Here is a 42,458-nt window from a genome sequence, read left to right as displayed (position 1 = left end):
CGCTTACGCAGCCAGTTTCTTCTTCAGCAGCTCGGTCAGCTGCGCCGGATTCGCCTTGCCCTTGGTCGCCTTCATCGCCTGGCCGATGATCGCGTTAAATGCCTTTTCCTTGCCGGATCGGTATTCCTCGACCGACTTCGCATTCGCCGCCAGTACCTCGTCGACGATCTTTTCCAGCGCGCCGCTGTCGGAAATCTGCTTCAGCCCCTTGGCTTCGATGATGTCGTCGGCCGCGCTCTCCTTGTCGGACGGCGTCTCCCACATCGCGCCGAACACTTCCTTGGCGATCTTGTTCGAGATGGTGCCGTCGGCGATGCGCTTGAGCAGCAGCGCCAGCTGTTCCGCCTTCACCGGTGCCTGTGCGATATCGACCCCTTCCCGGTTCAGCGTGGAGGACACGTCGCCCATCAGCCAGTTGGCTGCGGGCTTCGCCTGTTCCTTGCCGGCCTTTTCGACCACCGCTTCGAAGTAGGCAGCCATCGCCTTGGACTGCGTCAGCACCGACGCATCGTATTCCGGCAAGCCGTAATCCTTCACGAAGCGCTCGCGCATCGCGCCGGGCAGTTCCGGCATCGACGCCTTCACGCGCTCGATCCATTCCTGCGCGATCACCAGCGGCGGCAAATCGGGGTCGGGGAAGTAACGGTAATCCTGTGCGTCTTCCTTGCTGCGCATCGAGCGGGTTTCCTTGCGGTCCGGATCGTACAGGCGGGTTTCCTGCACCACCTTGCCGCCGTCCTCGATCAGCTCGATCTGGCGCCGCACTTCATAGTTGATCGCCTCTTCCAGGAAGCGGAAAGAGTTCAGGTTCTTGATCTCGCAGCGGGTGCCGAATTCCTTCTGGCCGAGCGGGCGCACCGACACGTTCGCGTCGCAGCGGAACGAGCCTTCCTGCATGTTGCCGTCGCAGATGCCCAGCCAGACCACGAGCGAGTGCAGCGCCTTCGCATACGCAACCGCCTCGGCGGCGCTGCGCATGTCGGGTTCGGTCACGATTTCCAGCAGCGGGGTGCCGGCGCGGTTCAGGTCGATGCCGCTCATGCCGTGGTAATCCTCGTGCAGCGACTTGCCGGCGTCTTCCTCGAGGTGCGCGCGGGTCAGCTGCACGGTCTTCATCTCGGCCTTGCCGTCCTTTTCCAGCACGAAGGAAATCGTGCCGCCCTGGACCACCGGGATTTCATACTGGCTGATCTGGTAGCCCTTGGGCAGGTCGGGGTAGAAGTAGTTCTTGCGCGCGAAGATCGACTGCGGGGCCACCTTGGCGCCGATTGCCAGCCCGAACTGGATCGCGCGCTCCACCGCGCCCTTGTTCATCACCGGCAGCACCCCGGGCAGGGCCAGGTCGACCGGGCAGGCCTGGGTGTTCGGCTCGGCGCCGAACCGGGTCGAGGCGCCGCTGAAGATTTTCGATTGGGTCGAGAGTTGAGCGTGGGTCTCGAGGCCGATGACGACTTCCCATTGCATAGTAGTGTGTCCTTGTTTTATTCGTGATAGCGGCACTGGCCGGTCTTCAGGTTCACCGTCAGTTCGGAAAAATTGGACCGGGATCCGCACAGCGCGGGGCAGGTCGGCTTGAGCGTCAGCATGTCGCCCTCCTGCTCCAGCCGGATGGTGCAGCTCATGCCGCGGCTGAAATCGTAGCCTCGCTTGCTGCGCGCCTTCAGCGCATCTTCCAGCGCCACGCGCCATTGCACCTTCGGCGCTTCGTTGCGCACCTCGGCGGTCAATCCGTCGTTTTCGTCGATGTTGCAGTCGTAGCCGTGGGTGCTGCGGTAAAGCGCCGACTCCCAGTGGAAGACTTCGACACGGTTGCCGCTGATGCGGATTTCGCCGTTGTCCGCATAGGTCACCCGCTCGCCGTCTTCCGAGCGCGAGGCGCTGCACGAGAAGTGCGTGTCGAGCTGCTGGGCGGCGGCGGGAGCGGCGCCTGCGCAAAGCAGGGCTGCTGCGACGGTCATGCGGACGTTTGCGTTCATAGGCCTTCCGGGGTGCGTTTGTGCCAGTCGGTGGCGAGCTGGTACTGGTGCGCGACGTTCAGCAGCTTCGCCTCGTTGAAGTAATTGCCGATGATCTGCAGGCCGACCGGGCGCTTCGCATTCTTGTCGCCCTGGCCGAAGCCGCAGGGGATGGACATGCCGGGCAGGCCGGCCAGGCTGGTCGACAGCGTGAAAATGTCGGCCAGGTAGTTTGCGACCGGATCGTCGGCCTTGTCGCCGATGTCCCAGGCCACCGTCGGACACACCGGGCCCATGATCACGTCGCACTGCCTGAACGCTTCCTGGAAGTCTTGCGCGATCAGGCGGCGGATCTTCTGCGCCTGCAGGTAGTAGGCATCGTAGTAGCCATGCGACAGCACGTAGGCGCCGACCAGGATGCGGCGCTTCACCTCGTCGCCGAAGCCTTCCGCCCGCGACTTGCGGTACATGTCGGCCAGGTCCTTGTATTCCTGCGCGCGATGGCCGTAACGCACGCCGTCGAAACGCGACAGGTTGGACGAGGCTTCCGCCGGCGCGATCACGTAGTAGACCGGGATCGACAGCTCGGTCTTGGGCAGCGAGATGTCGACCAGCGTCGCGCCCAGTTTCTCGTATTCGCGCAACGCCGTGCGCACCGCTTGCTCGACATCGGCGGCCAGGCCCTTGCCGAAGTACTCACGCGGCACGCCGATCTTCAGCCCCGAGAGCGGCTTGTCAAGCTCGCGGCCGAAGTCTTCCGCCGGACGCTCCAGGCTGGTCGAATCGCGCGGATCGAAGCCGGTCATCGCATTGAGCAGCAGCGCGCAGTCTTCCGCGGTCTGCGCCATCGGGCCGCCCTGGTCGAGCGAGGATGCAAAAGCGATCATGCCGAAGCGCGACACCCGGCCATAGGTCGGCTTGATGCCGGTGACGCCGCACAGCGCAGCCGGCTGGCGGATCGAGCCGCCGGTGTCGGTGGCGGTCACCGCCGGCGCCAGCCGCGCGGCGATCGCCGCGGCCGAGCCGCCGGACGAGCCGCCCGGGATCGCCTGCCTGTCCCACGGGTTCTTCACCGCCCCGAAGAACGAGTTCTCGTTCGACGAGCCCATGGCAAATTCATCACAGTTCAATTTTCCGAGGGTGACCATACCTGCCGTACGGAACTGTTCGACGACAGTTGCATCGAAGGGGCTGATGTAGTTCGAGAGCATCTTCGAGCCGGCGGTGGAACGCCAGCCGCGCGTGACAAAAATGTCCTTGTGCGCGATCGGGATGCCGGTGAGCGGCGTCGTGTCATTCCTGGCAAGGCGCGCGTCGGCTTCCGATGCCTGCTCCAGCGTCAGCGCTTCATCGACGTGGAGGAAGGCGTTCAGGTCGCTTTGCCGGATGCGGTCGAGATACATCTTTGCCAGCTCGGTGGCCGATACCTGTTTAGCCTGCAGCAGTGCTGAGAGTTCTTTGAGTGTCTTGGTATGCATAGGATGGGTAAGCGTGCGGCTCGTGGCGCGGGCGGATGTTATTCGATGACCTTAGGGACGAGGTACAGGCCGTCCTGCGTGGCGGGTGCGACCTTCTGGTAGTCGTCGCGCTGGTTCGGTTCGGTGACCTCGTCCTCGCGCAGGCGCAGTGCGACATCGTCCTGGTGGGCGGCGATCGGATGATTGAGCGGTTCGATGCCGGCGGTGTCCACTGCGCGCATCTGCTCTACCAGCGAGAAGATGCCGTTGAGCTTGTCCAGGGTTTTGCCGGCCTGTTCTTCGTTCAGGTCGAGCTGCGCCAGGCGGGCCAGGCGCTTAACATCGGAGAGGTCGAGTGACATGATGGAAAGGGTTGGGCGGTCGGTGAGGGACCGCTGTTTTCAAGGGAATAAAATGTTTTCTAATTGTTGCAAAAACTTGTCAAAAGGCGCGAACTGGCTTGTATCCGGCACGCATTTTTAGAGTTTCCACTGGCTAATTTCGGCTAAATTATAAGGTAGAATGATGGGTTAATACCTCGCCGGCGATGACGGATTTGACATGTCGCCGGACCAGAGGTTTTCACCAGCAATGCAAAGCGCATGCGGATGCGCATCGGGACAATACATGTTTGGATTTTTACGCAGCTATTTTTCTAACGACCTGGCGATCGACCTTGGCACGGCCAACACGCTGATCTACGTGCGCAACATGGGTATCGTGCTGGACGAGCCTTCAGTGGTGGCAATTCGCCAGCAGGGCGGTCCCAACGGCAAGAAGACCATCCAGGCCGTCGGCAAGGAAGCCAAGCAGATGCTGGGCAAGGTGCCGGGCAACATCGAGGCGATCCGCCCGATGAAGGACGGCGTGATCGCCGACTTCACCGTCACCGAGCAGATGCTCAAGCAGTTCATTCGCATGGTGCACGACTCCAAGCTGTTCAAGCCGTCTCCGCGCATCATCATCTGCGTTCCCTGCGGCTCCACCCAGGTCGAGCGCCGCGCGATCCGTGAATCCGCGCTCGGCGCAGGCGCCTCGCAGGTCTACCTGATCGAAGAGCCGATGGCCGCCGCGATCGGCGCCGGCCTGCCGGTATCCGACGCGACCGGTTCGATGGTGGTCGATATCGGCGGCGGCACCACCGAGGTCGGCATCATTTCGCTGGGCGGCATGGTGTACAAGGGATCGGTGCGCGTGGGCGGCGACAAGTTCGACGAAGCGATCGTCAACTACATCCGCCGCAACTACGGCATGCTGATCGGCGAGCAGACCGCCGAAGCGATCAAGAAGGAAATCGGCTCCGCATTCCCCGGCTCCGAAGTCAAGGAAATGGAAGTCAAGGGCCGCAACCTGTCCGAAGGCATTCCGCGCTCGTTCACGATTTCGTCCAACGAGATCCTGGAGGCGCTGACCGACCCGCTCAACAACATCGTGTCCGCCGTGAAGAACGCGCTCGAGCAGACGCCGCCCGAACTGGGCGCCGACATCGCCGAAAAGGGCATGATGCTGACCGGTGGCGGCGCGCTGCTGCGCGACCTCGACCGTCTGCTGATGGAAGAGACCGGCCTGCCGGTGATCGTCGCCGAAGATCCTCTGACCTGCGTGGTGCGCGGCTCCGGCATGGCGCTCGAACGCATGGACAAGCTGGGCTCGATCTTCTCCTACGAGTAATCGACACGATGTTTCTCTTGACGCGCCTTGCCGGAACCGCGCAAGGCGCGCCGATGGACGGAAATTCTCGGTCACATTTCGCATTCTTCGTTAGACCCTGATGGATTACAGTCCGCCGCCACTTTTCAAGCAAGGCGCATCCGCCCGCGCCAAAGTGGTGTTCTTTTCCCTCATTGCGCTGATCCTGCTGGTGGCCGACTCGCGACTGCGTTCGCTCGGCGCCATCCGCCAGGTGGTCGGCACCGTGCTCTATCCGCTGCAGGTCGTGGCCCTGTTGCCGCGCGACGCCGCCTACATGGTCGGCGACTATTTTTCGTCGCTGTCGGCGATGCAGAAGGAGAACCGCGGCCTGAAGGAGCAGCAGATCGCCAACGGCCATACCTTGCAGCAGGTGCAGCAGCTGTCGGCGGAAAACGCCCACCTGCGCAAGCTGCTCTCGGCCAACGAGCGGCTGGCCGTGAAGTCGGTGATGACCGAAATCCTGTACGACGCGCGCGACGCCTTTACCCGCAAGATCATCGTCGACCGCGGCACCAGCCATGGCGTGGCCCAGGGCCAGCCCGTGATCGACGACGTCGGCGTGGTCGGACAGGTGACGCGCGTGTTTCCGTTCACCGCCGAAGTGACGCTGCTGACCGACAAGGACCAGGCGATTCCGGTCCAGGTCGTGCGCAGCGGACTGCGCAGCATCGCCTATGGACAGGGCCACTCGGGCGCGCTCGACCTGCGCTTCATGCCTGCCAATGCCGACATCGAGAACGGCGACATGCTTGTCACTTCCGGCATCGACGGGGTCTACCCAGCCGGCCTGTCGGTCGCCAAGGTGACTCAGGTGGACCGCAAGTCCTCCGACGCGTTTGCGCGCATCGTCTGCCAGCCGCTGGCCGGCATCGATCGCAACCGCCAGCTGCTGATCCTGCTGACTGAAATGAATTTCCCGCCGCGCCCGGCGCCGGAAGATCCGAAGAAGGAAAAGGCGGCAAAGCGTGAGGCGGCGAAGGAAGCCGCGAAGCAGCCCGCGGCGGGGACCGCTGCCACCGCCGCCGCAGCAGCAGCCCAACAGGTGCCGGCGGCAGCGATTCCCGCAAACGGCCCGGCGGCAGTGACACCGACCGCAGCGGCGGCGCCCGCTTCGGACAAGCCTGCCACGCCAGCGCCGGCGGCGCCGGCAGCAGCGAAACCTTCGCCGGCAGCGGCAGTGCCGGCCGCCGCGACGCAGAAGCCATCGGCAGACAAGCCGGCAGCAGCGAAACCCGCAGCAGCACAACCGGCAGCAGGACAACCGGCAGCAGGACAACCGGCAGCAGCACAACCGGCAGCAGCACAACCGGCAGCAGCGGCAGCGCCCAGACCCGCGCCAGCCGCCCTTGCAAAGCCTGCGGCAGCCACGCCGCCCAAGCCGGCGGCTACGCCTGCAGCAGCGCCCGCAGCAGCGCCCGCCGCACCGCAGGGAGTCACGCCATGAACCGCCCGCAATACATCCTGTTACCGGCGAATCCACTGTTCATCGTCGCCAGTCTGATCGTCGCGTTCCTGCTGAACCTGCTGCCGTGGGGGCAATGGGTGGGCATTCCCGATTTCGTTGCGCTGGTCCTGGTCTTCTGGAGCATCCACCAGCCACGCAAGGTGGGCATCGGCATCGCCTTTTTCATGGGACTGCTGATGGATGTGCACGACGCGACCCTGCTCGGGGAAAACGCGTTGTCATACACCTTGCTGTCGTATTTCGCGATCATGATCCACCGCCGCGTGCTCTGGTTCAAGGTGTCGACGCAGACCCTGCATGTGCTGCCGCTGCTGTTCCTGATGCAGTTCGTCCAGCTGCTGATCCGTGTCATGGTGAGCGGCAATTTTCCGGGCTGGCTCTATTTCCTGGAAAGCCTGGTGACGGCAGCGCTGTGGCCGGTCGTCACCTGGATCCTGCTGGCGCCGCAACGACGCGCCGTCGACAGGGACGACACGCGGCCGATCTGAAGCGGCGCGTCTTTGCATCCGAATCCCTGTGCCGCAGGGCAGAACACATGGTTATACCAACCTTGAATCCGCATGACCGAGTTTAAGAACACTGAACAGGAACTGCATTTCTTCCGCCTCCGCCTCTCGGTGGTGGGCGTGTTCGTGTTCATCTGTTTCGGCCTGCTGTTCGCACGCTTCCTGTGGCTGCAGGTGTTCAAGTACAGCGACTACGCGAGCCAGGCGGAGGACAACCGGGTCTCGGTGGTGCCGGTCGTGCCCAACCGGGGCCTGATCCTCGACCGCAACGGCGTCGTCCTGGCGCGCAATTTCTCGGCCTATACCCTGGAAATCACGCCGTCCAAGATCGCCGACACCCTGGACGGAGTGATCGAGGAATTGTCGTCCGTGGTCGATATCCAGCCCAAGGACCGCCGCCGCTTCCGCCGTCTGCTGGAAGAAGCGAAGAACTTCGAGAGCGTGCCGATCCGCACCCGTCTGACCGACGAGGAGGTGGCGCGCTTCACCGCGCAACGCTACCGCTTCCCCGGCGTCGAGATCCAGGCGCGCCTGTTCCGCCAGTATCCGCTGGGCGAAACCGCGTCGCACGTGATCGGCTACATCGGCCGCATCAGCCAGCGCGACGCCAAGCGCATCGAGGAAATGGAAGATGCGGCGAATTACGCCGGGACCGACTACATCGGCAAGGAAGGCCTGGAAAAGAAGTACGAGAACATCCTGCACGGGCGCACCGGCTACGAAGAGGTCGAGGTGACCGCGGGCGGGCGCGCGGTGCGCACGCTCTCCCGAACAGCGGCCACCCCGGGCCAGAACCTGATTCTGTCGATCGACATCGAGCTGCAGAAGATCGTCGAGGAAGCCTTCGGCGACCGGCGCGGCGCGCTGGTCGCGATCGAACCAGCCACCGGCGACATCCTCGCCTATGTATCGAAGCCGACCTTCGACCCCAACCTGTTCGTGGAAGGCATCGATGCGCAAAGCTGGGAAGAACTGAACACTTCCATCGACCGCCCCCTGCTCAACCGTCCCCTGATCGGCACCTATCCGCCCGGCTCGACCTTCAAGCCCTACATGGCGCTGGCGGCGCTGGAGACGGGCAAGCGCACGCCCAACCAGGCGATCGCCGACCCCGGCTTTTTCTGGTTCGGCAGCCACCGCTTCCGCGACGACAAGGTGGGCGGGCACGGCATGGTGGACATGTACAAGTCGATCGTGGTGTCGTGCAATACCTACTACTACATGCTGGCGAACGACCTCGGCATCGATACCATCCATGATTTCATGAAGCCCTTCGGCTTCGGCCAGATCACCGGCATCGACCTGGAGAACGAGCGCGCCGGCGTGCTGCCGTCGACTGCATGGAAGCGCAACGCCTACAAGAAGCCGGAGCACAAGAAGTGGTACGCAGGCGAAACCGTTTCGGTCGGCATCGGCCAGGGGTACAACGCCTACACGCCGCTGCAGCTTGCGCATGCGATGGCGAACCTGGCCAACAACGGTGTCGTGATGCGCCCGCACTTGGTCAAGACGATCGAGGACGGCGTCACCAAGGAGCAGACGCTGACCGTGCCCAAGGAGAGCTATCGCATCCCGCTCAAGCAGGAAAACGTCAATTTCGTGAAGAATGCGATGGCAGGCGTCGTGAAGGAAGGCACCTCGTCGCGCGCGTTCGCCAAGGCCGAGTACGTCTCCGCCGGCAAGACCGGCACCGCGCAGGCGATCGGCCTGGGGCGCAACGAGAAATACGATGCGAAGAAGATGCCCGAGCGCCATCGCGACCACTCGCTGTACATCGCCTTCGCGCCGGCCGACAATCCGCGCATCGCGCTGGCCGTGATCGTGGAGAACGGTGGCTTCGGCGCGGCCGCGGCGGCGCCGATCGCGCGCCTCGCCCTCGACTACTACCTGCTTGGCAAGCGGCCCGAGTCGAAGGAAACGGCGGCGCAACCGATTGAGGTGGAGGGAGATTGATGGCGACTGTCGGCCTGGGTGAAAAGCGGGCGGTCTGGCCCACCCTCAAACCCTATTTCCTGGTGTTCGACTGGCAGCTGACGCTCATCGTCGGCCTGATTTTCCTTGCCAGTACCGTCACGATGGTGTCGGCCGGGATCGACTTCCCCGGAAGGCTGGAGGGGCACCTGCGCAACATCCTGCTGTCGGTGCTGATCATGTGGGTCGCGGCCAACGTGTCGCCGCAGATGCTGATGCGGCTGGCGGTGCCGATCTACCTGGTCGGCGTCGCGCTCCTGGTCGGCGTCGAACTGTTCGGCATCATCAAGAAGGGCGCGCAGCGCTGGATCAATGTCGGGGTGGTCATCCAGCCGTCGGAGATCATGAAGATCGCGACCCCGCTGATGCTGGCATGGTGGTTCCAGAAACGCGAAAGCGTGATCCGCATCCCGGAGTTCATCGTCGCCGCCATGCTGCTGATGGTGCCGGTCGCGCTCATCATGAAGCAGCCCGACCTCGGCACCGCGCTGCTGGTCATGGCGTCCGGTTTCTACGTGATTTTCCTGGCCGGCCTGCCGTGGAAGATCATCATCGGTCTGGCGCTTGCCGGCGCCGCCTTCCTGCCGATCGGCTGGTCCATGATGCATGACTACCAGCGGCAGCGGGTGATGACGCTGATCGACCCCACCTCCGACCCACTCGGAAAGGGCTTCCACATCATCCAGTCGATGATCGCGATCGGTTCCGGTGGAATGATGGGCAAGGGCTGGATGAACGGCACCCAGGGCCATCTTCAATTCATTCCCGAGCGGACCACCGACTTCATTTTCGCGGTCTACTCGGAGGAGTTTGGGCTGGTCGGCAATATCGCGCTGCTCATCCTGTACCTGATGCTGATCGGCCGCGGCATGTTCATCGCCGCCAACGCGCCGACGCTGTTCAGCCGCCTGCTGGCCGGTGCGCTGACTCTCATGTTCTTTACCTACGCGTTCGTCAACATGGGCATGGTCAGCGGCATCCTGCCGGTGGTCGGCGTGCCGTTGCCGTTCATGAGTTACGGCGGCACCGCGTTCGTCACGCTCGGCCTCGGCATCGGCATGCTGATGAGTATCCAGAGGCATCGCAAGCTGGTCCAGACCTGAAGGCCCTTGCGCCGGAACCGCCGTTCCGGCGCGCCTAACCGGATGGCCGAAAGAGTCACGAGCATTCTGTTCTTGCGGCAACTTCTTTGCCGGTGCAAACTATTTCCCGATTGAACGGCGCTTCGCCGTTCGCCCATCAATTCATGTACGGCGCGCGACACCATGCTGCTGCGCGCCGCTTTTTGTTACGCCGGCCGCGTAACCGGGAAAAGGGAGAAATGCGATGTTGTCTGGGAACCATGGCCTTTGGCGCCGCCATGCCGCGCAGCTGCTGGCGCTGCTGCTTCCGCCGCTGGCGCTGACCGGCTGCGGCAGCGCGCCGACGGTGACGCCGCCGCCGGCCGAGACGCCGCCCGCCGCGCGCCCGGCTCCGAAGGCGCCTTCCGGCCTGCCCGCGCTGCCGCCGGCCGGTTCCGGACGCGGCGGGTACTACATGGACGACGGCCCCGGCGAGAACCCGCCTGAGGGCCTGCTCGATACCCCCGATGCCGAACCGCGCATCGAACCCTATTCCACGCGCGCCAACCGGCCCTATACCGTGTTCGGCAAGACCTACACGCCATCCGTCGAGGACGTCCCGTTCCGGCAGCGCGGCGTCGGCAGCTGGTACGGCCGCAAATTCCACGGACAGAAGACCTCTTCCGGCGAGCCCTACGACATGTACAAGATGACGGCCGCGCATCCGACGCTGCCGATCCCGTCCTATGCGCGTGTGACCAACCTGGCCAACGGCAGGCAGGTGATCGTGCGCATCAACGACCGCGGTCCCTTCCATTCGGGGCGCATCATCGACCTGTCCTACACCGCGGCGCTCAAGCTCGGCTACCTGGGCAGCGGCAGCAGCGAGCTGGAAGTCGAACGCCTGCTGCCACAGGAAATCGCGCGCATGGGCAAGGGCAAAGCCGACGCTGTGCCAGGCACGGCGATGGTGACGCCGGTGAGCCTGGCCGGGCCGGAAGCGCCGCGCCCGCTCGCGCCACTGCCCGCCGCGCAGCCGGCCGCAGCCCCCGCAGGGGCCGCAGCGCCTGGCCAGGGGTTCTACCTGCAGCTGGGCGCGTTCGGGCAGCGGGCGAATGCGGAAGCCATCCGCAACCGCGTGCTGCAGAGCGGCGCGGTATCCCTGCCGGCGATGGAAATCGTGGAATCGAAACCGTACTTCCGTCTGTACAGCGGGCCGTTCGCGACGCGCGAGGAGGCCGCGGCGGCCGCGCAGCGCCTGCAGCAGAGCGGGCCGTACAAGCCGATGATCGTGCAGCGTTAGCCGTCCTTCAGCTGCAGCGCGCGCTCGTACAGCGCGTTCTTCTTGCGTCCGGTGATCTGCGCCGCGAGCGATGCGGCCTGCTTCACCGGGCATTCCTGCAGCAGGATCTGCAGGACGCGGTCCGTTTCCGCATCGCCGTCGTCGCCCTGCGCGGCCGCGCCTTGCACCAGCACCACGAACTCGCCCTTGTGCCGGTGCGCATCCGCCGCCAGCCAGGCGGGCGCCTCGGCCAGCGTGCAGCGGTGGATCTCCTCGAACAGCTTGCTCAGTTCCCGCGCAAAGACCACCTGGCGCCCGGGGCCAAGCGTTGCCGCCAGCGCCTCCGCCGTTTCTGCGATGCGGTGCGGCGCTTCATAGAAGACCAGGGTGGCGCCGAGCGGCTTCAGCTCCAGCAGGCGCGCTTCGCGCTGCTTTGCCTTTGCCGGAAGAAAGCCGGCAAAGAAAAAGCAATCGTCCACCAGCCCGCTCGCCGACAGCGCGCTGACCGCCGCCGATGCGCCGGGCAGCGGCATCACGCGCAGGCCGGCCGTGCGCACTGCGTCGACGATGCGCGCTCCCGGGTCGGATACCGCCGGCGTGCCGGCGTCGGACACCAGCGCAATGCGCTGGCCGCCCTGCAGCCGCGCGATGAGCCGTTCCGCCGCTTCGCGTTCATTGTGCTCATGCGCGGCGATCAGTTCCTTGGCCAGGCCGTAGCGCTGCAGCAGTTGCGCCGTATTGCGCGTATCCTCGCAGGCCACCGCATCGGCGAGCGACAGCACATTGAGCGCCCGCAACGTGATGTCCCCCGCATTTCCGATGGGTGTCGCGACCACATATAATGTGGACAAAGGATAAATCTGCTGCGCAACTTCCCCCATGATGGCATCGAGGGACAGGGCGCTGGGTGTGGATGGCGGCATGAGGAGAATCGGATGTCGGGCCTGAGGGCAACACTGGCGGTGCTGGGCATCGCGTTCTGCGGATTGTGCCTGCCCGCGCAGGCAAACACAACTGCGACCACGGTGGCGCAGGCGGAAACCGGAGCGGTCGACCTGTCGACGACGGAAAGGACGGTGAGCATCGCGCTGCTGCTGCCGCTGCGCTCGGCTACTCTGCGCGAGCCGGCGGAAATGGTGCGGGCCGGATTCCAGGCCGCCTACGAACGCGAGAACGACGGCCTGGCGATCAACATTGTCGAAACCGGCGATGCGCCGCAGGACATCCTGTCCGGCTACAACGCCGCGGTCGCGATGAGCGACGTCGTGGTCGGCCCGCTGTCGCGCTCCGGCGTGGCGGCTGTCGCGCAGGCGGGTGGCGTGTCCAAGCCGACCATTGCGCTCACACCGCCGGAAGCGGCGGAGAACGGCGAGGTGAGCGTGCCGCCGCAAATGCTGTTGATGGGCCTGTCGATCGAAGAAGAGGCGCGCCAGGTCGCCAGCTGGGCCGCGCGCGACGCCAAACCGGGCAGGGCTCTGGTGCTGTTTACGCCGACTGCCTGGCAGCGGCGCGCCGCGAAAGCCTTTGAAACCGAGTGGCAGCAGAAAAAGCGCGAGGCGGAGCCGCTGGAGCTGGCCGCCAATGACGGCTTCCTGAACGGGCGCGAACTGTTGCAGCTGAAAAAACAGATCGAGACCGACAAGCCCGCGGTGATCTTCCTCGCGCTCGATGCGCGCCAGGCGCGCCAGGTGCGCGCGGTGATGGGCAAGGGCGTTCCGCTGTACGGCACCTCGCAGCTCAATCCGTTCGCGCTGTCCGATCGCGCAGAGGGGGAGCGCGCGCTGGACATGGACGGCACCCGCCTGCTCGACATCCCCTGGCAGCTGCAACCCGACCATCCGGCGGTGATGGTGTATCCGCGCCTGGTGGTGGCCGCCGACCAGAAGCGCAACGCGGACTTCGAGCGGCTGTATGCGCTCGGCATCGACGCCTATCGCGTAGCCAGGGAAATCGCGGCGCGCCGTTCAAACTTCGAGATCGACGGCGTCACCGGCAAGCTGACGGTGCGCTTCACCCAGGCGCAGTTTTCCTTCGCGCGCAGCGCGCAGCCGGCGGTTTATCGCGAAGGAAGCGTGATCGCCGTCGGCCAGGCGCGCTGATGGGCCTGTTCGACGCGATTGCGCAGCGGCGCACTGCGAAGCAGGCCGCCGGCGATGCGGCCGAGGACCGTGCGCTGTCCTGGCTGCAGCGCCAGGGACTGCGCGCGGTCGAGCGCAACTTCCGCTGCAAGGGTGGCGAAATCGATCTCGTGATGCAGGACGGCGACACTCTGGTGTTCGTCGAGGTGCGCCAGCGCGCCGACCGCAACTTCGGCGGCGCGGCGGCAAGCGTGACGCCACGCAAGCAGGCGCGCCTGGTGCTGGCGGCCCAGACCTTCCTGCAGCGCTACCGCAATCCGCCGCCCTGCCGTTTCGACGTGATCGCCATCGATGGCAGCGCGTCAGACGGCAGCGCGCTCGAATGGCTGAAGAACGCGATCGAAGCCTGAAACATTCTGTTTCCATTTCACAAGCATGCAGCGCAGCTTTTTGTTGCCGCGCGGCGTCTTGCCCACGGGTGTGCACTATAATCCCCACACTATGACAAACCAACGCATCCAGGCGCACTTCCAGGAAAGTGCCGAACTGAAAACGAAGGCCGCGGCGCTCCTTGCGGAGCCGATCGCGCAGGCCGTGGAACTTATGTTCACGGCATTGTCTAATGGCAACAAGATCCTTGCCTGCGGGAATGGCGGGTCCGCAGCGGATTGCCAGCATTTCGCCGCCGAACTGGTCGGCCGTTTCGAGCGCGAGCGCCTGCCGCTGCCGGCGCTGGCTTTGACGACCGATACCTCGATCATGACGGCGGTCGGCAACGACTACAGCTTCCAGGAGATCTTCGCCAAGCAGGTGCAGGCATTCGGGCAGTCGGGCGACGTGCTGCTCGCGCTGTCGACGTCGGGGAATTCGCCGAACGTGCTGGCGGCGGTGGACGCCGCGCTGGAGCGCGACATGCGCGTGATCGCGCTGACCGGCAAGGGCGGCGGCGCGATCGGCAGGAGGCTGAGCGATGCCGACGTGCATATCTGCGTGCCGCATGACCGCACCGCGCGCATCCAGGAAGTGCACCTGCTGACGATTCATTGTTTGTGCGACGGCATCGACGTCGCGTTATTCGGGGAGGAAAGTACATGAACAAATGGACGCGCCTGAAACGTCCTCTGGCGGCCGCACTGCTGTGCGGCAGCGTTGCGATCAGCCTGCAGGGGTGCATCGAGATGGCGGTCGGCACGGCGGTGGTCGGCACGCTGGCGGCAACCGACCGCCGCACCTTCGGCGCGCAGACCGAAGACAAGGCGATCCTGTTCAAGGGCGAGACGCGTGTGGCCAACCTGGTGGGCAATGCCGGCCATGTGAATGTCACCAGCTTCAACCGCAAGGTGCTGCTGACCGGCGAAGTCCGCGACGAAGCGATGAAGGCCGCGGTCGAACGCGAGGTCGCCAACATCGAAGGCGTGCAGTCGATCGTCAATGATCTCGAAATCGCCGGCGTATCAAGCTTCACCTCGCGCTCCAATGATTCCCTGGTCACCGGCAAGGTCAAGGCCGCCTTCGTCGACGCGAAGGACTTGTATGCGAACTCGATCAAGGTGGTGACCGAGCGCGGCACGGTCTACCTGATGGGGCGCGTCACGCAGCGCGAGGGCCAGCTGGCCGCCGAGGTCGCGCGCGGCGTCAGCGGCGTCAATCGCGTGGTGAAGGTCTTCGAATACATCTCGGATGACGACCTGAAACAGCTGAGCAGGACTTCGGACGACGTCATCAGAAAATGACCGCGGCCCGGTTTTCCGGGTGCTATAGTAGGCCGCAGATCGGCAAGATTTGCGGCCTTTTTCTTTGGGGAAAAGAATGACCGGACCCATCATCCTGCTTGTGCTCGTCCTGGTGATGCTGTTCTGGGCGGTCGGCGCCTACAGCCGCCTTGTCGCCCTGCAAAAGCAGGTCGCCGGGACGCTGGCACAGGTCATGGCGCAGCACGAGCGGCGCCACGACCTCGTCCCCGACCTCGTCGAATCGGCGAGCGCCTGGCTGAAGCAGGAGCGCGATGTGCTGGAGGCCGTGGTGGACGCCCGCAACCATGCGATCAGTACGGATGCGAAGCTTGCCGGCGCCTCGTTCGACCGCGAGGGAGTGCGGCGCATGGCCGCCGCCGAGGATGCGCTTGCCGGCGCGCTCGGCAGGATGTTCGGGGCACTGAAGGCCAGCGCCGGATTCGAGCCGAACCAGGACATGCTGCAGCTCGTCGAAGAATTGAACGGCACCGAGAACCGGATCGCGGCGCTGCGCCAGGTCTACAATGACAGCGCCGCGCACTACAATGCGTCGCGCGCGCAATTCCCCGTATCCGTCATCGCAGGCCTGTTCGCGTTCCGCCCCGCCGAGCCGCTGCAGTCGGACGGGACGAGCGTACCGCGCAATGCGGCGGCGGGCCATACCGTTTTCCCAACCTGACTCACTGGAACACACGCATGCGACGATCCTTCCTGAGACTGCTCGCCGCCGGCCTGGCGGCGATGATGCTCGGTGCCAGCCCAGCCGTGGCTGCGCAAGAACCGGTCAGGGTGGTGTACCACCTTGCCGACGGCATCGACCAGGCCGCGCGTGCGATGGGCAATATGCGCAACCATCTTCGCGCGGAGCCCGACACGAAGATCGTGGTGGTCGCCAACGGCGACGGCGTCCGCTTCCTGCTGTCCGGCGCGCGCGAACGCAGCGGCAAGCCATTCGATGCGCAGGTGGCGGCGCTGCAGCAGCAGGGCGTCGAATTCAGGCTGTGCAACAACACGCTTGCCGCGCACGACATTCCCGTGTCGCAGGTCTTGCCCGGCGTGAAGCTCGTTCCGTCCGGCGTCGTCGAAGCCGCGCGCCTGCAGGCGCGCGAGGGCTTCGTCTACCTGCGCCCCTGAACCGCAGCGACTATAATGATCGGGTCCCCCATTAGGTTCCCGATCCGTTCATGCAACCCGAAATTCTCTCCTCGTCCGGCAAGCGGACCCTGCTGAAGGCAATCGGCGCCGCCGCCGTGATTGCCGCGGGTGCCTTCGCTTATTCCTCCCTGTCCGGCAGCCAGCCGGCGCCGGAAGTGAGCTTTACCAGCCTGTCCGGCGAGACGGTCAGCATGCAAAGCCTGCGCGGCAGGGTCGTGATGGTCAATTTCTGGGCGACGAGCTGCACCACTTGCATTAAAGAAATGCCGCAGATGGTCCAGACCTACAACAAGTACAAGGACAAGGGACTGGATTTCGTCGCCGTTGCAATGAGCTACGATCCGCCGAATTACGTGCTGAACTACGCGCAGACCCGGCAGTTGCCGTTCCGTGTGGCGCTCGACACCCGGGGCGACATCGCGAAGTCCTTCGACGACGTGAAGCTCACCCCCACCACCTATGTGATCGACAAGCAAGGCCGCATCATCAAGCGCTATGTCGGCGAGCCGGACTTCGCAGCCTTGCATCAGCTGATCGAAAAAGCACTCGCGGCGTAGGCCCCTTGCCTGCACTGTCCCGCTCCAGGCGCCGCAGCAATGAAAAAAGCGCCCGGCGGGCGCTTTTTTTTCGTTGCTTCAGCGCGCCGGCGGCGCCCTGAGCGTTCTGCCCTCGCGCCACTCGCTGCGCGGGAACGGCTGCTCATGGCCGGACACATACAGCGTGATCTCGGTCAGCCACAATTGCGTTGGCGCCGGATGTACATAGGGCGCCGGCAGCAGGGCCAGCATGCTGAGCACGATGCGCAAGGGCTTGAACACATGCTTGCTCAGCGATTCATGCGCGACGCGGATGAAACTCCCGCTGACCGCCATGCCGAGCAGAAAACCGGCGACGACCTCGGACACGGAGTGCGTATGGAGCACAACGCGCGACACCGCGATTGCCGTCGCACACGCGAAGCCGAGCACGATGCCGAGCGCGCGTACGCGGCCGGGCGCGCGTTGCAGGATCAGGTAGAACAGCACCGGCAGCACGGCGGCGGCGCGCATCGCATGTCCGCTGAAGCCGGCGAAGTCGATCGCGCGGATGCCGATGCCCCAGCCGATGAATGCCATCTTGGTGGCGATGACGATGCCCATTGCGCCGGCGAACAGCGTGCTCCAGTAGAACGCCAGGCGTTTTTCATCTTCCACGAACAGCCACGCAGCAATCGCTGCAGCGGCCAGCGACGTGATGGTCACATCGCCGTAATTTGAAATATCCGTCCAGTCGATCATAGTTGTTGATAAGGCATGACGTCAGCGTAGAAGTTCGTGCTTATTTGTAACCGTTTCTTTGCGGCTGACGGGAAGCAGGCGTGTCGGTCGGGGCGGCGCGTGCGGCAGGACGGTTGCAGGCGGGGGGAGCGGTTTCAGGCGGAACATGCGGCCAGCGTCGAAAAAGGAAAACATGGCGCGTCTCGACCGGACGCGCTTTTCTCATTGTCGGCCAAAGGACGCGGCGCCCCTTACCTTTTCTCAAAGGGGGGGACGCCGATGTGGCGCCGGACGCGACTGCCGCAGGTGGTTGCAGCCCGCTCAGACCACGCCGGCGCCGTGCGCCTGCATGTCCGCATGGTAGGAGCTGCGCACCATCGCGCCGACGGCGGCGTGCGCGAAGCCCATCTTGTAGGCTTCAGCCTCGAACATCTTGAAGGTGTCCGGATGCACGTAGCGGCGAACCGGCAAGTGGTCGCCGGACGGCATCAGGTACTGGCCGATGGTCAGCATGGTGACGCCATGCTCGCGCAGGTCGCGCATCACCTGCAGGATTTCCTCGTCGGTTTCGCCCAGCCCGACCATCAGGCCGGACTTGGTCGGCACCTCCGGATGCAGTTCCTTGAAGCGCTTGAGCAGGCTCAATGAGAACGCGTAGTCGGCGCCCGGACGCGCTTCCTTGTAGAGGCGCGGCACGGTTTCCAGGTTGTGGTTCATCACGTCCGGCGGCGCCGCTTTCAGCGCTTCGAGCGCGCGTTCCATGCGGCCGCGGAAATCCGGCGTGAGGATTTCGATGCGGGTCGCGGGCGACAGCGCGCGCACTTCGCGGATGCAGTCGGCGAAATGGCCGGCGCCGCCGTCGCGCAGGTCGTCGCGGTCGACCGAGGTGATCACCACATAGGAGAGACGCATCGCGGCGATGGTTTTCGCGAGCGTGCCCGGTTCGTTCGGATCGAGCGGATCGGGCCGGCCGTGCCCGACGTCGCAGAACGGACAGCGCCGGGTGCACTTGTCGCCCATGATCATGAAGGTGGCCGTGCCCTTGCCGAAGCATTCGCCGATGTTGGGGCAGCTTGCTTCCTCGCAGACCGTGACCAGCTTGTTCTCGCGCAGGATGTCCTTGATCTCGTAGAAGCGGGTCGACGGAGAACCCGCCTTGACGCGGATCCAGTCCGGCTTGGCCAGCTTTTCCGCGGGCACGATCTTGATCGGGATGCGTGCCGTCTTGCCGGCGCCTTTCTGCTTCTCGCTCGGGTTGTACGCGGGGGCGGCGGGGGTGTCTTTTTCGATGGTCATGGAGCGGGCCGTTTCCTCGCCAGCCGCTTCGGCGGGCGACAAGCGCAGCATGCCTTGCACGCTACGCCGTTAATAAATCGATCAGGTTGTGAGCCAGCGCCAGCTGCACGTCGCGCAGCGGTGCGATGGCACCGACGGTTTTCATGTCCACGGTCGCCATGCCGGCGTATCCGCAGGGATTGATCCAGGAGAACGGGGACAGGTCCATCGCCACATTCAGCGATACGCCGTGGTAGGTGCAGCCGTTGCCGCGCACCTTCAGGCCGAGCGCCGCAATCTTCGCGCCTTTCCAGTCGCCGCCGGCCATGTAGATGCCGGGCGCGCCGGGCTTGCGCTCACCGTCCAGATTATACGCCCGCAAGGTGTTTATGACCGACTGTTCGATTTTGTTCACGAACTCGCGCGCATACAGGCGGGCGCCCGGCTTGCGGCGCAAATCCATCAAGAGATAGATCACGACTTGCCCCGGGCCGTGGTAGGTCACTTCGCCGCCGCGGTCGGTCTGCACCACGGGAATGCCGTGCGCGTCCAGCACATGGGACGGATCGGCTCCCAGGCCGAGCGTAAACACCGGCGGGTGTTCGACGATCCACAGCTGGTCCTGCGAATCCGGCGTGCGCGCGCCGGTGTATTCGCGCATGGCGGCGAAGCTGGCGTCGTACGGCTCGACGCCGCGGTCGATGATGGCGGGCGTATGCATTCCCGAACTCTACAGCGGAATCGTATAGAAGTGGTGCTGGTCCTTGTGCGGAGAATTGTCGATCACCTTCAGGATGGTCGGGTCGACCGCGCCCTGCGCCGGGTCGAACAGCCCGCACAGGCGCATCGCCTTGCGGATGTCGATGCTCTTGCCCAGGAATTCGAACACTACCCTGGCGCAGGCGATCGAGCGCTGGTTGCCGGAGGAGACGCCGAGCATCAGGCCGGACAGCCGCGCCACCTTGTTCTTGTAGGTCGGGAACAGCACCGTCTGCGCGATTTCGTTGCCGGTCAGGGACTCGTAGTCGACCAGGAAGATGCGGTCGTTCAGGTAAAAGGTGCCGCCGACGTACTTGCACTTGTAGGTTTCGTCGAGGTTCGCATGCTGCGGGAAGCGCTCGAGGCGCTCATGGTAGACCGCGCCCTCGTGCAGGAAGATGTGCACCAGCCCGCGCAGCACCTTGCCCGGGGCGCTCATCGAATGATAGTACTCGTAGTAGTAGCCGAGGTACTTGTCGAACTTGCCGGTGGACTGGTGCTGCAGGCGCGCGATGTGGTCGGTAAACAGCGCATGTTCGGTGCGCTGCTTCGGCCGCACCTGCACGATCTGGTGGAAGTGCTCGCGCGGCAGGTAGATTTCCGCCGGCTCGACGCCGAAGAAATCGCAGATGCGCTCCAGCGTGTGGCTGGACGGCTTGCTGGTGCCGTTCAGATAACGGTTGAATTGCGCGCGGTTCAGGTTGAGCTTGCGGCAGACATCGGCGACCGAGCGGTAATAGCTGCACAGCATGCGCAGGTTGGCGCAAAACTCCCTTTGCGCCGGGTGGACGGTTTTGTTCGCGTCGAGGGGAGGCGCCATATCTTTTTTTCTTTCCTAATGGGAAGCCAAGTGTTGCTATTTGGCGCTATTTTAGCATCAGGGAGCATCAAGTCGCGTCAGTTAGCGAAATGGTATTCCCGCCCGTTTATCCCTAAAGTTGCCAACCTGTTGCCACTGCTTTGTGGTAACAGAATTGCAGCGCAACCCGCAGGAACAACAAGAACAACAAGACAAGAACAACAAGATCCGGGCTGGAAGGCTGTCCGTGGCAGAGCGGTCAAAAACCGGCGCGCCACGAGGCGGTATCACCTTACAAAGGAGACATTGATGGTTACTGTTGAAGACTGCATCCTCGGCAATGGCGCGTTGCATGACCGCTTTTTCGCCACCACCGAAATTCTCGCCAAACTGGTCTCCCGCGCGCCGCGCGCGGTGAGCGTCGAGCAACTCGAAGAAGCAACCGGCCGCAGCAGCAAGGAGCTGTCGCGGCTGTGCGGCGCGCTGGTGCGCGCCGGCCTGTTGCGCCAGGACCCGCAGGACGCGGACAAGTGGACCCTGACCTGCGACCCGAGCCTGGTGACGCTGGAAGACGTGTTCCGCTGCGTGCTCGCCGAACAGCAGGGGCGGTCCCGGACGCCGGCCAGAGCCGCTGCGCCGGGCCGTGCGCCGACCGATGTCGACCTGCTCGTGATGCAGGCGATGATCACGATCAATCAGAGCGTATTCAAGCATTTGCGCCAGTTCTCGCTCGACAGGCTGAAAATCAGCGCCGCCGGAATGTTCCCCGCGGTGCACCGTCCGCTCGCGGACCCCGGCATGGACGACTTCGATCTGGCGCTTGCCAGCCACGAAACCGGTTTCTCGCCCGTGCAGATTCCTGCATAGGCACCCTCGCAGTACCTTTCTTCATTTCCTTAGGAGACAATAATATGCAGTTCAAGACTAAACTGATTCCGCTGGCTGGCGCGATTGCATTTGCCTTTGCAGGAGCGGCATCGGCCCAGGAACTGGTGGTCAAGATCGGCCACGTCGGCCCGATCTCCGGCGCCATCGCTCACCTGGGCAAGGACAATGAAAACGGCGCGCGCATGGCGATCGACGAGCTCAACGCCAAGGGCGTGATGATCGGCGGCAAGAAAGCCAAGTTCGAACTGCTGGCCGAAGACGACGGCGCCGATCCGAAGCAAGGTACCGCTGCGGCGCAGAAGCTGGTCGACGCCAAGGTCAACGGCGTGATCGGCCACCTGAACTCGGGCACCACGATCCCGGCCTCCAAGATCTACTTCGACGCCGGCATTCCGCAGATCTCTCCGTCCGCGACCAATCCGAAGTACACCCAGCAGGGCTTCAAGACCGCGTTCCGCGTGGTGGCCAACGACGGCCAGCTGGGCGGCACGCTGGGCCGCTATGCGGTGCAGATCAACAAGGCCAAGGTCATTGCCGTGATCGATGACCGCACCGCCTACGGCCAGGGCGTGGCCGATGAGTTCATCAAGGGCGTCAAGAGCAAGGGCATCCCCGACGGTCAAATCGTGCGCCAGTTCACCAACGACAAGGCGACCGACTTCAACGCGATCCTGACCTCGATCAAGTCCAAGAACCCGGACACGGTGTTCTTCGGCGGCATGGATGCGGTGGCAGGCCCGATGCTGCGCCAGATGAAGGCGCTGGGCATCAACGCCAAGTTCATGGGCGGCGACGGCATCTGCTCCGAAGCGCTGGCCAAGCTGGCCGGCGACGCGATGGGCGACAACCAGGTGGTGTGCGCCGAGGCAGGCGGTGTGGAAGATACCCAGAAGAAGGGTATGGAAGACTTCCGCGCCGCGTTCAAGAAGAAGTTCAATGCCGACGTGCAGATCTATGCACCGTACGTCTATGACGCGGTGATGGTAATGGTCGAGGCGATGAAGAAGGCGGGTTCCGCCGAGCCGGCGAAGTACCTGCCGGAACTGGCCAAGATCAAGCACCAGGGCGTGACCGGCAACATCGCCTTCGATGACAAGGGCGACATCAAGGAAGGCACGCTGACCCTGTACACCTACAAGGGCGGCAAGCGTGAAGTGGTAACCGTGACGAAGTAATTTTCGTCCCGCGGGCGCCGGCGGCGATGCAAGCCGCCGCCGGCGCCCGGCGCGCAACACCAAACCCTGTCCGCAGCATCTGACGCCTGGCAACGCCGGGTGGAGGGTGCCGCCCCGCGAGCGGTGGCGAGCGGATATCTGCTGGCAAAACCTTCTGCATTTCGCGCATCACGCGAGTCGGCAATGCAATTCAATCCCGCTTCCCGCAAGAAGATCGGCATCATCACCGGTTCCGGCCCCGAGGCTGGCATCGACCTGTGGCACAAACTGCTGCAGGCAAACCGCGAACTGCGCGGCAACGGCTTTCGCGGCGACCTCGACGCACCCGACGTCACCATCCTGTCGGAAGCGACGCTCGGCCTGTCGATGGAACTCGAAGCCAACGACGCGGCCGTCTGGAAATGCCTTCGTACAACAGCGGAAGCCATCGCAGAGCGCGTCGACTATTACGCGATCGCCTGCAATACCCTGAACTACTACCAACCGCAACTCGAAGCGCTGGCACTGCCGGCGAAGCTGGTATCCTTTGCCGACGCGGTGCGCGACCACCTGCGCGCCAACCGGATCGGGCGCGTCGCGCTGCTGGGCGCGCGCCCGGTGACCGATCTCGGCCCCTGGTCGCATTACCGCAAGCTCGGCGCAGAGTTCGCGGTCGAACTTCCCGGCCCGGCGCAGGCCGAACAGTTGCATCGCCTCATTTACGACGTGAAGGCGCAGGGCGGCAACGGCCCCGGCATCCGGGAGCGCTTCCTCGAGATCCTCGATGCGCTGGACGCGCACACCGTACTTCTCGCCTGCACCGAACTGCCGCTGATACCGCGCGTCGACGGGCGCAAGCGCCTGGTCGACGTGACCGCTCTGGTCGCGCACAAGCTGGCGCGGCTGGCCAACGGCATGCAGCCCGAATAACGAACGGTGGCAACGCGATGGACAGAAAACACATCGGACTGATCTATGCCGGCGGTACGGTCGGCATGGCGATGACCGCACAGGGTTATGCTCCGATGCCGGGTTTTTCGGCAGCGCTCGCCGCGCTGCTGACAAGCTACGGCGATGCGCTGCCGGACTACACGCTGCATGCCTACCCGGCGCCGATCGACAGCGCCAACGCCACCCCGAAGGACTGGCAGACGATCGCGCGCGACATCGCTGCGCGCTACCAGGATTACGACGGCTTCGTCGTGCTGCACGGCACGGATACGATGGCCTACACCGCCGCCGCGCTGTCCTTCATGCTGCAGGGGCTGCGCAAGCCGGTGATCGTCACCGGCTCCCAGATTCCGCTGAGCGCAGCCCGTTCGGACGCGCCGCAAAACCTGGCCGCCGCGCTGCAGCTGGCGGCATCGGATGCGATCAATGAAGTCACGATCTACTTCAACGGCCTGCTCCTGCGCGGCAATCGTGCAACGAAAACCAGCACCGAGCGCATGGCGGCCTTCGACAGCCCGAATTACCCGCCGCTGGCGGAAGTCGGCATCCAGACGCGCCTGAACATGCCGGCGCTGCTGCCGCGCGCCGCCGCCGAGCGCTTCGCGCTGCCAGACTACGGCACGCCGCTGATCCTGCCGCTGCGCTTCGTTCCGGGCCTGCCCGCCGCCGCGTTGCGGGCGATGTTCGACCTGGATCCCGCAGCGGTCGTGCTGCAATGCTATGGGGCCGGCAATGCGCCCGACCGAGACCCGGCACTGCTCGACATGCTGGCGCGCGCAAACGAACGCGGCACCGTCGTCGTCGCCTGCAGCCAGGCGATGCATGGGCAGGTGGCGATCGGCACCTATGCCGCCGGCGCCGGCATGACGGCTGCCGGCGTGATCGGCGCCCGCGACATGACCTTCGAGGCGGTTTTCGCGAAGCTGCATCACCTGCTGGCGCTCGGCCTGGCGCCGGATGCGCTGCGCGCCGAGTTCCTGCGCGACCTGAGCGGCGAGCTGAGCGTGTGATACGCTAGCGGCTTGACTCACTAGCCCGTCTTCTCGCCACCGCCGCCCGGCGCTTTTCCGATGCGTCTGATCAGAGACCTTTCCCTGCCCGCCGTGATCGCGGGTTTCGTTACCGTGCTGGTCGGCTTCACCAGCTCCGCCGTCATCGTGTTCCAGGCCGCCAATGCGGTCGGCGCCAGTGCCGCCCAGGTGGCGTCCTGGATGTGGGCGCTCGGCCTGGGCATGGGCCTGACCTGCATCCTGCTGTCGCTGCGCTACCGGGTGCCGGTGGTGACGGCCTGGTCGACGCCGGGCGCGGCAATGCTGATCACCGGCGCCGCCGGCGTGACGATCGGCGAAGCAACCGGAGCCTTCCTGGTATCGGCGGCGATGATTACCGTGGCCGGCTTTTCCGGCTGGTTCGAACGCATGATCAACCGGATCCCGGTCTCCCTCGCGTCCGGCATGCTGGCCGGCGTGCTGCTGCGCTTCGGCATGGACGTGTTTACCGCGATGAAGACGCAGTTCCTGCTCGCGTTCCTGATGTTCCTGGCCTACCTGCTGGGCCGGCGCGCCTTTCCGCGCTATGCGGTGATAGCGACGCTTGCGCTGGGCATTGCGATTGCCGCGGCACAGGGGCTGTTGCGCCTGGAGGGCGTGCGGCTAGACCTGGCGCGGCCGGAATTCGTGATGCCGGTGTTCTCCCTGCCGGCGCTGATCGGCGTGGCGCTGCCGCTGTTCGTGGTGACCATGGCGTCGCAGAATGTGCCCGGAGTGGCCGTCATCCGCGCCTCCGGCTATGCGGTGCCGATCTCGCCGGTGATCGGCTGGACCGGCGTGGCCAATCTGCTGCTGGCGCCGTTTGGCGGTTACGCGCTGAACCTCGCCGCGATCACCGCCGCCATCTGCATGGGCCGCGAGGCGCATGAGGATCCCGCGCGGCGTTACGTCGCGGCGGTTGCCGCCGGTTGCTTCTACCTGCTCATCGGCGTATTCGGCGCCGCCGTCGGCGCGGTGTTCGCCGCGTTCCCGAAAGAGCTGGTGCTGGTCATCGCCGGACTGGCGCTGTTCGGCACCATCGGCAACGGCCTGGCCGCCGCGCTGGGCAACGAGAGCGAACGGGAGCCGGCGCTGGTGACCTTCCTCGTGACCGCATCGGGGGTGACCCTGTTCGGCATCGGCTCGGCATTCTGGGGGCTGGTGGCGGGCGTGATCGCGCTGCTGGCGCTGCGCTACCGGAAAGCGGCCCCGCCGCAGCAAGCGCACGGGAAATGACCGGCAGGAGAGGCCGTGTGCTCAGGCGCCGGTTTTCCGCTGCCCGAGGCGCAGCTCGCTCAGCAGCAGCGCGCCGATCACGATCGCACCGCCGGTGACGCCGCGCCATCCCATCACTTCATTCAGCCACATCCATCCGAACAGCGCGGCAAACACCGGTTCCAGCGAGAAGATCAGCGCCGCCTTGTCGGCGGCAACCCGGCGCTGGCCGACCGCCTGCAGGAACAGCATGCCGGCGGTGGCCACCGCGCCGAGGTAGGCCAGCGTGGCGAGGTGCGGCGCGACGCGCGCCGGCAGCGTGGCAAGCGTGGCTGACGGCTGGGTCAGCATCCACAGGTTGGCCAGCACCGCCATCACGACGATCTGCACCGCCGCGAGGTGACGCGCTTCATGCCGGTTCGAGCGCTGCGACAGCAGGATCACATGCAGCGCATACGCCAGCGCACAGATGATGGTCGCGGCGTCGCCGGCGAGATGGCCTCCGCCTTCCCAGGACATCAGTCCGATCCCGAGGCAGGCAAAGCATGCCGCGAGCGCCACCGGCCAGGACAGCCGGCCGCCGAACGCCAGGCCGAGAAAGGGCACCATCAGCACGTTCAGGCTGGTGAGGAAGGCGCTGCGGTTCGAGGAGATGAACTGCAGGCCGTAGGCCTGGGTGATGTAGGAGGCGAGCGCGAATATGCCGAGCAGCGCGCCGTCACGCCAGGTCCGGCGCGGCGCCTTCAGCAGGAAGGGCAGCATGCACAGGGTCGCCACCAGGAAGCGGCAGGCGGAAATTTCCACGCCGCTCAGGTCGGCCGCTGCCGATTTCAGCAGCGGAAAGGTGGTGCCCCAGACCAGCGTGACCAGAAGAAGGATGGAGACGCCCGGATTCATCGGCCGCTCCATGGGCTTGTTGCGAGGAATGCAGGTGATGCGGGGCCGGTCTGGCAGCAGGAGGTGATCTTCGAAAACATGGCGCTCAGCATAGCACCGGACGCGCTGATTTTTGTTCGGTCCTGCCGCGCGCCGCCATGCTGCTACACGCTGCCTTCCCGTTCGATCACGAGTATGCGCGCTTCGCCGCGCGGATGCGCGACATGTTCGCAGCCGACGCTGGCAAAAAAGACATCGCCGGCCTGCAGCACCGCGACCTGCTCCGTGCCGTTGTCGCGGTAATGCATGTCGACGGTGCCGTCGAGCACCGCGAAGACTTCCTCGCCATCGTTCACATGCCATTTGTATGGTGCATCGGTCCAGTGCAGGCGCGTGGTGACGCCATTCATGCTTGCAATATCCATTGCTCCCCAGGCGCGCCCGGCCCTGAATTCACGGCTGCGAATCACTTTCATCTCATTCTCCCTGAAGTCCCGTTGTCGCGATGCGGCGGGTGCCGCATGTCATTTTGTCTCAATTCATTCTTTCCTGCCGAAGCCCGATGCAAGCCGGTCATGTCTGTTCCTGCAGCGCGCGCCCGGCAGCCGCGGCTTCCGCGCGCGCGCCGCGAGGCGCCGGAAAGAGGTTGCGGAAGGAGAACGCGAATGCGCTGTCGCCGTTCATCTGCAGGTAGCTCAGGCGTTCCTTCGCCTCGCGAACCGTGGGGATGTGCCCGGCGGCGATCCACCACAGCGCGACGCAGGGTTCGCGGAAGCGCTCGAACCACTCCCTGCGCTGGCGCATCATTTGCGCGTGCGCGCCGCGGTACACGTAATCCTTCAGGTGTTGCGGCGATTCCCACACCGACAGATTGATCAGGATGCAATCGTCGTCATACGGGCGCAGCGCGGTCGCATTGCCTTCCTCGGTTTTCAGCCGCCACACGAAACCGGGGCTGCGTTCGGCGAGCGCGTTGATCTCGTCGAGGCGGGCGGCAAAGCCCGCCATCACGGGATCGTCCATCGCGGCGCGCGCGCGGCCGATGTTGATCTGGGCAAGATGGCAGCTTGTCTTCATGTCGTCCCCGGTCCGGCGTGTTCTTTCCGGCAGCGCAGATCAGCAGGCGTCGCAGGTGCGATGCCGTTTCAGCGAGGTCTGCACCACCGCGTTGCCCGGCAGGCGGTAGGCGACCGCCTCCAGCCACTTGCCGGCGGCCTCCAGCAGCCCGTGCGGCGCCGGACGGCATAACGCGACGACGGCTTCCTGGTCCGCCTCGACCACGGTCAGCTTTCCGGGAATGGCAGTGAACGCGTCGCCGGCGTGCAGGAAATAGTCGTGGCGGATGCCTTCCACCGTGACCCAGATCCGGCCGCGCTGGACCTTCAGCGTGTGAGCGCGTTCCGCGATGCCGGACAGTGCCTGGCCGGACAGAATGGTGTGCGTCTTGCTTGTGAACAGACCTCTCATGATATGGCTCCTGGAAACGCCGGCGGGATGCCGCTGCACCTGCAGCCGTCTGTCATTTTCCCGAGGCGTGAAGTCATTCTAGTGCTTGCAACGCGCTTGTCTAAACGATATATTTTTGATTCTCTTGTTAGATCTATTCACACCATGGCGGACTTTCGGCGACTCCCGAACCTGGCAGCGCTGCGCGCCTTCGAAGCCGCGGCGCGGCATGGCAACTTCTCGCGCGCGGCCGAGGAAATTCATGTGACGCATGGCGCGATCAGCCACCAGGTGCGTGCGCTGGAGGAAGAGCTGGGGGTGGCGCTGTTCGCGCGGCATGGCAAGCGGATCGCGATCACGCCGGAGGGCGAGCGCTTCGCGGCGGCGCTGCGGCGCGCATTGACCGAGATCGCGGACGCGACGGCGGCGCTGCAGGCGGGCGGCCGGCAGAAGCGGCTGACGGTGACGGCGCTGCCCTCGTTCGCCGCCCGCTGGCTGTCGCCGCGGCTGGGGCGCTTCATCGAGCAGTATCCGGACCTCGAAGTGATGCTGCAGTCGAGCGGGCAGCTGACCGATTTCATGCGCGAGTCTGTCGACATCGGCATACGCTTCGGCCGCGGCAATTACCCGGGGCTGGCTGTGGAGAAGATCATGGACGACTGGTACTACCCGGTCGCCAGTCCGCGCTTCAATCGCGGCAAGCTGCCGCGCACGCCGGACAAGCTGATGCAGCATCCGTTGCTGCGCTGTGAAAACGAACCCTGGACCCCCTGGTTCCAGGCAGCGGGCCTGGATCTGCTGGAACCGACCGGGGGGCTGGTGTTCCAGGACTCGTCGATGCTGGTGCGCGCGGCGGTGGAGGGCCATGGCATCGCGCTGGCGCGGCATGCGCTGGCGGCGCCGGAGGTCGCGGCCGGCGAGCTGGTGCGCCTGTTCGACGTGGCGGTGCAATGTCCGCAGTCGTATTACCTCGTTTGCCTGCCCGAGTCGCTGCAGAAGCCGCAGGTGCGCGTCTTCCGCGAATGGCTGCTGCAGGAGATCGGCAGCCAGGTGCAGCCGGCGTAGCAGCCCCGCCGCGCTACCGAGCGGCGGGCGTCAGAGCACGACCTTCACCATCGGATGCGAGGACAGTGCCCGATACAGGTTGTCGAGCTGTTCCCGGCTGGTTGCGCGCACGGTGACGGTAAGCGAGAGGTAGGTGCCTTTCGACGAGGGCCGCATTTCCATCTTGCCCGCGTGGAAGGTCGGATCGTGAATCGTCACGACATCCACCATCGTCTGTGCGAAATTTTCCTGCATCAAGCCCATGATCTTGATCGGGAAATCGCTCGGGTATTCGATGAGGCTTTCGTTTGCTTGAGACATGATTGTTCGCATTTTCCGTCCCGACAGAGACGGAGAGGAAATCTTCAAGCCTGTATTTTACGCCCTCTTGGCCTGCTGGTAGGCCGCGTACAGCTGCCGGAATACCGGACCGGGACGGCCGTTGCCGACCGGCCTGCCATCGAGGATCGCGACGGCGAGCACTTCCCGGCCGGCCGACGACAGCAGGACTTCGTCGGCGTCGGCGAGTTCGGCGCGCGCGATCGGACGCGCGTCGAACGGTATCGCGCAGGCCGCGCACAGTTCCTCGATCAGGCCATACCGGATGCCTTCGAGAATCAGATGGCTGCGCGGCGGTCCCATCAGCCTGCCGTCCTTGACGATCCAGACATTCGACGACGCGCCCTCGGTCAGGAAGCCGTCGCGGAACTGGATCGCTTCCAGCGCGCCGTTCTCCACCGCGTGCTGCGCGGCGAGCACATTGCCGAGCAGCGAAACGGATTTGATATCGCAGCGCTGCCAGCGCAGGTCGTCGGTCGATACGCAGGCCACGCCGTCTTCGACCGCGGCCGCGTCCGGCGGCGAGAAGGCATTGGTCATGATGAATACCGTGGGCGTGGCGTCCTGCGGGAACGCATGCGCCCGTTTGGCGACGCCGCGCGTCACCTGCATATAGAGCAGCTGGGTGTCGGCCGGATGCGCGTCGGCGACCTGGGCAATCAGCGCCATCCATTCCGCCTCGGTATGCGGATTCGGGATCCGGATTTCACGCAGGCTGCGGAACAGCCTTGCCATGTGCTGCTGCGCGCGGAACGGCTTGCGGTCGTACATCGGAATCACTTCGTACACGCCGTCGCCGAAGATGAAACCGCGGTCGAGCACCGGGATCTTCGCTTCGGACAGGGGGGTGAGCGCGCCGTTCAGGTAGACGAGGGGATCGTGCGTCCGGTCAGGATTCATAGGCGATCAGGGTGACATCGGCGCCGGCATCCCGAATCGGAATCAGCGCCTGGTATGCGGGGGAGTCGTGCCAGCGCTTGAGGGCGGCGCTGTCGGGGAAGCGGGCGACCACGGTGTCGGTGTGCGCGTGCGCGCCGTTCAGCACGCCGGTCTTCCTGCCGCGGAAAACCAGCTCGCCGCCCCAGGCGGCGATGGTCGCGCCGACCTGGTCGCGGTACGCGGCCCACTGAGCCGCGTCCTTGATGGTGATATGGCCGATGATGTAGGCGGGCATTGCATTTCCTTCAAAAGCGCAGCAACAGTCTACAACGTACGGCCGTCCCCGGCGCGCGGGCGCCGGGATTGTCGCATCACTTCATCCAGAGGCGGATGGAATCCCAGGCGCGGCCGAAAATGGTGGCCTGGTTCACCTGCTCCAGCGCGAGCACCGGCAGTTCGGTCAGCGCCTTGCCGTCGACCATCATCTTCAGCGTGCCGACCTGGCTGTTCTGCGCCACCGGAGCCACCAGCGGGTCCTTGCGTTCCAGCACCGGCTTCATCTTGTCGGCCACGCCCTTGGGCACGGTCACGTACACGTCCTGGTTGAAGCCGATCTTCACCTGTCCCTGCGAGCCTTTCCATACTTCGGGCGTCGCCACCGGCTGGCCCTTCGCATACAGCTTGACGGTATCGAAATTCTGGAAGCCCCAGTTCAGCAGCTTCTGGCTTTCCGCGGCGCGCACCTGATCGGAGACCGTGCCGAGCACGACCGAGACCAGGCGGCGGTCTGCGCCGCCGTTCGGGCGCTTGGCGGTGGAAATCAGGCAGTAGCCGGCGGCGGCGGTATGGCCGGTCTTCAGGCCGTCCACGGTCGGATCGAGCCACAGCAGGCGGTTGCGGTTCGGCTGCGTGATCCGGTTGTAGGTGAATTCCTTGGTGGAGTAGATCTTGTAGTAGTCGGGATGGTCCGCGATCAGGCGCGTGGCCAGGATCGACAGGTCCTGCGCGGTGGTGTAGTTCTCCGGATGCGGCAAGCCGTGCGGGTTCGCGAAACGGGTGTTCTTCAAGCCCATGCGCTCGGCTTCGCGGTTCATCAGCGTGACGAATGCGTCCTCGGTGCCGGCCACCGCTTCGGCGAGCGCGACCGCGGCGTCATTGCCGGATTGCACGATCAGGCCGTAGAGCAAGTCCATCACCTTCACCGGCGTGGCCGGATCGATGAACATCTTGGAACTGGAAGCATCGACCTTCCACGCGCGCACCGATACGTTGACCAGCTGGTTCGGCTCGAGGCGCTTTTCCTTGAGCGCGGAAAAGGCGAGATAGGCCGTCATGATCTTGACCAGCGAGGCGGGTTCGACGCGCATGCCCGCATCTTGCGCAGCAAGCACCTGTCCGCTGGTGGCGTCGAGCAACAGCCAGGACTTGGCGGCAATCGTGGGCGGCGGCAACGCCTGGGCAAAGGCGGCGGAAATCGAAAAGAGGGTGGCGGCGAGCGCCGCAATAAGCTTTTTCATGGGCTGTACAAGTTCAACTCCGCCTGCAGCGCAGGCAGATGGCAAGAGGAAACAAGGTCTGATTATAGCCCCGCGGCAAGCTGGACGTAAGCAACCATGCGGCTTTGCAGCCTTTTTGGCAAGTTGCTTTCAGTCTACTTTCAGCGGTGCCACATTTCGACCACGAAACTCTTTATATGTTGCAACTTGCGGTGAAAAAAATGATCGGCGCCGGGAATCACGAGCACCGGCAAGTCTTGCGGCCGGGCCCAGTCGAGCACATCCGACAACGGGATCGTGTCGTCCTGCTCGCCATGAATAAGGATGGTGTTGGACGGCACTTGCGGCATTTCCCATTTGCCGGCGGCGCTGCCGACCAGCACCAGGCGCTCGGCCGGCTTGCCCTGCTTGATCAGCCGTTGTTGCAGCTGCGACTGCACGAAGGTGCCGAAAGAGAAACCGGACAGCGCGAACGGCAGCCCGGGATATTGCTGCTGCATATGTTGCAGCAGCAGTTCCATGTCGTCGGTCTCGCCGCCGCCGGCGTCGTGTTCGCCCTCGGACTTGCCGACGCCGCGGAAATTCATGCGCGCGGCCGCATAGCCGAGTGCGACAAAGGCGCGCGCCAGCGTCTGCGCCACTTTATTGTCCATGGTGCCGCCGTACAGCGGATGCGGATGCGCGACGAGCGCGACGCCGCGCGGTGCTGCCGGCGGCAGGTCAAGCGCGCATTCGAGATTGCCGGCGGCGCCGCGCAGGGAGAAGCGTTGGGTCTGCGAATTCATCAGATTTTCAAACGTTCGACAACCTTGCCGTTGACGATATGCTCATCGATGATTTCATCGATGTCATGCTGGTCGACGTAGGTGTACCAGGTGCCTTCCGGATAAATCACCACCACCGGGCCTTCCTCGCAGCGGTCGAGGCAGCCGGCCTTGTTGATGCGTACCTTGCCCTGCCCGTTCAGGCCGAGCTGCTTGATGCGTTTTTTCGCATGCTCCTGCGCCGCCTGCGCCCCCTTGTCGTGGCAACAGGGCCGGCCCTCGTCGCGCTGGTTCAGGCAAAAGAAGACGTGATGCTGGTAATACGGCTTGTCGGACATGGCAGCCCCTTGGTAAAGGCGCAATGATACACCCTGGCAGAACGCCTTTCATACGGGAGGAACGGGAAGGCGGCCGGGAACGGCGCGCCTGTTCCTGCAAGCTAGGTCCGCTTTGCGCGGTGCGCGGGATGCAGCAGGAACCACAGCGCAAAAAACGGCCAGAAGACCGCGAGGAAGTGCGCTGCGCCATTGAAGTTGAGGAATTTGCCTTGTATCCAGGCTTGCAGCGTTGCCATGAAATACGGATTGGCCGGCACCAGGTTGATCGCAACCACGCCCAGCAGCAGGCAGGCCGCGGCGATCCGCCGCTGCGCCGCCGGCGGCGCATATGACAGGCCGCCTACCATCATGGTGCCGATCAGCACGCCGCCCTTCGCGCCCGGCGTCAGCCACGCAAAGGCGTTGGCAGGCGCAAATGCCAGCGCGCTGGCAAGCGATTTGGCGGCCATCGCGACGGCGAGCAGCGCGATCAGCAGTACCGGCCGCGGCACCTGCTTGCGCAGCAGGAGGGACCAGGTCAGCAGCGCGCCGGTCATGCCGAAGGCGGTGATGAGCGTTTCGGCAAGCCAGTATTCCTGTACCGTCAGGTGCAGGTCGGTGGTCAGCACGGCGATCAGGTCGACCGGGGTTTCCAGCCAGTCCGACAGCCAGTCGGACAGGATGGGCATCAGCTCGCCATGACCGAACAGGTAACCCTGCGGATAGATCTGCGCCAGCGGCCAGAGCCCGGCGATGATCAGCCCGCGCCCGGCATCCGGGACGAACCATGCCTGGCGCAGCTGCAGCAGGCGGCTCTGCTCGAGGAAGGTGCGGCTGAGCAAGGCACCGGCGCAAGCGCCGACAAAGGCGCCGGCGAAATTGGTCAGGAAGTCAAGGTTCGACGACACCCGGCTCGGCAGGTAGGTCTGGATCGCCTCCAGCGCGCCGGACAGCAGCATGCCGCAGAGGATTGCGATGAGGGCTGCCGGCAGGCCGCGGAAGGTCGGGTACAGCGCGAACACGACCAGCATGCCGAAGGGAAAATAGCCGACCATGTTGACGCCGACATCGAAGCCGGTCCAGTAATGCGGCATCGGCATCAGCAGGAAAGACCAGGGCGCCAGGCCGATGCTGTGCCAGTTCGAAAACGGATACAGGCTCGCGTACACGATCAGGAAGGTGTACATGAGCAGCCCGAAGCGCGCGAATGTCGATACATTCGCCGCCGCCGCGGCCGGGCGCGGGGCCGTCTGCAGGTTTTCCTCGTCTAGCAATCCGGTGCCTTCGTCGTTTCAGCGGGGAAGCTTATTTTGTGCAGATGCGCGCGGGACGGCAAGCAAAATTATTTCAATGCATCGATCCACAGCATGATGTCGGCGATCGCCGCATCGCTTGCCGCGGCCAGCGCGCGGGCGCCGCCCGCCGCGTCCGCGCTTGGCGCCGGCGCCTTGCGCACGATGCTTTTCTGCGCCACCAGGGTCCGGCCTCGGAACAGCGTCGCGCGCAGGCCCACCGTGCCGCTGCTGCGCTCGGGCGCGTCGAAATTCTGCGTGAACTCGTCCATCTCGATGCGCAGCACCGGCACGTCCACCGCGCCGTCGGATGCCGACAGCGCGACGCCGCCGGTCTGCGCGATCCGCGCCTTCAGGTGTTGCATAAACAATTGCGGCGGCGGCATGGTCCAGCGCGCCTGGGCGTACGGGCGCGGCTGCTGCCCGTTCGCATAGTTCAGCCGGTAGTAGATGAAGTTGCTGTCCAGCCAGACCGGCACGCGGATCTCGGCGATGCTCACCGGTTTCAGCGCCGGCAACGGCACGCTCTGCTGCGTGCGCAGCGGCCCGAGGTCGTGCAGCGTGGCGGCGTCGGGCTTGACGATGGCGGTGCAGCCGGGCAGCAGCGCGAGGGCGGCGCATAAGGTGGCGCACAGGGCGGCGACGGCGGGAAGGCGTGCGGTCATTCCTGGTTCTCCTACTGTGAAGCGCCGGACGGCAAGGCGAAGCCGTCTTCGCCCGGACCGGGCGCATTCGCCGGCGAGCCGAACAGCACGCTCTGCGGCCGTTCGCTCAGGTTGTCGAGCGCGCGGGTGAGCGCGCGGATCGAGGAGCGCGCATCGTTTGCCAGGGGCAGGGTGTCGTGTTCCAGCCTGTCGGCGACCGAGCCGAGCCGCTCGGCGGTGTCGGTGATGGTCGCAATCGTGCCGCCCGGCGCGTTCAGCCGGGTGGTGATGCTGTTCAGGCTGGCGGCCAGCGCGCTTGCATCGCGGGACAGCACATCCAGCGACGACAGCGTGCGCTGTGCCTGGGCGGTCACCGCCGGCAGCCGCGCCAGCGAGGGCTGCAGCTGGCGCGGAATGGTTTCGATTTCCTCGGCCGCGCGGCTCACATTGTTGAAGGCGGTGAGGATGGCTTTCTGGTTGTCCGGGCTGAGCATGTCGTTGACGCGGCGCGCGACTTCTTCGGTCTGCTGCAGGATCGCCAGCCCGCGCGACTGCAGCTGGTCGAACAGGCTGGGCCGCATCTCGATGCGCGCCACCTGCTGCGGCGTGCTGTGCAGCTTGACCGGCCGGCTGCCGTCGTCGTCCAGCTGCACGTAGGCGATGCCGGTCACGCCCTGGTAGCCGAGGGTGGCGAAGGTCGACTGCGTGATTGGCGTGTCCGGCTGCACGCTGATGTGGACCAGGATCTGACCGACCACCTGCGGATCGAAGGTGATGTCATCCACCTTGCCGATGTCGAGGCCGCGGTAACGCACTGCCGCCTGCGGGTTCAGGCCGGGAACCGAGAGCTTGGTCGCGATCTGGTACGGCACCCGCTCCACGCGGTCGCGGTTGAGCCAGAGGGCGATGAAGACCGCGGCCGCGAGCAGCACGATGGTAAACAGCCCGGCAAGCAGGGCATGCGCCTTATTTTCCATGATCGGATTCCATCTCCTTGTCGTGCAGCACCTCGAGCGCGCGCCTGCCGCGTTCGCCGAGGAAGAATTGTTGGATGAAAGGATGCGGCAGGCCGATCACTTCGGACGGCGAGCCGGTCGCGATCACCCTTTTCTCCGCCAGCACCGCAATCTTGGTCGACAGCGCAAACAGCGTGTCGAGATCGTGGGTGACCATCACCACCGTCAGCCGCATCTGCTGGTGCAGGCTCTTGATCAGCGCGACGAAGCTGTCCGACAGGTCGGGGTCGAGCCCGGCGGTCGGTTCATCGAGGAACAGGAGTTCCGGTTCCAGCGCCAGCGCGCGCGCCAGCGCGACCCGCTTGACCATTCCGCCCGACAGGTTGGACGGCATCTTCAGCGCATCCTTGGGCGTGATGCCGACCATGCCGAGCTTCAGCAATGCCGCGTCGCGCACCAGGTCTTCCGGCAGCGTGCGCAGCTCGCGCATCGGCTGCGCCACGTTGTCGAGCGCGGTCAGCGCCGAGAACAGCGCGCCGTGCTGGAACAGCATGCCCCAGCGGTTGCGCAGCCGGCGCTGGCTGGCGCCGTCGGCGCGGTGAATGTCTTCGCCGAACACTTCCACCTGCCCGCGCGCCGGCTTCTCCAGCCCGAGCAGCTGGCGCAGCAGCGTGGTCTTGCCGGAACCGGAGCCGCCTACCAGCGACAGGATCTCGCCCTGCCGCACTTCCAGGTTCAGGTCCTGGTGCACGACGAACTGGCCAAACTGCGTCCACAGGTTGCGGACACGGATGATCGTGCTCATAGGAAACCTACCCCCGCGAACACGATCGCGAATACCGCGTCGGCAATGATGACCGCGGTGATCGCGGTGACCACCGACAGCGTCGTGCCTTGCCCGAGGCTTTCGGTATTGGGCTTGATGCGCAGGCCGAAATGGCAGGCGACCAGCGCGATCAGGGCGCCGAAGACGACGCCCTTGCCAAGGCCGATCCAATAGTTAGGCAACGGCACCGCCGCCGGCAGCTCGCGCAGGAAATAGCTCGGCGACAGCCCGAGTTCCAGGTTCGCGGCGGCCATGCCGCCGATCAGCGCGACGGCGTCGGTCCAGACGACCAGCAGCGGCATCGCGATGGCCAACGCCAGCACGCGCGGCATGATCAGGCGAAAACCGTGCGACATGCCCATTACCAGCATCGCATCCAGTTCCTCGGTCACCCGCATCACGCCGAGCTGCGCGGTGATCGCGGAGCCGGAACGGCCGGCGACGAGGATCGCGGCCAGCAGCGGGCCGAGTTCCCGCACGATGCTCATGCCGAGGATGTTGACCAGGTAGATATCTCCGCCAAAGGTATGCAGTTGCTGCGCCGACAGGTAGGACAGCACCACGCCGATCAAAAATCCCACCAGCGCGGTGATCGCCAGCGCCTGGTAGCCGATGTGGTAGATATTCGACGAGATTTCCTTCCACGGTCCGCGCAGCGGACGCAGCGCAAACGTACCGAGATCGAGCGCCAGCTGCCCGATCAGGACGACGAAGCCGAGCAGGTGGCCCGACAGCGTGCGCAATGCCTGATTGGCCTGCTCGGCAATCCGCCAGCGGCGCGGGTCCTCCGCCGGAAGCGCCAGCTCCCCGGCCTGCTCGATGCGCCTGAACACTTCTTCATGCTCAGGAGCAAGTGCAAGCCGGCGCGGGCGCGTCTTGCCCCATGCATTCCAGAACAGTTGCGCGCCTATATGATCGAGTTCGGCGATACCCGACAAGTCCCACTCGGTCGATCCGTCCCGGGGAGCGCGTCCCAGGACTGCGGAAAGCGACTTGAGCCGTCCGGGTTGCGCCAGCGCATGAACCTGCCAGCTCCCCGCGGCGGCGATGGTCACTGGCGGTCCCCGGTCGATGGTCAGTGTTGGCGCTTGTTCATTTGGCATCGTGATAGTGTAAGGGAGAACGCTGCAAAGGGTCATTCGGGACGCCGTGATACACGTCAATGAATTAACCTTGGGCAAGCATCCCGCTACAATGGACACATGACGCACACACTCACGCCCGGGCGCATCGCCGCCCTGTGCCGGCCAGCCGCCGCCCGGATCGACATCCGCGTGGTCGAGCAGACCGGCTCGACTAATGCCGACCTGCTCGCGGCCCTGCCGGGCCTGGCCGCGCCGACGCTGCTGATTGCGAAAGCGCAGACCGCCGGCCGCGGGCGCGCCGGACGCAGCTGGCTGTCCGCCGCAGGCAAGTCGCTTACGTTTTCGCTGGCCTGGAAATTCAGCCTGCCGGTGCATGCGCTGGTCGGCCTGCCGCTCGCGGTCGGCGTGGCGATCGCGGAAGCGCTTGCGATGTTCCAGATTCCGGTCAAACTGAAATGGCCGAACGACGTGCTGCATGACGGCAGGAAGCTGGCCGGCATCCTGATCGAATCGGCATCCGCCGGGAAGCTGCCGCCTGACAGCAGCTGGGCGGTGATCGGCATCGGCATCAACATGGCAGTCAGCGACAGCATGGCTGCCGAGATCGGAAGGCCGGTGGCGGCGATTCCATGGCTGGCGGACCTGGACCAGGACATGCTGATGGCGACGCTGGCAAGCGCGCTTGCGGAGTCGCTGCTGCAGTTCGAGCAGGAGGGCCTGGCTGCCTTCACCCAGCGCTGGAACGCGCTGCATGCGTATGCGGGACAGGCAGTGACGATCATCGACAACGGCAGGCTGCTGCATGAAGGCACGGCGCAAGGCGTGGACGAGATCGGGCGATTTCTCATCGACACCGCTGCCGGCCGCATTGCGGTGATGGCCGGCGACGTGTCGTTGCGGCCCAAGGAGTAGACAATGCTGCTCTTGATCGATGCCGGCAATACCCGGGTGAAATGGGCGGTCGTGCCGAGCGGCGAGCGCAACCGCGAAGCGCTCGGCCGGTGGAAGGAGGCGGGCCGGGTGGAGCATGCGCAGGTGCAAACGCTGGCCGACGCATGGCGCGCGCATACGATCCGGCATGTGCTGATTTCCAACGTCGCCGGCCAGGCGATGCGCGATGCGCTGGAGCGGGCGCTGCTGGGCGCGTGCGGCGTGCGCCCGGTGCCGGTCGAGTGGTTCGCGTCGGTGCCGGCGCTGGGCGGCATCCGCAACCAGTACCGCAATCCGGCGCAGCTCGGCTGCGACCGCTTCGCGTCGGCGATCGGCGCGCATGCGCTGTTTCCCGCGACGCCGCTGGTGGTCGCCACCTGCGGCACCGCAACCACCGTCGATGCGGTCAGCGCGGACGGCATTTTCCTCGGTGGTATGATCTTGCCCGGACTCGGCCTGATGGCGAATTCGCTGGCGAAGAACACCGCGCAATTGCCGCAGGTCGCGGAACACCTCGATATTGCCGAACCATTCGCCGACCATACCGATGCGGCTATCGTCAGCGGCTGCCTGGCGGCACAGGCGGGCGCAATCGAACGCGCGGTCGCCGCGCATGCACGCCATGGCGGCGAGGTGCAATGCGTGCTGTCGGGCGGGGCTGCCGAGCTGATCGCGCCTCACCTGCGCGTGGCGCACACCCGTGTCGACAACCTCGTGCTGATCGGCCTGCACAAGGCCGCGATGAATACATGATGCTGAAATTCCTGTTCTGGATACTGTTGCTCGGAAACGCCGGCCTGCTTGCCTACCAGCAGGGCTATTTCGACGCGCTGCTGCCATCCGGCCGCGAGCCGGCACGCATGAAGCAGCAGCTCAACGCCGACAAGCTGAGGCTGGTGCCGCCGCCCGATCCGAACCAGCCGCCTCCCGCGCCGCCGGCGGCGGAACAGGCACCGGCGTCACCCGCAGAGCCCGCCGCGCCGGCAATGCCCGCTGCACCAGTTACACCAGTGACACCGCCTGCGCCGCCTGCGCCGACCGCGCCGGCCGCGCCGGCAGCCGTGGCGCCGGTATCGACGAGCGCTGCTGCCACGCCAAAGAAAAAGGACATCATCGCCTGCACCGAAATCGGCGGCTTCAACCCGGAAGACGCGAAGCGTTTTGCGGCGCAGCTCGCGCCCCTGGCGCTCGGCGACAGGGTGTCCCAGCGCCCGCTGCAGGAAGTGGCGAACCACATGGTCTACATTCCACCGCAGGCCGACCGCGAGGGCGCGGAAAAGAAGGCCGGCGAATTGCGCAAGCTCGGCATCGAGGATTTTTTCATCATCCAGGACAACTCGCCGCTGCGCTGGGGGATTTCGCTCGGGGTGTTCAAGCATGAGGAAGCGGCGCGCGCACACCTGGCCGCGCTGGGCCAGAAAGGCGTGCGCACGGCGCGCATCGGGCAGCGCACGGTCACTTCCAGCCAGGTCGCGTTCCGGCTGCGCGACATCGATGCGGAAACGAAAAGCGCGCTGGACAAGATCAGGACCGGATTCCCGAAGCAGGAGGTGCGCGCCTGCGAAGGCGCGTAACAGCGCCGGCGAACGGGCAGGCTGCGTCCGCGGCAGACCGGCGCACCGATGCCCATCTGCCCGGCGCCGCCGGCCCGCTTATATCAAGCCGAGCGACACCGCCCGCGCCACCGCCTGGTGGCGGCTGTTGACGTTGAACTTGCTCATGATATTGCGCACGTGATGGTTGACGCCGTGTTCGGACAATTCGAGGATTTGCGCGGTTTCCCATGTGGATTTGCCGGCCGCAATCCACTTCAGGCATTCGTACTCCCTCTTGGTCAGCGGCGAACTCAGTGCCAGTCGCGCCTTGTCGACGATATTGACCATCGCGTCGTGCGCGCAATTGGCGATCAATGCACCATGGGGCAGGTTGCGCCGTATGCAGTTGCGCGCGTTCGCGTTGCATGTCGCCAGCCCAAGGCTCAGCAAGCCAACGTCGCCTTCTCTGCGGTGCACCGGGAAACACACGCCGCTGGCCATGCCGTGGCGCGTCACGTCCTTGTAGAAAGACCGGCGCTCGATTCCCGCATAGCCTTCGCAATCCCAGATCAACGGCGTGAGCTTGTTGCGCGCATGATGCAGAAAGCGATCGAGCCGGGACCAGTGGCTGGTGCCTGATTTTGGATCCTGCGCCAGCGGATGATTGGTCAGGATACGGTGAAGACGTTGCCCGTGCCCGACAATGAACTGCGCGCCGTAAAAGAAATAGTGGAACCCCAGGTGTTCCGTCACCGAGGCCAGTATTGCCTTGACCTCGACGTCGGCCTTGCATTGCCCCAGTCCCCAGATCTGTTCCAAATCACCAATGGTATTCAAGGTAGCTCTCCACTTCCACAGGTTATGCTGAAGATCGTGCCTGTCGCTGTCGCCGCCGCTCATGATCAGGACAGGGGGCGCAGTTAGAATTCCACGCCCTTGACGAATAGACAATAAGCAACGCAGATTAACCAAAGGTGGCAGGAGTGCTTCGTCATTGCCACTGCCTGCACTACGCCCCGCCGCACCCCTGTCACGTTTATCGACGTCATGCCATTGCGCGTGGTGGTGGGACGAAGGCGCGCGGACCTGCATCGAACTGCCTTCTGGCGCCGGCGGGCAGTTGCCCGGCATGTCCATCGGGGAACGGCGACACGCGAAGTTGAACAGTGGGGTGGCCATCGGCGTGGTGACGAACGCGATCAGCATCAGGACGGAAAACCCGCCGGCAGCGCGCCGGTCTGATCGAGGTGGATATTGGTGGCCCCTTCCAGGCATTCGAAGGCGAGCGCATCCCGCACCGCCTTTTCCAGCCAGGGATGATCGAGCAGGGCCCTGGTGCCGAGCAGGCCAGGGACGTCGTCCGCGATCGCTTCGCATATCCGGGTAGCCGTGACACTCGCCAGCGAGATATGCGGCGCGGCGTCGGGGGCGCGGTCGGCCTCGGCGGCGGCAAGATGCACCAGGCGCCGCGCCGCGCACAGGCGCGCGTCCCAGGCGTCGAGCGTCTCCGCCTGCGCCGGCATGCCATGAAGCTGAATGCGCGCGTAGTCCGCCATCGCTTGCGCATGCCCGAGCGCCATGGAAGCGACGCACGGCCGGAACCGGCTGAAGGTCCGGATGAGCGCTGCCATTCCGCGCTGCAAGGGATGCAGATGCGCGCCGAGCAGTGCATCGGCGCCGAGCTGCAGGCCGGAAAAGGACATGTGGCCGAGCAGCGCGCCTTTCAGGCCCGGCATGGGCAGAATGTGGCGTTCCAGGCGAGTCCGGTCGGATAGCACATCCGGTGTCAGCAGCAACGCGCCGAGACTGTACGGGCCGTTTCCCGTCCTGACTATCACGACGCCGATCTCGCCGCTGGCCGCATGGCCGACCAGCCACTTTTCTCCGGTCAGCCGGCCGGCCGCGTCGATGCGGCACGTCATGCCGGCGGCGTCCGACACTTTCGCCGGTTCTGCGACGGCAAGGAAAGTGCGGGCACGGCGCTCCGACACGGTATCGAAAAACACCTGCTGCTGCGCCGGCGATCCGAGCTCGCGGACGATCACGCCCGGAAATCCCGGGCCGGGTCCGCTCAGGAGTGCGCCGGCGTCGCCGTACGCCAGCGCTTCAAACAGGCGCACGCGATCGAGTGTGCCGGGCGGTTCGCTCCGGGTTAGCAATGCGAACAGAGGATGATCCACGCGCTGCATGACGGATTGCGGGTCCGCGTCGATCTCCAACGCAAGCGCACGCAGCCAGGCGGCATGCTCCAGCAGATGCTCCGGATAGCGGCGGCTCCAGTGTTCGGCCTGAATCTCATGCATGGTCGTGTCCCGGGTAGAGGTTGGCAAGCATTCCGAACATCGCGGC

48 protein-coding genes are annotated in these 42,458 nt (G+C 65.1%); 22 read left to right on the top strand and 26 right to left on the bottom strand.

From position 1 onward, the window contains the following. Window positions 1-3: 3 nt before the first annotated feature. Genes gatB through gatC form a run of 4 tightly spaced genes read right to left on the bottom strand, consistent with a single transcriptional unit; the run spans window position 4 to window position 3,774 of the window. Window positions 4-1,464: an Asp-tRNA(Asn)/Glu-tRNA(Gln) amidotransferase subunit GatB gene (gatB, locus tag VEC01_RS19425; RefSeq protein WP_324902569.1), complete on the bottom strand. Its 1,461-nt coding sequence runs from the start codon at window positions 1,462-1,464 to the stop codon at window positions 4-6. Between the two features lie 17 nt (window positions 1,465-1,481). Beyond that, complete coding sequence (locus VEC01_RS19420; protein WP_324902568.1) at window positions 1,482-1,976, bottom strand: hypothetical protein; 495 nt, start codon at window positions 1,974-1,976, stop codon at window positions 1,482-1,484. Continuing rightward, window positions 1,973-3,433, bottom strand: coding sequence for an Asp-tRNA(Asn)/Glu-tRNA(Gln) amidotransferase subunit GatA (gene gatA, locus VEC01_RS19415; RefSeq protein WP_324902567.1), 1,461 nt, complete (start codon window positions 3,431-3,433; stop codon window positions 1,973-1,975). The genes VEC01_RS19420 and gatA overlap by 4 nt, the downstream gene beginning before the upstream one ends. Before the next feature lie 38 nt (window positions 3,434-3,471). Continuing rightward, complete coding sequence (gene gatC, locus VEC01_RS19410; RefSeq protein WP_324902566.1) at window positions 3,472-3,774, bottom strand: Asp-tRNA(Asn)/Glu-tRNA(Gln) amidotransferase subunit GatC; 303 nt, start codon at window positions 3,772-3,774, stop codon at window positions 3,472-3,474. Window positions 3,775-4,039: 265 nt separating this feature from the next. Here gatC and VEC01_RS19405 point away from each other — a divergent pair, with 265 nt between their 5' ends. The 6 genes from VEC01_RS19405 to VEC01_RS19380 all read left to right on the top strand — a co-directional run bounded on the left by VEC01_RS19405 (window position 4,040) and on the right by VEC01_RS19380 (window position 11,410). Continuing rightward, on the top strand, window positions 4,040-5,083 hold the full coding sequence (locus VEC01_RS19405; protein ID WP_057290805.1) for a rod shape-determining protein: 1,044 nt from the start codon (window positions 4,040-4,042) through the stop codon (window positions 5,081-5,083). A gap of 100 nt (window positions 5,084-5,183) precedes the next feature. Next, on the top strand, window positions 5,184-6,548 hold the full coding sequence (gene mreC / locus VEC01_RS19400; RefSeq protein WP_324902565.1) for a rod shape-determining protein MreC: 1,365 nt from the start codon (window positions 5,184-5,186) through the stop codon (window positions 6,546-6,548). After that, the gene (gene mreD / locus VEC01_RS19395; RefSeq protein WP_324902564.1) at window positions 6,545-7,057 is read left to right on the top strand and encodes a rod shape-determining protein MreD; all 513 of its coding nucleotides are present in this window, start codon (window positions 6,545-6,547) and stop codon (window positions 7,055-7,057) included. The genes mreC and mreD overlap by 4 nt, the downstream gene beginning before the upstream one ends. Window positions 7,058-7,129: 72 nt before the next feature. Beyond that, window positions 7,130-9,028, top strand: a complete 1,899-nt coding sequence (gene mrdA, locus VEC01_RS19390) for a penicillin-binding protein 2 (protein WP_324902563.1) — start codon at window positions 7,130-7,132, stop codon at window positions 9,026-9,028. Then, window positions 9,028-10,149, top strand: coding sequence for a rod shape-determining protein RodA (rodA, locus tag VEC01_RS19385; protein ID WP_324902562.1), 1,122 nt, complete (start codon window positions 9,028-9,030; stop codon window positions 10,147-10,149). Before mrdA ends, rodA begins: the two co-directional genes overlap by 1 nt. Before the next feature lie 223 nt (window positions 10,150-10,372). Continuing rightward, on the top strand, window positions 10,373-11,410 hold the full coding sequence (locus VEC01_RS19380; protein ID WP_324902561.1) for a septal ring lytic transglycosylase RlpA family protein: 1,038 nt from the start codon (window positions 10,373-10,375) through the stop codon (window positions 11,408-11,410). Here VEC01_RS19380 and rsmI read toward each other — a convergent pair. Continuing rightward, window positions 11,407-12,312 (bottom strand): 16S rRNA (cytidine(1402)-2'-O)-methyltransferase, encoded by a 906-nt coding sequence (rsmI, locus tag VEC01_RS19375; RefSeq protein ID WP_324902560.1) that lies wholly within the window; start codon window positions 12,310-12,312, stop codon window positions 11,407-11,409. The genes VEC01_RS19380 and rsmI overlap by 4 nt on opposite strands. 12 nt (window positions 12,313-12,324) lie before the next feature. Between rsmI and VEC01_RS19370 the strand changes: the two genes are divergently transcribed. The 7 genes from VEC01_RS19370 (at window position 12,325) to VEC01_RS19340 (ending at window position 16,912) form a co-directional block, all read left to right on the top strand. Beyond that, entirely contained in the window at window positions 12,325-13,488 is a 1,164-nt protein-coding gene (locus tag VEC01_RS19370; RefSeq protein ID WP_324902559.1) for a penicillin-binding protein activator, read from the top strand. Beyond that, entirely contained in the window at window positions 13,488-13,877 is a 390-nt protein-coding gene (locus VEC01_RS19365) for a YraN family protein (protein WP_324902558.1), read from the top strand. Before VEC01_RS19370 ends, VEC01_RS19365 begins: the two co-directional genes overlap by 1 nt. A 91-nt stretch (window positions 13,878-13,968) precedes the next feature. Next, window positions 13,969-14,562, top strand: a complete 594-nt coding sequence (locus VEC01_RS19360) for a phosphoheptose isomerase (RefSeq protein ID WP_324902557.1) — start codon at window positions 13,969-13,971, stop codon at window positions 14,560-14,562. Then, the gene (locus tag VEC01_RS19355; RefSeq protein WP_324902556.1) at window positions 14,559-15,200 is read left to right on the top strand and encodes a BON domain-containing protein; all 642 of its coding nucleotides are present in this window, start codon (window positions 14,559-14,561) and stop codon (window positions 15,198-15,200) included. Before VEC01_RS19360 ends, VEC01_RS19355 begins: the two co-directional genes overlap by 4 nt. Window positions 15,201-15,276: 76 nt before the next feature. After that, window positions 15,277-15,879, top strand: a complete 603-nt coding sequence (locus VEC01_RS19350; protein WP_324902555.1) for a LemA family protein — start codon at window positions 15,277-15,279, stop codon at window positions 15,877-15,879. Between the two features lie 17 nt (window positions 15,880-15,896). Beyond that, window positions 15,897-16,334, top strand: coding sequence for a DsrE family protein (locus VEC01_RS19345; RefSeq protein WP_324902554.1), 438 nt, complete (start codon window positions 15,897-15,899; stop codon window positions 16,332-16,334). A 50-nt stretch (window positions 16,335-16,384) separates the two neighbouring features. Beyond that, window positions 16,385-16,912 (top strand): TlpA disulfide reductase family protein, encoded by a 528-nt coding sequence (locus VEC01_RS19340; protein WP_324902553.1) that lies wholly within the window; start codon window positions 16,385-16,387, stop codon window positions 16,910-16,912. Window positions 16,913-16,990: 78 nt separating this feature from the next. Here VEC01_RS19340 and VEC01_RS19335 read toward each other — a convergent pair whose 3' ends face one another. The 4 genes from VEC01_RS19335 to VEC01_RS19320 all read right to left on the bottom strand — a co-directional run bounded on the left by VEC01_RS19335 (window position 16,991) and on the right by VEC01_RS19320 (window position 20,465). Then, window positions 16,991-17,632 (bottom strand): phosphatase PAP2 family protein, encoded by a 642-nt coding sequence (locus tag VEC01_RS19335; RefSeq protein ID WP_324902552.1) that lies wholly within the window; start codon window positions 17,630-17,632, stop codon window positions 16,991-16,993. A 300-nt stretch (window positions 17,633-17,932) separates the two neighbouring features. Next, entirely contained in the window at window positions 17,933-18,907 is a 975-nt protein-coding gene (gene lipA, locus VEC01_RS19330) for a lipoyl synthase (RefSeq protein ID WP_324902551.1), read from the bottom strand. 61 nt (window positions 18,908-18,968) lie between these two features. After that, the gene (gene lipB, locus VEC01_RS19325) at window positions 18,969-19,607 is read right to left on the bottom strand and encodes a lipoyl(octanoyl) transferase LipB (protein WP_324902550.1); all 639 of its coding nucleotides are present in this window, start codon (window positions 19,605-19,607) and stop codon (window positions 18,969-18,971) included. Window positions 19,608-19,616: 9 nt separating this feature from the next. Beyond that, window positions 19,617-20,465 carry a helix-turn-helix transcriptional regulator gene (locus VEC01_RS19320; protein WP_324902549.1) on the bottom strand — a complete coding sequence of 283 codons (849 nt, stop codon included), beginning with the start codon at window positions 20,463-20,465 and terminating at the stop codon, window positions 19,617-19,619. A 288-nt stretch (window positions 20,466-20,753) separates the two neighbouring features. Between VEC01_RS19320 and VEC01_RS19315 the strand changes: the two genes are divergently transcribed. The 5 genes from VEC01_RS19315 (at window position 20,754) to VEC01_RS19295 (ending at window position 25,701) form a co-directional block, all read left to right on the top strand. Beyond that, window positions 20,754-21,311: an Rrf2 family transcriptional regulator gene (locus tag VEC01_RS19315; RefSeq protein ID WP_324902548.1), complete on the top strand. Its 558-nt coding sequence runs from the start codon at window positions 20,754-20,756 to the stop codon at window positions 21,309-21,311. Between the two features lie 44 nt (window positions 21,312-21,355). Further along, a complete protein-coding gene (locus tag VEC01_RS19310) occupies window positions 21,356-22,507 on the top strand; it encodes a branched-chain amino acid ABC transporter substrate-binding protein (protein WP_324902547.1) in 1,152 nt (383 codons plus the stop codon). A 183-nt stretch (window positions 22,508-22,690) separates the two neighbouring features. Further along, window positions 22,691-23,416, top strand: a complete 726-nt coding sequence (locus tag VEC01_RS19305) for an aspartate/glutamate racemase family protein (protein WP_324902546.1) — start codon at window positions 22,691-22,693, stop codon at window positions 23,414-23,416. A gap of 17 nt (window positions 23,417-23,433) precedes the next feature. Then, window positions 23,434-24,447, top strand: a complete 1,014-nt coding sequence (locus VEC01_RS19300) for a type I asparaginase (protein WP_324902545.1) — start codon at window positions 23,434-23,436, stop codon at window positions 24,445-24,447. A gap of 60 nt (window positions 24,448-24,507) precedes the next feature. Then, a complete protein-coding gene (locus VEC01_RS19295) occupies window positions 24,508-25,701 on the top strand; it encodes a benzoate/H(+) symporter BenE family transporter (RefSeq protein ID WP_324902544.1) in 1,194 nt (397 codons plus the stop codon). Between the two features lie 21 nt (window positions 25,702-25,722). On the opposite strand, the gene VEC01_RS19290 is transcribed toward VEC01_RS19295, so the two are convergent. From VEC01_RS19290 to VEC01_RS19275, 4 genes are all read right to left on the bottom strand, one after another. Then, entirely contained in the window at window positions 25,723-26,577 is an 855-nt protein-coding gene (locus VEC01_RS19290; protein ID WP_324902543.1) for a DMT family transporter, read from the bottom strand. A 143-nt stretch (window positions 26,578-26,720) separates the two neighbouring features. After that, the gene (locus VEC01_RS19285; protein WP_324902542.1) at window positions 26,721-27,032 is read right to left on the bottom strand and encodes a cupin domain-containing protein; all 312 of its coding nucleotides are present in this window, start codon (window positions 27,030-27,032) and stop codon (window positions 26,721-26,723) included. A 97-nt stretch (window positions 27,033-27,129) separates the two neighbouring features. Then, window positions 27,130-27,633 carry a DUF3291 domain-containing protein gene (locus tag VEC01_RS19280; protein ID WP_324902541.1) on the bottom strand — a complete coding sequence of 168 codons (504 nt, stop codon included), beginning with the start codon at window positions 27,631-27,633 and terminating at the stop codon, window positions 27,130-27,132. Between the two features lie 39 nt (window positions 27,634-27,672). Continuing rightward, on the bottom strand, window positions 27,673-28,023 hold the full coding sequence (locus VEC01_RS19275; protein WP_324902540.1) for a DUF2917 domain-containing protein: 351 nt from the start codon (window positions 28,021-28,023) through the stop codon (window positions 27,673-27,675). 144 nt (window positions 28,024-28,167) lie between these two features. Here VEC01_RS19275 and gcvA point away from each other — a divergent pair, with 144 nt between their 5' ends. Further along, the gene (gene gcvA / locus VEC01_RS19270; protein ID WP_324902539.1) at window positions 28,168-29,067 is read left to right on the top strand and encodes a transcriptional regulator GcvA; all 900 of its coding nucleotides are present in this window, start codon (window positions 28,168-28,170) and stop codon (window positions 29,065-29,067) included. A gap of 30 nt (window positions 29,068-29,097) precedes the next feature. Here gcvA and VEC01_RS19265 read toward each other — a convergent pair whose 3' ends face one another. The 11 genes from VEC01_RS19265 to VEC01_RS19215 form a co-directional block, all read right to left on the bottom strand. Beyond that, entirely contained in the window at window positions 29,098-29,367 is a 270-nt protein-coding gene (locus VEC01_RS19265) for a DUF493 family protein (RefSeq protein ID WP_324902538.1), read from the bottom strand. 57 nt (window positions 29,368-29,424) lie between these two features. Next, window positions 29,425-30,285 (bottom strand): D-amino acid aminotransferase, encoded by an 861-nt coding sequence (locus VEC01_RS19260; protein ID WP_324902537.1) that lies wholly within the window; start codon window positions 30,283-30,285, stop codon window positions 29,425-29,427. Beyond that, window positions 30,275-30,559: a DUF1330 domain-containing protein gene (locus VEC01_RS19255; protein ID WP_324902536.1), complete on the bottom strand. Its 285-nt coding sequence runs from the start codon at window positions 30,557-30,559 to the stop codon at window positions 30,275-30,277. Before VEC01_RS19255 ends, VEC01_RS19260 begins: the two co-directional genes overlap by 11 nt. 76 nt (window positions 30,560-30,635) lie before the next feature. Beyond that, complete coding sequence (locus VEC01_RS19250; RefSeq protein ID WP_324902535.1) at window positions 30,636-31,781, bottom strand: D-alanyl-D-alanine carboxypeptidase family protein; 1,146 nt, start codon at window positions 31,779-31,781, stop codon at window positions 30,636-30,638. A gap of 140 nt (window positions 31,782-31,921) precedes the next feature. Next, window positions 31,922-32,545, bottom strand: coding sequence for an alpha/beta hydrolase (locus VEC01_RS19245; protein ID WP_324902534.1), 624 nt, complete (start codon window positions 32,543-32,545; stop codon window positions 31,922-31,924). Continuing rightward, window positions 32,545-32,862, bottom strand: a complete 318-nt coding sequence (locus VEC01_RS19240; protein ID WP_324902533.1) for a (2Fe-2S) ferredoxin domain-containing protein — start codon at window positions 32,860-32,862, stop codon at window positions 32,545-32,547. Before VEC01_RS19240 ends, VEC01_RS19245 begins: the two co-directional genes overlap by 1 nt. Before the next feature lie 101 nt (window positions 32,863-32,963). Then, window positions 32,964-34,115 carry a VanZ family protein gene (locus tag VEC01_RS19235; protein WP_324902532.1) on the bottom strand — a complete coding sequence of 384 codons (1,152 nt, stop codon included), beginning with the start codon at window positions 34,113-34,115 and terminating at the stop codon, window positions 32,964-32,966. Between the two features lie 68 nt (window positions 34,116-34,183). Next, a complete protein-coding gene (locus tag VEC01_RS19230; RefSeq protein WP_324902531.1) occupies window positions 34,184-34,798 on the bottom strand; it encodes an ABC-type transport auxiliary lipoprotein family protein in 615 nt (204 codons plus the stop codon). A gap of 11 nt (window positions 34,799-34,809) precedes the next feature. Continuing rightward, window positions 34,810-35,754, bottom strand: a complete 945-nt coding sequence (locus VEC01_RS19225; RefSeq protein WP_324902530.1) for an MlaD family protein — start codon at window positions 35,752-35,754, stop codon at window positions 34,810-34,812. Then, window positions 35,744-36,538, bottom strand: a complete 795-nt coding sequence (locus tag VEC01_RS19220; RefSeq protein WP_324902529.1) for an ABC transporter ATP-binding protein — start codon at window positions 36,536-36,538, stop codon at window positions 35,744-35,746. Before VEC01_RS19220 ends, VEC01_RS19225 begins: the two co-directional genes overlap by 11 nt. Further along, the gene (locus VEC01_RS19215; protein WP_324902528.1) at window positions 36,535-37,662 is read right to left on the bottom strand and encodes an ABC transporter permease; all 1,128 of its coding nucleotides are present in this window, start codon (window positions 37,660-37,662) and stop codon (window positions 36,535-36,537) included. Before VEC01_RS19215 ends, VEC01_RS19220 begins: the two co-directional genes overlap by 4 nt. A gap of 99 nt (window positions 37,663-37,761) precedes the next feature. Between VEC01_RS19215 and VEC01_RS19210 the strand changes: the two genes are divergently transcribed. The 3 genes from VEC01_RS19210 to VEC01_RS19200 are packed head-to-tail and all read left to right on the top strand — an operon-like array spanning window position 37,762 to window position 40,148. Further along, entirely contained in the window at window positions 37,762-38,556 is a 795-nt protein-coding gene (locus VEC01_RS19210) for a biotin--[acetyl-CoA-carboxylase] ligase (RefSeq protein ID WP_324902527.1), read from the top strand. Between the two features lie 3 nt (window positions 38,557-38,559). Further along, window positions 38,560-39,327, top strand: coding sequence for a type III pantothenate kinase (locus VEC01_RS19205; protein ID WP_324902526.1), 768 nt, complete (start codon window positions 38,560-38,562; stop codon window positions 39,325-39,327). Next, window positions 39,324-40,148, top strand: coding sequence for an SPOR domain-containing protein (locus VEC01_RS19200; protein WP_324902525.1), 825 nt, complete (start codon window positions 39,324-39,326; stop codon window positions 40,146-40,148). The genes VEC01_RS19205 and VEC01_RS19200 overlap by 4 nt, the downstream gene beginning before the upstream one ends. A gap of 78 nt (window positions 40,149-40,226) precedes the next feature. Here the strand turns inward: VEC01_RS19200 and VEC01_RS19195 are convergent, their stop codons facing one another. Continuing rightward, entirely contained in the window at window positions 40,227-41,315 is a 1,089-nt protein-coding gene (locus tag VEC01_RS19195; RefSeq protein WP_324902524.1) for a helix-turn-helix transcriptional regulator, read from the bottom strand. Next, window positions 41,315-42,412 carry an acyl-CoA dehydrogenase family protein gene (locus VEC01_RS19190; protein ID WP_324902522.1) on the bottom strand — a complete coding sequence of 366 codons (1,098 nt, stop codon included), beginning with the start codon at window positions 42,410-42,412 and terminating at the stop codon, window positions 41,315-41,317. The genes VEC01_RS19195 and VEC01_RS19190 overlap by 1 nt, the downstream gene beginning before the upstream one ends. Window positions 42,413-42,458: the final 46 nt, after the last annotated feature.

The organism is Noviherbaspirillum sp., from assembly GCF_035627455.1.
Lineage (GTDB): Bacteria > Pseudomonadota > Gammaproteobacteria > Burkholderiales > Burkholderiaceae_D > Noviherbaspirillum.
The sequence above is the reverse complement of the archived record's forward strand: the minus strand, read 5'-3'. Positions and strand labels throughout refer to the sequence as shown.

Coding starts and splice junctions, on each gene's coding strand:
- gatB (WP_324902569.1), bottom strand. CDS start 1,464: ATGCAATGGGAAGTCGTCATCGGCCTCGAGACCCACGCTCAACTCTCG.
- VEC01_RS19420 (WP_324902568.1), bottom strand. CDS start 1,976: ATGAACGCAAACGTCCGCATGACCGTCGCAGCAGCCCTGCTTTGCGCA.
- gatA (WP_324902567.1), bottom strand. CDS start 3,433: ATGCATACCAAGACACTCAAAGAACTCTCAGCACTGCTGCAGGCTAAA.
- gatC (WP_324902566.1), bottom strand. CDS start 3,774: ATGTCACTCGACCTCTCCGATGTTAAGCGCCTGGCCCGCCTGGCGCAG.
- VEC01_RS19405 (WP_057290805.1), top strand. CDS start 4,040: ATGTTTGGATTTTTACGCAGCTATTTTTCTAACGACCTGGCGATCGAC.
- mreC (WP_324902565.1), top strand. CDS start 5,184: ATGGATTACAGTCCGCCGCCACTTTTCAAGCAAGGCGCATCCGCCCGC.
- mreD (WP_324902564.1), top strand. CDS start 6,545: ATGAACCGCCCGCAATACATCCTGTTACCGGCGAATCCACTGTTCATC.
- mrdA (WP_324902563.1), top strand. CDS start 7,130: ATGACCGAGTTTAAGAACACTGAACAGGAACTGCATTTCTTCCGCCTC.
- rodA (WP_324902562.1), top strand. CDS start 9,028: ATGGCGACTGTCGGCCTGGGTGAAAAGCGGGCGGTCTGGCCCACCCTC.
- VEC01_RS19380 (WP_324902561.1), top strand. CDS start 10,373: ATGTTGTCTGGGAACCATGGCCTTTGGCGCCGCCATGCCGCGCAGCTG.
- rsmI (WP_324902560.1), bottom strand. CDS start 12,312: ATGCCGCCATCCACACCCAGCGCCCTGTCCCTCGATGCCATCATGGGG.
- VEC01_RS19370 (WP_324902559.1), top strand. CDS start 12,325: ATGTCGGGCCTGAGGGCAACACTGGCGGTGCTGGGCATCGCGTTCTGC.
- VEC01_RS19365 (WP_324902558.1), top strand. CDS start 13,488: ATGGGCCTGTTCGACGCGATTGCGCAGCGGCGCACTGCGAAGCAGGCC.
- VEC01_RS19360 (WP_324902557.1), top strand. CDS start 13,969: ATGACAAACCAACGCATCCAGGCGCACTTCCAGGAAAGTGCCGAACTG.
- VEC01_RS19355 (WP_324902556.1), top strand. CDS start 14,559: ATGAACAAATGGACGCGCCTGAAACGTCCTCTGGCGGCCGCACTGCTG.
- VEC01_RS19350 (WP_324902555.1), top strand. CDS start 15,277: ATGACCGGACCCATCATCCTGCTTGTGCTCGTCCTGGTGATGCTGTTC.
- VEC01_RS19345 (WP_324902554.1), top strand. CDS start 15,897: ATGCGACGATCCTTCCTGAGACTGCTCGCCGCCGGCCTGGCGGCGATG.
- VEC01_RS19340 (WP_324902553.1), top strand. CDS start 16,385: ATGCAACCCGAAATTCTCTCCTCGTCCGGCAAGCGGACCCTGCTGAAG.
- VEC01_RS19335 (WP_324902552.1), bottom strand. CDS start 17,632: ATGATCGACTGGACGGATATTTCAAATTACGGCGATGTGACCATCACG.
- lipA (WP_324902551.1), bottom strand. CDS start 18,907: ATGACCATCGAAAAAGACACCCCCGCCGCCCCCGCGTACAACCCGAGC.
- lipB (WP_324902550.1), bottom strand. CDS start 19,607: ATGCATACGCCCGCCATCATCGACCGCGGCGTCGAGCCGTACGACGCC.
- VEC01_RS19320 (WP_324902549.1), bottom strand. CDS start 20,465: ATGGCGCCTCCCCTCGACGCGAACAAAACCGTCCACCCGGCGCAAAGG.
- VEC01_RS19315 (WP_324902548.1), top strand. CDS start 20,754: ATGGTTACTGTTGAAGACTGCATCCTCGGCAATGGCGCGTTGCATGAC.
- VEC01_RS19310 (WP_324902547.1), top strand. CDS start 21,356: ATGCAGTTCAAGACTAAACTGATTCCGCTGGCTGGCGCGATTGCATTT.
- VEC01_RS19305 (WP_324902546.1), top strand. CDS start 22,691: ATGCAATTCAATCCCGCTTCCCGCAAGAAGATCGGCATCATCACCGGT.
- VEC01_RS19300 (WP_324902545.1), top strand. CDS start 23,434: ATGGACAGAAAACACATCGGACTGATCTATGCCGGCGGTACGGTCGGC.
- VEC01_RS19295 (WP_324902544.1), top strand. CDS start 24,508: ATGCGTCTGATCAGAGACCTTTCCCTGCCCGCCGTGATCGCGGGTTTC.
- VEC01_RS19290 (WP_324902543.1), bottom strand. CDS start 26,577: ATGAATCCGGGCGTCTCCATCCTTCTTCTGGTCACGCTGGTCTGGGGC.
- VEC01_RS19285 (WP_324902542.1), bottom strand. CDS start 27,032: ATGAAAGTGATTCGCAGCCGTGAATTCAGGGCCGGGCGCGCCTGGGGA.
- VEC01_RS19280 (WP_324902541.1), bottom strand. CDS start 27,633: ATGAAGACAAGCTGCCATCTTGCCCAGATCAACATCGGCCGCGCGCGC.
- VEC01_RS19275 (WP_324902540.1), bottom strand. CDS start 28,023: ATGAGAGGTCTGTTCACAAGCAAGACGCACACCATTCTGTCCGGCCAG.
- gcvA (WP_324902539.1), top strand. CDS start 28,168: ATGGCGGACTTTCGGCGACTCCCGAACCTGGCAGCGCTGCGCGCCTTC.
- VEC01_RS19265 (WP_324902538.1), bottom strand. CDS start 29,367: ATGTCTCAAGCAAACGAAAGCCTCATCGAATACCCGAGCGATTTCCCG.
- VEC01_RS19260 (WP_324902537.1), bottom strand. CDS start 30,285: ATGAATCCTGACCGGACGCACGATCCCCTCGTCTACCTGAACGGCGCG.
- VEC01_RS19255 (WP_324902536.1), bottom strand. CDS start 30,559: ATGCCCGCCTACATCATCGGCCATATCACCATCAAGGACGCGGCTCAG.
- VEC01_RS19250 (WP_324902535.1), bottom strand. CDS start 31,781: ATGAAAAAGCTTATTGCGGCGCTCGCCGCCACCCTCTTTTCGATTTCC.
- VEC01_RS19245 (WP_324902534.1), bottom strand. CDS start 32,545: ATGAATTCGCAGACCCAACGCTTCTCCCTGCGCGGCGCCGCCGGCAAT.
- VEC01_RS19240 (WP_324902533.1), bottom strand. CDS start 32,862: ATGTCCGACAAGCCGTATTACCAGCATCACGTCTTCTTTTGCCTGAAC.
- VEC01_RS19230 (WP_324902531.1), bottom strand. CDS start 34,798: ATGACCGCACGCCTTCCCGCCGTCGCCGCCCTGTGCGCCACCTTATGC.
- VEC01_RS19225 (WP_324902530.1), bottom strand. CDS start 35,754: ATGGAAAATAAGGCGCATGCCCTGCTTGCCGGGCTGTTTACCATCGTG.
- VEC01_RS19220 (WP_324902529.1), bottom strand. CDS start 36,538: ATGAGCACGATCATCCGTGTCCGCAACCTGTGGACGCAGTTTGGCCAG.
- VEC01_RS19215 (WP_324902528.1), bottom strand. CDS start 37,662: ATGCCAAATGAACAAGCGCCAACACTGACCATCGACCGGGGACCGCCA.
- VEC01_RS19210 (WP_324902527.1), top strand. CDS start 37,762: ATGACGCACACACTCACGCCCGGGCGCATCGCCGCCCTGTGCCGGCCA.
- VEC01_RS19205 (WP_324902526.1), top strand. CDS start 38,560: ATGCTGCTCTTGATCGATGCCGGCAATACCCGGGTGAAATGGGCGGTC.
- VEC01_RS19200 (WP_324902525.1), top strand. CDS start 39,324: ATGATGCTGAAATTCCTGTTCTGGATACTGTTGCTCGGAAACGCCGGC.
- VEC01_RS19195 (WP_324902524.1), bottom strand. CDS start 41,315: ATGCTGATCGCGTTCGTCACCACGCCGATGGCCACCCCACTGTTCAAC.
- VEC01_RS19190 (WP_324902522.1), bottom strand. CDS start 42,412: ATGCATGAGATTCAGGCCGAACACTGGAGCCGCCGCTATCCGGAGCAT.